Annotated in this window: 53 protein-coding genes and 4 tRNA genes (2 of these 57 only partly in view); 35 read left to right on the top strand and 22 right to left on the bottom strand. The window is 58.9% G+C overall.

Annotated elements, in window-relative coordinates:
- A protein-coding gene (gene morA / locus PspR84_RS24960; protein WP_160059487.1) for a cyclic di-GMP receptor MorA crosses the window boundary here: on the bottom strand, positions 1-3,441 show its 5' portion. 408 nt of this gene lie to the left of the window's left edge; the window shows 3,441 of its 3,849 coding nt (coding positions 1-3,441); it begins with the start codon at positions 3,439-3,441; its stop codon lies beyond the left edge, outside the window.
- A 285-nt stretch (positions 3,442-3,726) separates the two neighbouring features.
- Between morA and ettA the strand changes: the two genes are divergently transcribed.
- Positions 3,727-5,391: an energy-dependent translational throttle protein EttA gene (gene ettA / locus PspR84_RS24955; RefSeq protein WP_077574610.1), complete on the top strand. Its 1,665-nt coding sequence runs from the start codon at positions 3,727-3,729 to the stop codon at positions 5,389-5,391.
- Between the two features lie 347 nt (positions 5,392-5,738).
- Complete coding sequence (gdhA, locus tag PspR84_RS24950; RefSeq protein WP_160059486.1) at positions 5,739-7,076, top strand: NADP-specific glutamate dehydrogenase; 1,338 nt, start codon at positions 5,739-5,741, stop codon at positions 7,074-7,076.
- On the opposite strand, the gene PspR84_RS24945 is transcribed toward gdhA, so the two are convergent.
- From PspR84_RS24945 to PspR84_RS24930, 4 genes are all read right to left on the bottom strand, one after another.
- Positions 7,073-7,567, bottom strand: coding sequence for a GreA/GreB family elongation factor (locus PspR84_RS24945; protein WP_160059485.1), 495 nt, complete (start codon positions 7,565-7,567; stop codon positions 7,073-7,075). The genes gdhA and PspR84_RS24945 overlap by 4 nt on opposite strands.
- 70 nt (positions 7,568-7,637) lie before the next feature.
- Positions 7,638-7,994: a hypothetical protein gene (locus PspR84_RS24940; protein ID WP_038361731.1), complete on the bottom strand. Its 357-nt coding sequence runs from the start codon at positions 7,992-7,994 to the stop codon at positions 7,638-7,640.
- A gap of 214 nt (positions 7,995-8,208) precedes the next feature.
- Positions 8,209-10,062, bottom strand: coding sequence for a DUF4105 domain-containing protein (locus tag PspR84_RS24935; protein ID WP_160059484.1), 1,854 nt, complete (start codon positions 10,060-10,062; stop codon positions 8,209-8,211).
- A gap of 94 nt (positions 10,063-10,156) precedes the next feature.
- Complete coding sequence (locus PspR84_RS24930; RefSeq protein WP_007909797.1) at positions 10,157-10,645, bottom strand: DUF3015 domain-containing protein; 489 nt, start codon at positions 10,643-10,645, stop codon at positions 10,157-10,159.
- 277 nt (positions 10,646-10,922) lie between these two features.
- Here PspR84_RS24930 and PspR84_RS24925 point away from each other — a divergent pair, with 277 nt between their 5' ends.
- Together PspR84_RS24925 and PspR84_RS24920 are read left to right on the top strand one after the other, a co-directional pair.
- Positions 10,923-13,361 carry an ATP-binding protein gene (locus PspR84_RS24925; RefSeq protein WP_095125459.1) on the top strand — a complete coding sequence of 813 codons (2,439 nt, stop codon included), beginning with the start codon at positions 10,923-10,925 and terminating at the stop codon, positions 13,359-13,361.
- A gap of 311 nt (positions 13,362-13,672) precedes the next feature.
- The gene (locus tag PspR84_RS24920) at positions 13,673-13,987 is read left to right on the top strand and encodes a hypothetical protein (protein WP_007909799.1); all 315 of its coding nucleotides are present in this window, start codon (positions 13,673-13,675) and stop codon (positions 13,985-13,987) included.
- Positions 13,988-14,023: 36 nt separating this feature from the next.
- On the opposite strand, the gene PspR84_RS24915 is transcribed toward PspR84_RS24920, so the two are convergent.
- Positions 14,024-15,853 (bottom strand): hypothetical protein, encoded by a 1,830-nt coding sequence (locus PspR84_RS24915; RefSeq protein ID WP_160059483.1) that lies wholly within the window; start codon positions 15,851-15,853, stop codon positions 14,024-14,026.
- 162 nt (positions 15,854-16,015) lie between these two features.
- Here PspR84_RS24915 and PspR84_RS24910 point away from each other — a divergent pair, with 162 nt between their 5' ends.
- From PspR84_RS24910 to PspR84_RS24900, 3 genes are all read left to right on the top strand, one after another.
- Positions 16,016-16,504: a TIGR00645 family protein gene (locus tag PspR84_RS24910; RefSeq protein WP_007909801.1), complete on the top strand. Its 489-nt coding sequence runs from the start codon at positions 16,016-16,018 to the stop codon at positions 16,502-16,504.
- 135 nt (positions 16,505-16,639) lie between these two features.
- Entirely contained in the window at positions 16,640-16,945 is a 306-nt protein-coding gene (locus PspR84_RS24905; protein WP_160059482.1) for a DUF6482 family protein, read from the top strand.
- Between the two features lie 122 nt (positions 16,946-17,067).
- Complete coding sequence (locus PspR84_RS24900) at positions 17,068-17,685, top strand: FKBP-type peptidyl-prolyl cis-trans isomerase (RefSeq protein WP_008078561.1); 618 nt, start codon at positions 17,068-17,070, stop codon at positions 17,683-17,685.
- Between the two features lie 132 nt (positions 17,686-17,817).
- Here the strand turns inward: PspR84_RS24900 and PspR84_RS24895 are convergent, their stop codons facing one another.
- The 3 genes from PspR84_RS24895 to PspR84_RS24885 form a co-directional block, all read right to left on the bottom strand.
- Positions 17,818-18,075 (bottom strand): hypothetical protein, encoded by a 258-nt coding sequence (locus tag PspR84_RS24895; protein WP_034153845.1) that lies wholly within the window; start codon positions 18,073-18,075, stop codon positions 17,818-17,820.
- A gap of 204 nt (positions 18,076-18,279) precedes the next feature.
- On the bottom strand, positions 18,280-18,621 hold the full coding sequence (locus PspR84_RS24890; RefSeq protein ID WP_016986200.1) for a zinc ribbon domain-containing protein YjdM: 342 nt from the start codon (positions 18,619-18,621) through the stop codon (positions 18,280-18,282).
- 147 nt (positions 18,622-18,768) lie between these two features.
- The gene (locus PspR84_RS24885; RefSeq protein ID WP_034153846.1) at positions 18,769-19,737 is read right to left on the bottom strand and encodes a polyprenyl synthetase family protein; all 969 of its coding nucleotides are present in this window, start codon (positions 19,735-19,737) and stop codon (positions 18,769-18,771) included.
- 239 nt (positions 19,738-19,976) lie between these two features.
- Here PspR84_RS24885 and rplU point away from each other — a divergent pair, with 239 nt between their 5' ends.
- From rplU to PspR84_RS24860, 5 genes are all read left to right on the top strand, one after another.
- The gene (gene rplU, locus PspR84_RS24880) at positions 19,977-20,291 is read left to right on the top strand and encodes a 50S ribosomal protein L21 (RefSeq protein WP_003176051.1); all 315 of its coding nucleotides are present in this window, start codon (positions 19,977-19,979) and stop codon (positions 20,289-20,291) included.
- Positions 20,292-20,325: 34 nt separating this feature from the next.
- Positions 20,326-20,583 (top strand): 50S ribosomal protein L27, encoded by a 258-nt coding sequence (gene rpmA, locus PspR84_RS24875; protein WP_003176049.1) that lies wholly within the window; start codon positions 20,326-20,328, stop codon positions 20,581-20,583.
- 193 nt (positions 20,584-20,776) lie between these two features.
- Positions 20,777-22,000 (top strand): Obg family GTPase CgtA, encoded by a 1,224-nt coding sequence (cgtA, locus tag PspR84_RS24870; RefSeq protein WP_123375908.1) that lies wholly within the window; start codon positions 20,777-20,779, stop codon positions 21,998-22,000.
- Positions 22,001-22,220: 220 nt separating this feature from the next.
- Positions 22,221-23,339: a glutamate 5-kinase gene (gene proB, locus PspR84_RS24865; protein ID WP_160060141.1), complete on the top strand. Its 1,119-nt coding sequence runs from the start codon at positions 22,221-22,223 to the stop codon at positions 23,337-23,339.
- Between the two features lie 10 nt (positions 23,340-23,349).
- Positions 23,350-23,817 (top strand): CreA family protein, encoded by a 468-nt coding sequence (locus PspR84_RS24860; RefSeq protein ID WP_160059481.1) that lies wholly within the window; start codon positions 23,350-23,352, stop codon positions 23,815-23,817.
- Positions 23,818-23,939: 122 nt separating this feature from the next.
- Here the strand turns inward: PspR84_RS24860 and rpsT are convergent, their stop codons facing one another.
- Positions 23,940-24,212, bottom strand: coding sequence for a 30S ribosomal protein S20 (gene rpsT, locus PspR84_RS24855; protein ID WP_003228351.1), 273 nt, complete (start codon positions 24,210-24,212; stop codon positions 23,940-23,942).
- Between the two features lie 252 nt (positions 24,213-24,464).
- Between rpsT and murJ the strand changes: the two genes are divergently transcribed.
- The 6 genes from murJ to ispH all read left to right on the top strand — a co-directional run bounded on the left by murJ (position 24,465) and on the right by ispH (position 31,973).
- The gene (gene murJ / locus PspR84_RS24850) at positions 24,465-26,003 is read left to right on the top strand and encodes a murein biosynthesis integral membrane protein MurJ (protein WP_077574602.1); all 1,539 of its coding nucleotides are present in this window, start codon (positions 24,465-24,467) and stop codon (positions 26,001-26,003) included.
- Positions 26,004-26,132: 129 nt separating this feature from the next.
- The gene (gene ribF, locus PspR84_RS24845; RefSeq protein WP_174244482.1) at positions 26,133-27,071 is read left to right on the top strand and encodes a bifunctional riboflavin kinase/FAD synthetase; all 939 of its coding nucleotides are present in this window, start codon (positions 26,133-26,135) and stop codon (positions 27,069-27,071) included.
- 13 nt (positions 27,072-27,084) lie between these two features.
- Entirely contained in the window at positions 27,085-29,916 is a 2,832-nt protein-coding gene (gene ileS / locus PspR84_RS24840) for an isoleucine--tRNA ligase (protein WP_160059480.1), read from the top strand.
- Entirely contained in the window at positions 29,909-30,421 is a 513-nt protein-coding gene (gene lspA, locus PspR84_RS24835; RefSeq protein WP_007909836.1) for a signal peptidase II, read from the top strand. The genes ileS and lspA overlap by 8 nt, the downstream gene beginning before the upstream one ends.
- A gap of 7 nt (positions 30,422-30,428) precedes the next feature.
- Positions 30,429-30,866: an FKBP-type peptidyl-prolyl cis-trans isomerase gene (fkpB, locus tag PspR84_RS24830; protein WP_174244532.1), complete on the top strand. Its 438-nt coding sequence runs from the start codon at positions 30,429-30,431 to the stop codon at positions 30,864-30,866.
- Between the two features lie 162 nt (positions 30,867-31,028).
- Positions 31,029-31,973, top strand: a complete 945-nt coding sequence (gene ispH / locus PspR84_RS24825; protein ID WP_034153853.1) for a 4-hydroxy-3-methylbut-2-enyl diphosphate reductase — start codon at positions 31,029-31,031, stop codon at positions 31,971-31,973.
- On the opposite strand, the gene PspR84_RS24820 is transcribed toward ispH, so the two are convergent.
- On the bottom strand, positions 31,945-32,499 hold the full coding sequence (locus PspR84_RS24820; RefSeq protein WP_160059479.1) for a GspH/FimT family pseudopilin: 555 nt from the start codon (positions 32,497-32,499) through the stop codon (positions 31,945-31,947). The genes ispH and PspR84_RS24820 overlap by 29 nt on opposite strands.
- Before the next feature lie 130 nt (positions 32,500-32,629).
- Between PspR84_RS24820 and PspR84_RS24815 the strand changes: the two genes are divergently transcribed.
- The 7 genes from PspR84_RS24815 to thiO are packed head-to-tail and all read left to right on the top strand — an operon-like array spanning position 32,630 to position 39,395.
- Positions 32,630-33,103, top strand: coding sequence for a GspH/FimT family pseudopilin (locus tag PspR84_RS24815; protein WP_160059478.1), 474 nt, complete (start codon positions 32,630-32,632; stop codon positions 33,101-33,103).
- Positions 33,100-33,549: a type IV pilus modification protein PilV gene (pilV, locus tag PspR84_RS24810; RefSeq protein WP_160059477.1), complete on the top strand. Its 450-nt coding sequence runs from the start codon at positions 33,100-33,102 to the stop codon at positions 33,547-33,549. The genes PspR84_RS24815 and pilV overlap by 4 nt, the downstream gene beginning before the upstream one ends.
- A complete protein-coding gene (locus PspR84_RS24805; protein ID WP_160059476.1) occupies positions 33,546-34,259 on the top strand; it encodes a prepilin-type N-terminal cleavage/methylation domain-containing protein in 714 nt (237 codons plus the stop codon). Before pilV ends, PspR84_RS24805 begins: the two co-directional genes overlap by 4 nt.
- An 11-nt stretch (positions 34,260-34,270) precedes the next feature.
- Positions 34,271-34,750, top strand: a complete 480-nt coding sequence (locus PspR84_RS24800) for a PilX N-terminal domain-containing pilus assembly protein (protein ID WP_160059475.1) — start codon at positions 34,271-34,273, stop codon at positions 34,748-34,750.
- Complete coding sequence (locus tag PspR84_RS24795) at positions 34,737-37,820, top strand: PilC/PilY family type IV pilus protein (RefSeq protein WP_160059474.1); 3,084 nt, start codon at positions 34,737-34,739, stop codon at positions 37,818-37,820. The genes PspR84_RS24800 and PspR84_RS24795 overlap by 14 nt, the downstream gene beginning before the upstream one ends.
- 15 nt (positions 37,821-37,835) lie before the next feature.
- Positions 37,836-38,237, top strand: coding sequence for a type IV pilin protein (locus PspR84_RS24790; protein WP_160059473.1), 402 nt, complete (start codon positions 37,836-37,838; stop codon positions 38,235-38,237).
- A 57-nt stretch (positions 38,238-38,294) separates the two neighbouring features.
- Positions 38,295-39,395: a glycine oxidase ThiO gene (gene thiO / locus PspR84_RS24785; RefSeq protein ID WP_160059472.1), complete on the top strand. Its 1,101-nt coding sequence runs from the start codon at positions 38,295-38,297 to the stop codon at positions 39,393-39,395.
- A gap of 115 nt (positions 39,396-39,510) precedes the next feature.
- Here the strand turns inward: thiO and PspR84_RS24780 are convergent, their stop codons facing one another.
- From PspR84_RS24780 to PspR84_RS24765, 4 genes are all read right to left on the bottom strand, one after another.
- Positions 39,511-40,857, bottom strand: coding sequence for a sigma-54 dependent transcriptional regulator (locus tag PspR84_RS24780; protein ID WP_160059471.1), 1,347 nt, complete (start codon positions 40,855-40,857; stop codon positions 39,511-39,513).
- Positions 40,854-42,443 carry an ATP-binding protein gene (locus tag PspR84_RS24775; RefSeq protein ID WP_160060140.1) on the bottom strand — a complete coding sequence of 530 codons (1,590 nt, stop codon included), beginning with the start codon at positions 42,441-42,443 and terminating at the stop codon, positions 40,854-40,856. Before PspR84_RS24775 ends, PspR84_RS24780 begins: the two co-directional genes overlap by 4 nt.
- The gene (locus tag PspR84_RS24770; protein WP_160059470.1) at positions 42,433-42,675 is read right to left on the bottom strand and encodes a PP0621 family protein; all 243 of its coding nucleotides are present in this window, start codon (positions 42,673-42,675) and stop codon (positions 42,433-42,435) included. Before PspR84_RS24770 ends, PspR84_RS24775 begins: the two co-directional genes overlap by 11 nt.
- A gap of 126 nt (positions 42,676-42,801) precedes the next feature.
- Complete coding sequence (locus PspR84_RS24765) at positions 42,802-43,818, bottom strand: outer membrane protein assembly factor BamD (protein WP_160059469.1); 1,017 nt, start codon at positions 43,816-43,818, stop codon at positions 42,802-42,804.
- A 151-nt stretch (positions 43,819-43,969) separates the two neighbouring features.
- On the opposite strand from PspR84_RS24765, the gene rluD reads away from it, so the two are divergent.
- The 8 genes from rluD (at position 43,970) to PspR84_RS24725 (ending at position 50,849) form a co-directional block, all read left to right on the top strand.
- On the top strand, positions 43,970-44,932 hold the full coding sequence (rluD, locus tag PspR84_RS24760; RefSeq protein WP_122592797.1) for a 23S rRNA pseudouridine(1911/1915/1917) synthase RluD: 963 nt from the start codon (positions 43,970-43,972) through the stop codon (positions 44,930-44,932).
- On the top strand, positions 44,929-45,651 hold the full coding sequence (gene pgeF, locus PspR84_RS24755; RefSeq protein WP_160059468.1) for a peptidoglycan editing factor PgeF: 723 nt from the start codon (positions 44,929-44,931) through the stop codon (positions 45,649-45,651). Before rluD ends, pgeF begins: the two co-directional genes overlap by 4 nt.
- 129 nt (positions 45,652-45,780) lie before the next feature.
- Positions 45,781-48,345, top strand: coding sequence for an ATP-dependent chaperone ClpB (clpB, locus tag PspR84_RS24750; protein ID WP_160059467.1), 2,565 nt, complete (start codon positions 45,781-45,783; stop codon positions 48,343-48,345).
- Positions 48,346-48,642: 297 nt separating this feature from the next.
- A tRNA-Asn gene (locus PspR84_RS24745) sits at positions 48,643-48,718 on the top strand.
- Positions 48,719-48,727: 9 nt separating this feature from the next.
- Positions 48,728-48,804, top strand: a tRNA-Pro gene (locus PspR84_RS24740).
- A 5-nt stretch (positions 48,805-48,809) separates the two neighbouring features.
- Positions 48,810-48,885: transfer RNA gene (locus tag PspR84_RS24735), tRNA-Lys, on the top strand.
- 97 nt (positions 48,886-48,982) lie between these two features.
- Positions 48,983-49,059, top strand: a tRNA-Pro gene (locus PspR84_RS24730).
- A gap of 164 nt (positions 49,060-49,223) precedes the next feature.
- Entirely contained in the window at positions 49,224-50,849 is a 1,626-nt protein-coding gene (locus PspR84_RS24725; protein WP_160059466.1) for a methyl-accepting chemotaxis protein, read from the top strand.
- A 62-nt stretch (positions 50,850-50,911) separates the two neighbouring features.
- On the opposite strand, the gene PspR84_RS24720 is transcribed toward PspR84_RS24725, so the two are convergent.
- The 5 genes from PspR84_RS24720 to PspR84_RS24700 form a co-directional block, all read right to left on the bottom strand.
- Complete coding sequence (locus PspR84_RS24720) at positions 50,912-51,319, bottom strand: EF-hand domain-containing protein (protein ID WP_160059465.1); 408 nt, start codon at positions 51,317-51,319, stop codon at positions 50,912-50,914.
- Between the two features lie 284 nt (positions 51,320-51,603).
- The gene (locus tag PspR84_RS24715) at positions 51,604-52,902 is read right to left on the bottom strand and encodes an NAD(P)/FAD-dependent oxidoreductase (RefSeq protein WP_016986237.1); all 1,299 of its coding nucleotides are present in this window, start codon (positions 52,900-52,902) and stop codon (positions 51,604-51,606) included.
- Between the two features lie 63 nt (positions 52,903-52,965).
- On the bottom strand, positions 52,966-53,139 hold the full coding sequence (locus tag PspR84_RS24710) for a DUF3094 domain-containing protein (protein WP_007909875.1): 174 nt from the start codon (positions 53,137-53,139) through the stop codon (positions 52,966-52,968).
- Positions 53,140-53,190: 51 nt separating this feature from the next.
- The gene (locus tag PspR84_RS24705) at positions 53,191-53,718 is read right to left on the bottom strand and encodes an MOSC domain-containing protein (RefSeq protein WP_160059464.1); all 528 of its coding nucleotides are present in this window, start codon (positions 53,716-53,718) and stop codon (positions 53,191-53,193) included.
- The gene (locus PspR84_RS24700; protein WP_007909887.1) at positions 53,715-54,341 is read right to left on the bottom strand and encodes a DUF1780 domain-containing protein; all 627 of its coding nucleotides are present in this window, start codon (positions 54,339-54,341) and stop codon (positions 53,715-53,717) included. The genes PspR84_RS24705 and PspR84_RS24700 overlap by 4 nt, the downstream gene beginning before the upstream one ends.
- 172 nt (positions 54,342-54,513) lie before the next feature.
- On the opposite strand from PspR84_RS24700, the gene PspR84_RS24695 reads away from it, so the two are divergent.
- Together PspR84_RS24695 and PspR84_RS24690 are read left to right on the top strand one after the other, a co-directional pair.
- A complete protein-coding gene (locus tag PspR84_RS24695) occupies positions 54,514-55,203 on the top strand; it encodes an energy-coupling factor ABC transporter permease (protein ID WP_160059463.1) in 690 nt (229 codons plus the stop codon).
- A gap of 65 nt (positions 55,204-55,268) precedes the next feature.
- The gene (locus PspR84_RS24690) at positions 55,269-55,484 is read left to right on the top strand and encodes a hypothetical protein (RefSeq protein ID WP_038369048.1); all 216 of its coding nucleotides are present in this window, start codon (positions 55,269-55,271) and stop codon (positions 55,482-55,484) included.
- Between the two features lie 5 nt (positions 55,485-55,489).
- Here the strand turns inward: PspR84_RS24690 and yacG are convergent, their stop codons facing one another.
- Positions 55,490-55,690, bottom strand: a complete 201-nt coding sequence (yacG, locus tag PspR84_RS24685; RefSeq protein WP_160059462.1) for a DNA gyrase inhibitor YacG — start codon at positions 55,688-55,690, stop codon at positions 55,490-55,492.
- Positions 55,687-56,085 carry the 3' portion of a dephospho-CoA kinase gene (gene coaE / locus PspR84_RS24680; protein ID WP_160059461.1) on the bottom strand. The gene runs 225 nt beyond the window's last position, so 399 of the gene's 624 nt are visible here — the last part of the coding sequence; its start codon lies off the right edge, out of view — the gene reads right to left on this strand; the stop codon is at positions 55,687-55,689. Before coaE ends, yacG begins: the two co-directional genes overlap by 4 nt.

Raw genomic sequence — 56,085 nt, 5'->3', positions numbered from 1 at the left:
TTCCAGGCACGCCGGCGGCAGGCCGGTTTCGCGCAGGATCGTGGCGATCCGCGTGCCGAGCTGGCCATCGGAGAACTGCCGCGCGGAAATGTTCACCGAGACCTTCGGTACACGCACGCGGTTCTGGTGCCAGGTCTTCAGTTGGCGGCAAGCCTCGCTAATTACCCAGTCGCCAACGTCCACCACCAGACCGAGTTCTTCCAGCACCGGAATGAAATCCCCCGGCGGCACCAGTCCGCGACGCGGATGACGCCAGCGCAACAGCGCTTCGGCGCCGGTCAGGCGTTTGCCATCGCCGCTGAACTGCGGTTGGTAATACAGGACGAATTCGTTCTGCTCCAGGGCGTGGCGCAAGTCGCTTTCCAGTTCCAGACGCTCCAGCGCACTGGCGTTCATGTCGGCCTGATAGAACTGGAAATTGTTCTTGCCGCGCTCCTTTGCGTGGTACATCGCCGTGTCGGCGTTCTTCATCAACTGGCTGAGTTCGTTGCCGTCCTGCGGACTCAGGGCGATGCCGATACTGGCGGTGACGAAGAACTCGCGGCCTTCCAGCACGAACGGTCGCACCAGGCTGCCAAGGATCTGCTCGGCGACATGAATCGCCCGGTTCAGCGCCAGTTCGCGGCTGGAGCGATGCTGCAGCAGCAAGGTGAATTCATCGCCGCCCATGCGCGCCACGGTGTCGTCATCATCGACGCAGGCCAGCAGGCGCGTGGCCATGTCTTTCAACATGCGGTCGCCGGCGGCGTGGCCGAGGGAGTCGTTGATCGGTTTGAAGCGGTCGAGGTCGAGGAACATCAGCACCACCCACGACTTCTGCCGCTCGGCCGATTGCAGCGCAGTGTGCAGGCGATCCTGGAACAGCGTACGGTTCGGCAAATGCGTCAGGGCGTCGTAGTAGGCGAGGCGGTGAATCCGCTGTTCGCTGGCCTTGCGCTCGCTGATGTCGCTGAAGAAGCACACGTAACTGGCCAGATCACCCTCGTCGTCGAGCACCGCGGTGATGCCGACCCACGCCGGGTAGTGCTCGCCATTTCGCCGCTTCATCCAGACTTCACCTTCCCAGGTGTTGTGCTGGTGCAATTGCTTGAGCACATACCGCAGGTGCGCGTCCTGTTGCTCATCGACGGTAAGCATGTTCGGCAACTGGTCGAGCACTTCGCTCACGGCGTAACCGCTGACGCGGCTGAAGGCTTCGTTGGCTTGCACGATGTAGCCGGCCGGGTCGGTGATCAGGATCGCCGAGGTCGAGTGCTCGAACACCGTGGCGGCCATGCGCAGGTCTTTCTCGGCGCGGCGCTGCTGGCTGATGTCGCGACCGACACCGAGCACGCCTTCGAACGCACCATGTTCGTCCCACACCAGCACCAGACGCAGCTCGATCGGGATCTTGCGGCCATCGGCGCGCAGGCAGTCGAACAGGAACATTTGCGTCTGCACCTGATTGCGCAACACCGCCAGTTGCTCGGGTTTGTCCAGCGCCTTGCTGACCCGATCCATCAGCGTGTAGATGCCGCTCAGTTGCTGCGGGTTGGCGATGGTCGATTGCCAGCCGTTCTGGAAAATCCACTCGGCGTCATAACCCAGCACAGCCTGCACCGACGGGCTGACGTAGTTGAGCGAGAGCTTGCTGTCGGTGGAGAAAATCACGTCGCTGATGCTTTCGGCGAGCATGCGATAACGCTGTTCGCTGTCACGCAGGGATTCGCTGGCTTCGATCTGTTCGGTGATGTCCTTGGCCACGCCGATAATGCGCGTGACCTGGTCGTGTTTGTCGCGCGCCAGCGCCTGTTCGCGAATATCGAAACGCCGCCACTTGCCGTCGCGATGGCGGAAGCGCAACTGACATTGCAGCAACTGGCTGTAACCAGCGTGTCGCTGCAGTTGGCGCGAGCGATGGTAATAGTCGGCATCTTCCGGGTGCAGCAGGATTTCCCAGAAATACTCGCCCATCTGATGCAGTTCGGTGCGGTTGTAGCCGAGGGTCTGGCCGAGGTGGTGGTTGCTGAAAATCATCCGCTGGCTGATCACGTCCTGCACATACAGATGATCCGGCACGGTGCGCACCACATCCGACCAGAATCCCTCGCGTTCGAGCAGCGACAGTTCGATCAGCTTGCGGCTGGTGATGTCGTTGATGCTGAGAATCACCGCTTTGTAGTCGTGCTGCTCGGTCGGCAGGCGCAACACCATCCACAGGTGCTGGTCGCGGCCATTGATGTCCGGCAGTTTGATTTCCAGTTCCAGCTGCTTTTGTTGCTGCAGGACGGCGTCGAGCACTTGATTGCCGATGGCGCACTGGCGGTGCGGATGGCCGTCGATCAACAGTTGCCAGGCGTGCTCGCAGGAATTGACGTTGAGCAATTGCAACGCGACCTGGTTGACCTCGGTGACGCGCAGTTCCTGCAGCAGTTGCTGGCGTTGCTGCGGTTGGTCGAGCCATGCCTTGAGCTGGTCGCTGGTCTGGATCTGCGCCTTGTCGAAGACTTGTTTCAGACCCGACAGATCGAGCACACAGAGGGCCACGCCGGTGCCTTCGAAAATGTCCTGATAGCGTCGACGACCTTCGTGCAACTGGCGCTGGCGGCGGCGCATGTTCAACAGCGCAATCACCGGCAGCAGCGAGAACGCCAGGCCCAACAGGCATTTGCCGATAAACGCCGGGAGCAATTCTTCGAGCACGCGTTGACGGTCGAACAGGCCACGCAACTGCCAGTCGCTGCTGCTCAGCGGCACGGTCAGTACGGTGTTGGCCATGTCGTCCGGACTCAAGACGCCGGGCCTGGCCGAAGGCTGCGCTTCGTCGCGGCTGATGATCTGATGGTTGACGCGGTTTTCCACCAGCCACAACGGGCGGATGCCGGTTTCGCCCTGTTTGGTCAGCGAGTCGAAGAACGTCGGGGTCAGGCGCAATGCCCAATAACCGCGCGTGCTGCCGCTGGCCTGATGCAATAACAGATGCACCACAGAACCGTCATCGGCGTTGCTGAAGTAATGCGCCTGTGCACGGCTGCGGCGCACCAGTTCACTCAGGTAATCGGCGTCGTGGCTGTTGTCGGCACTGTCGCTGATGATCTTGCCGGAAGGGGTGAGCAGGGCCAGGCTGCGCAGGTCAGGCAAGGATTGCTGGAGCTTGCGCAGCAGCGCCTGCTGTTCGTCGGCTGATTGCGGTTGTTCGACGATCGGTAGCAGATTGAGAGCGATTTGCGCGTTCAGCGCCATGTTCAGGCTGACCTGCGAGGCGAGGTCGGCAGTGTAGTCGATGGTGTACTGACGCTGGTTTTTCTGGGTTTCGCGCAGTTGATCGAGCAGTTGCCAGAACAGCAAGGCGAGCAACAAAAGCACGAGCGTCGCCAGCGCCCCCTTTAATGTACCGCGCAGGGACGAGCCGGGCGCCGGTGGGGTGCTGCTCACAGAGGCTGGCGGAGTGACATTGGACAAGCTGTGATCCTGCGGTTTGGCTGGACTGGCGCGACGTGCACTATAAGCCGGACGCCCAAAGGGCGGCTAGCATGCCTTGAGTCGTGGCGAAGTGCCAGCCCCGCTCGGCTGGACTGCCTTCCGTCATTCAGGTAGCTTTGCCGGTTACGCGGGAGCGTTCCAGCTCCTAGACTCAGACTTTTTCAGCGCGCACGCATTGATAACCATCAAGTGAACGACGCGCATGGTCTGGCCGGGCTTCGCCTGCGCTGCAATCATTCATCTGTCACTGACCCAAGGTTCTCCATGGCTCAATACGTCTTCACCATGCATCGGCTGGGCAAAGTTGTTCCGCCGAAGCGGGAAATTCTCAAAAACATTTCGCTGTCCTTCTTCCCCGGCGCCAAGATCGGCGTACTCGGCCTCAACGGTTCGGGTAAGTCCACGCTGCTGAAAATCATGGCCGGCGTCGACACCGAGTTCGAGGGCGAAGCCCGTCCGATGCCGGAGCTGAACATCGGTTATCTGCCGCAAGAGCCGCAACTTGATCCGACCAAGACCGTGCGTGAAGTGGTCGAGGAAGCGGTCAGCGTGATCAAGAACGCCCAGGCTCGCCTGGACGAGGTCTACGCGGCTTACGCTGAAGAAGACGCCGACTTCGACAAGCTGGCTGCCGAGCAAGCCAAGCTCGAAGCGATCCTGCAAGCCAGCGACGGTCACAACCTCGATCGTCAACTGGAAGTCGCCGCCGACGCACTGCGTCTGCCGGCCTGGGACGCCAAGGTCGAATTCCTCTCTGGTGGTGAAAAACGTCGTGTGGCCCTGTGCCGCCTGCTGCTGTCCGCGCCGGACATGCTGCTGCTCGACGAACCAACCAACCACTTGGACGCCGATTCCGTTGCGTGGCTGGAGCACTTCCTGCACGACTTCCCGGGCACCGTGGTAGCGATCACGCACGACCGTTACTTCCTCGACAACGTCGCTGGCTGGATTCTCGAACTCGACCGCGGCGCGGGCATCCCGTACGAAGGCAACTACTCGGGTTGGCTTGAAGCCAAGTCCGATCGTCTGGCCGCCGAATCCAAGCAGCAGTCGGCCCACGAAAAAGCCATGAAGGAAGAACTGGAGTGGGTGCGCAAAGGCGCGAAAGCCCGCCAGTCGAAATCCAAGGCTCGTCTGCAACGCTTCGAAGAAATGCAATCGCAGGAATTCCAGAAGCGCAGCGAAACCAACGAGATCTACATCCCGGCTGGTCCACGCTTGGGCGACAAGGTCATCGAATTCAAGAACGTCACCAAGGGCTACGGCGATCGCGTGTTGATCGACAATCTGTCGTTCGCGATGCCGAAGGGCGCCATCGTTGGCGTGATCGGCGGTAACGGTGCCGGTAAGTCGACTCTGTTCCGCATGTTGATGGGCAAGGAAACACCGGATTCGGGCAGCATCGAAGTCGGCGAAACCGTGCAACTGGCGTGCGTCGATCAGAGCCGCGATGACCTCGATGGCAGCAAGACTGTGTTCCAGCAAATCTCCGACGGTTCCGACCAGATCCGCATCGGCAACTACGAGATTCCGTCGCGCACCTACGTCGGTCGTTTCAACTTCAAGGGCGGCGATCAGCAGAAGTTCGTCAAGGATCTGTCCGGTGGTGAGCGCGGTCGTCTGCACCTGGCGCTGACCCTGAAGGAGGGCGGCAACGTCCTGCTGCTCGACGAACCATCCAACGACCTCGACGTGGAAACCCTGCGTTCGCTGGAAGAAGCCCTGCTGGACTTCCCGGGCGCCGCCATTGTGATCTCTCACGATCGGTGGTTCCTTGACCGTGTGGCGACGCACATTCTGGCGTACGAAGACGACTCGCAAGCGATCTTCTTCGAAGGTAACTACACCGAGTACGAAGCGGATCGCAAGAAACGCCTCGGCGAAGCAGCTGCCCAGCCACACCGGGTACGTCACAAGAAACTGGCCTGATTCGGGTTGGTTGCATAAAAGAGCGGAGCCTTCGGGCTCCGTTTTTTTTGCCTGGTTTTTTGGGAGTACCGAGGTGACCCCTTCGCGAGCAGGCTCGCTCCCACATTTGAAATGCATTCCCCTGTGGGAGCGAGCCTGCTCGCGAAAGGGGTATAACTGCTGGTGCATTGCTTGAATCCCGGCTCCCCATTCAGGTGCGAAATCACCTGGAAATTCTTTCGAATTTATATCCTGTGCACCATTTAATTTCATAACTGCGACATTTTGCTCTGTTCCAGTGCGCAATTCGTTTGTTACAGTCCGGCCCAATCTCCTCCAACGACAATAAATTTGCCGAGACTTTTGCCATGATCGAATCCGTCGAATCCTTCCTCGCCCGCTTGAAAAAACGCGACCCGGATCAACCCGAATTCCACCAGGCCGTCGAAGAAGTCCTGCGCAGTCTGTGGCCGTTTCTAGAAGCCAATCCGCATTACCTCACCTCGGGGATTCTGGAGCGCATCTGCGAGCCGGAGCGCGCCGTGGTGTTCCGCGTGTCATGGGTCGACGATCAGGGCAAGGTCCAGGTCAATCGCGGTTTCCGCATCCAGATGAACAGCGCGATCGGCCCGTACAAGGGCGGCTTGCGCTTCCATCCGTCGGTGAACCTGGGTGTGCTGAAATTCCTCGCCTTCGAACAGACCTTCAAAAACTCCCTGACCTCGCTGCCCATGGGCGGCGGCAAGGGCGGTTCCGACTTCGATCCGAAGGGCAAGAGCGACGCCGAAGTCATGCGTTTCTGCCAGGCCTTCATGAGTGAGTTGTACCGCCACATCGGCGCCGACGTTGACGTGCCGGCCGGTGATATCGGTGTCGGTGCGCGCGAGATCGGCTTCCTCTTCGGCCAGTACAAACGCCTGAGCAACCAGTTCACCAGCGTTTTGACCGGCAAAGGCATGACCTACGGCGGCAGTCTGATTCGTCCGGAAGCCACCGGTTTCGGTTGCGTGTACTTCGCTGAAGAAATGCTCAAGCGCCGCGAGCAGACCGTCGAAGGCAAACGCGTGGCGATCTCCGGTTCCGGCAACGTGGCGCAATACGCCGCGCGCAAAGTCATGGATCTGGGCGGCAAGGTGATTTCCTTGTCCGACTCCGAAGGCACGCTGTATTGCGAAGCCGGGCTGAGCGAAGAGCAGTGGCTGGCGCTGCTGGAACTGAAAAACGTCAAACGTGGGCGTATCAGCGAATTGGCGGCGGCATTCGGTCTGGAATTCCGCGCCGGTCAACTGCCGTGGTCGCTGCCGTGCGACATCGCGCTGCCGTGCGCCACGCAGAACGAACTCGACGCTGAAGCCGCACGCACGCTGCTGCGCAATGGCTGCGTATGCGTGGCCGAAGGCGCGAACATGCCGACCACGCTGGAGGCTGTGGATATCTTTATCGAGGCCGGGATTCTGTTTGCCCCGGGCAAGGCGTCCAACGCCGGCGGCGTGGCGGTGAGTGGTCTGGAGATGTCGCAGAACGCCATGCGCCTGCTGTGGACGGCAGGTGAGGTCGACAGCAAGCTGCACGCGATCATGCAGTCGATCCACCACGCTTGCGTGCATTACGGCGAAGAGAACGGGCAGATCAACTACGTCAAAGGCGCGAACATCGCCGGTTTTGTCAAAGTCGCCGACGCGATGTTGGCGCAAGGCGTGGTTTAAGCCGGTTCGATGCGGATCACTTCGATGATTTGATCGCCGGCGGGGCGCTGCCACAGCACCTCGTCGTTGAGTCGGGCACCGAGCAGCGCCCGGCCCAAGGGTGAGCCCCAATTGATCAGGCCTTTGCTGGCATCGGCTTGATCCTCGCCGACCAGTTGCACGCGGTGTTCGGTGTCGTGCTCATCGGCGTAGGTCACCCAACTGCCGATCTGCACTTTGTCTCTGGACGTTGCTGCTACGGCGACTTGTGCGCTGCTCAGGCGCTGATTGAAATAACGCAAATCCCGTTGCAGATCCGCCAGCCGTTGTTTGTCGGCCTGTTCACCTCTGGCCGATTGTTCGGCATGTAGGGTTTGCAGTTCGGCGACTTTTTCTTGCAACTGCGCCAGCCCTTGCGCCGTGACGTAATTGGGCTGCGCGCTGACCTGCCGTTCGACCGGCTGATCGGCTTGCGCGGCGGCGTTGTCTTCGTTGACGAATGCGCGACTCATGGTGTCCTCCTCGTATGAGGTTTGGGCCATGCTCGCAGGCATTTGGTTTCACTGGATGTCTGGAAACGACCTATTGCGAGCGATAGGCCCGCCCGGCGTCCTGATCTTTCTGTTGCTGCCAGGCGCGCTCGCGTTCGTCCCAGTGTTCGTTGCGGTACTGCTCGCGATCCTTGTTTTCCAGCATTGCCTGACACTGGCGAAAGCCGTCGGTCCAGCCTTCGGCGTATTGCTTGTCCTTGAGATAGCGCGGCACGTTCTTGCGGAATTCGCCGCTGATCGAACCGGCGGCCTGACGACCGCTGATGCAGCCATCATCGAAGCCGTCGGCGAAGGCCGGTGGATATCCCTTGGCGATCAAGTCTTCATGGGTGGTCTGGCAACCGCCCAGCAACAGCACAACACCCAACAAACCCGCACACCGCCACATCGCACTCTCCCGCGCCGGTTGTCCGGCTTATGGGGAAAGTCTAGAAGGGGATTCGTCGGGCGTTGGTGAAAGGCGTGTGAGTAATTCGTTGAGCGCCACAAATCCCCTGTAGGAGTGAGCCTGCTCGCGATAGCGGTGTATCAGTCACCGCAACAGTGACTTATGAATTGCTATCGCGAGCAGGCTCACTCCTACAAGGGGGATGTGTTCAGGATCAATAGTGATACCACTTTACTTCAAGCATCACTTCGGTTTCAGGCGTGGCGAGATGGCTGAACTCACGCTGCGCACTCAGGCGCAAACCCAGATTGCGCGATAACTCCCACTGCTGATTCAGACTCAGGCTACGACGCACTTCGCCATTGAAGAAATAATCACCCTTGGCTTCCAGGCTCAGATTGCCCAACGGGTTTTTCCACAACACGCCGGTATTGAAACCGCCGGCCGGGGACACGAACTCGGCGAAATCGTTGTTGTGTTCAACCCGCACGGTGCCGAGGGCAAAGCCCAGTACATCATCCCCAAGCGCCCAGGTGCCGCCGCCACCACCATTCACATGGCTGACCAGCGTTTCGTCATCATGCTTGCCCGGTACACGCTCGAGACCACCGGTAACTTGCCACGACAATGGCTGCAACAACTCATTGCGCGGCGTCAGCGAACGAATCGTCGCCAGATCCAGTTGCTGAAACTGCCAGTGATTGCCTTCGTACTGACGCAATTTCATCTGCAGGATTTCAATCTGCGCGCCGAGCGGGAAGCTCTCGGCATTGTCGTTGAGGTCGTGATAGGCCATGCGCAAACCGTACTCACCGAATGCACGATCACCACGGGTACCGAGGCCGGCCTGCCATGTGCGTGATTCGTGGCCGTCTTCCGGCAAGCCTGGCTGCGGAATGTCCAACTCCGGCGCCGGGTTCTTGTTGATCGCTCGCAGCAGTTCAAAGCTGCGCTGTGCCCGTTGTGGATCGCGCTCCTGACCGTTGGCGCGGTAGCGCTCCAGACGATATGCCGCGTCGATGATCAACGCTTGACGGTCGCGGGGCAGGGCTTTGAACGCCGGATCCTGCAACTGCTGTTGATCGGTGCTGACGTTCAGCACCCATTGCTGTTCGTCACTATTCAAAGGCTCGGCACGGCTGAGCAATTCGCGCTCGCGGGACGGGCGGTATTCGATACTTTCCACCAGCCCGGCTTCTTTCACCGCTTTGACGGTGTCGGTGGGAATCGCGGTCAACGGGAATTGTTCGGTCAGGCGCAGACTCGGCCGTGCCACCTGCAGCAACTCAAGCAGACGATACGAGCAGTTTTCATCGAAGAAGAAATAGTCGAACTGAATCTGCTTCAACTCCCACACATGCTCGACCATGCGCGCGGTTTCTTCTTGGGTCAGATTCAGTCGGTATTCCCACAGGTCGCGGTTTTCCAGGCTGCGGTACTCGGAGAGCTTTTCCTGATAGGGCACTAGCGCGAACAGCCCCGGGTACCCGCCCATCAGGCCTTTCCAGGCGTACAGAATGCTGTTGTCCGAGCCTTCGATGTAGGCGCCGAAGTTGATCGCGTAACTCAGCAGCGAGGTCTTGTCGGCCTGCACGTCAGCCTGGTCGATGCGCAGCAGGGTGTGGCCGAACATCGATGACGGACTGTTCAAATAAGCCGCCGGGAAGATCATCACCGCGCTGTGCGGCGAAACATCCTTGAACCACTTCTTGTACTCGGCGCATGCAGGTGTCGGCAGATCGCTGAGGTTGAGCTGTGCTTTCAGCCAGCGCGTGCGCGCCGGATAAACGCATTGCGCATGTTGCTCGCCGAGATTGGCCGGGGCGTACAGCGCTTGCACGGTCGCGGCGAGTTCATGATCGGGATGTTCATTGCCATCGGGCGCGAGAAAGAACTTCTTGTCACTGACATAGCTGCGCCAGCCGCCAAGCTTGGCGGTTTCGTAGTGACCGAGGGAAATCCAGAAGCGGTCGTTGGCCAGTTGCTGCAAACGTTGAGGGTCGATGTTTGGCGCGGCGGACAGCGGGGCGCAGACACAGAGCGCCAGCCAGGCAAGGCGTTTGAGCATAGTCGGCAACTTGAACAGGAAAGAAATAAAGACCCAAGGAGGGCGGGCCGAAAAAACAAAACCCGCTTCCCGAAGGAAGCGGGTGGGGTCGAGCTTAAGCCTGAGTTGCGTACTTGGCCAGACGAGGATCCGATTTCAGTACGGCCAGGGTGTTGGTATGCACGTCTTCAGCGGTCACGTCAGCCTTGCTGAAGATCTGCTGGAAGTGCTCGTGAGTCACAGCAGCGAAGTGCGCGCGATCTTCCGGCGCCACGCCCAGTACCACGGCATAAGTCGTCAGCGCTTCGCCGTTGCCTTTGGCCATGTCTTCGGACAGCTCGTTCATCATGCCATTCATGGCAAACCAGGATTTGCCGCCGTAGGTCAGCGATGCGTTGGTCGAGCAACCGTTGGTGCCGGACGTCATCCCGAAGGTGGCGTTACCGGAAGTGCCGTTGGTGGTGGAAGCGAGGAAGTGAGCAGGGGTGCCACGCTGACCTTCGAACAGCATGTTGCCCCAACCGCAATCCGGGCCGCCTGGAGCTTGCGCCATTGCGTTGATGGATACAGCGGTGAAGAGAGTACCGAGAAGAATCCGTTTCATAGCTTTTTTCTCTTTGTGTGCATACCAATGGACAGGGTTCTGACACCTGACGGTGCCAGTGGGCCAGTATTAGTTCCAGCCGCGCAGTTTGGAGTTTAGGCACGTTCCTGGGGTTCCGTGAGTTTTTACAAAAGATTTGGCGATAACCCCGATTTCACGAGTGCCGGGGCAGGGGCGGGCGGTTGTCTATGCTTTGTAGTGTGGCGCGCCTTGCCAGTGGGGCACGGGCAGCGCCAGAATGCCGCTATCTGCCCCGCCTGATTGTTAAGGAAGCCCGATGCCTGATCCTGTTGCTGCCAGCTTGCGTCTCGCGCCCGAAGCGCTGACCCGTCCGTTTTCCGCTGAACAGTTCAGCTTCACTACCACCAATGATCTGGAGCCCTTTCGCGGTGTGCTCGGCCAGGAACGCGCGGTCGAAGCCTTGCAGTTCGGTGTGGCCATGCCACGCCCCGGTTACAACGTTTTCGTCATGGGCGAGCCCGGCACCGGCCGTTTCTCGTTCGTCAAACGCTACCTGAAGGCCGAAGGCAAACGCCTGCAGACCCCGGCGGACTGGGTCTACGTCAATAACTTCGATGAGCCGCGCGAACCGCGCGCACTGGAACTGCCGTCGGGCACTGCCGGTGCATTCATCGGTGACATCAACGGTTTGATCGACAACCTGCTGGCGACGTTTCCGGCAGTGTTCGAGCACCCGTCCTACCAGCAGAAGAAAAGCGCCATCGACCGCGCTTTCAACCAGCGCTACGACAAGGCTCTCGACATCATCGAGCGTCTGGCCCTGGAAAAAGACGTCGCCCTGTACCGCGACAGCAGCAACATCGCCTTCACGCCGATGCTCGATGGCAAGGCGCTGGACGAAGCCGAATTCGCTCAGTTGCCGGAAGCCGATCGTGAGCGTTTCCACGATGACATCTCCGGTCTCGAAGAGCGTCTGAACGAAGAACTCGCCAGCCTGCCGCAGTGGAAACGCGAGTCGAACAATCAGCTGCGTTCGCTCAACGAAGAAACCATCACCTTGGCGCTGCAGCCGTTGCTGTCGCCGTTGTCGGAGAAGTATGCCGAGAACGCTGCGGTGTGCGGCTACCTGCAAGCGATGCAGGTGTATCTGCTGAAAACCGTGGTCGAGCAACTGGTCGACGACAGCAAGACTGACGCCGTCGCACGCAAACTGCTGGAAGAGCAATACGCGCCAAGCCTGGTGGTCGGCCATCCGGTGAGTGGCGGTGCGCCGGTGGTGTTCGAACCGCACCCGACTTACGAAAACCTCTTCGGCCGTATCGAATACACCACCGATCAGGGTGCGCTTTACACCACCTATCGCCAGCTGCGTCCGGGTGCCTTGCACCGCGCCAACGGTGGCTTCCTGATCCTTGAAGCGGAAAAAATGCTCAGTGAGCCGTTCGTGTGGGATGCGCTGAAACGCGCCCTGCAATCGCGCAAGCTGAAAATGGAATCGCCGCTGGGCGAGATGGGCCGTTTCGCCACCGTGACCCTCAACCCGCAGCACATTCCGTTGCAGGTCAAAGTCATTATCATCGGTGCGCGGTCGCTTTATTACACGCTGCAAGACCTCGATCCAGACTTCCAGGAGATGTTCCGCGTTCTGGTCGACTTCGATGAAGACATCCCGATGGTCGACGAAAGCCTGGAGCAATTTGCCCAACTGCTGAAAACCCGCACATCGGAAGAAGGCATGGCGCCGCTGACCGCCGACGCAGTAGCGCGTCTGGCGACTTACAGCGCACGTCTGGCCGAGCATCAGGGGCGTTTGTCGGCGCGCATTGGCGACCTGTTTCAACTGGTCAGCGAGGCGGATTTCATTCGTCACCTGGCCGGCGATGAAATGACCGACGCCGGGCACATCGAACGCGCGTTGAAAGCCAAAGCTACACGCACCGGACGTGTGTCGGCGCGGATTCTCGACGACATGCTCGCCGGGATCATCCTGATCGACACCGATGGCGCCGCAGTCGGCAAGTGCAATGGTCTGACCGTGCTTGAAGTCGGCGACTCGGCGTTTGGTGTGCCGGCGCGGATTTCCGCCACGGTCTATCCGGGCGGCAGCGGCATTGTCGACATCGAGCGTGAGGTCAACCTCGGTCAGCCGATCCACTCCAAAGGCGTGATGATCCTCACCGGGTATCTGGGCAGCCGTTATGCGCAGGAATTCCCGCTGGCGATTTCCGCGAGCATCGCGCTGGAGCAGTCGTACGGTTACGTCGATGGCGACAGTGCGTCCCTGGGTGAGGCGTGCACGCTGATTTCGGCGCTGTCGAAAACCCCGCTCAAGCAGTGTTTTGCGATCACCGGCTCGATCAACCAGTTCGGTGAAGTGCAAGCGGTGGGCGGGGTCAACGAGAAAATCGAAGGCTTCTTCCGTCTCTGTGAGGCGCGCGGGCTGACCGGCGAGCAGGGCGCAATCATTCCGCAGGCCAACGTCGCCACGCTGATGCTCGATGAGAAAGTGCTGGCGGCGGTGCGCGCCGGGCAGTTCCACGTTTACGCGGTGCGTCAGGCGGATGAAGCGTTGAGTCTGTTGGTGGGCGAACCGGCGGGTGAACCGAATGCCGATGGCGAATTCCCGGAAGGCAGCATCAATGCACGGGTGGTCGAGCGCTTGCGCGACATCGCCGAGATGATTAGCGAAGAAGACCTCAAGGAAGCCGAGAAAGAGTTGGCCCAAGAGGCATTAGCCGAAGCAAAACCGGCCTGAGCCTTCATGCGATAAAAACTGTGGGAGCGAGCCTGCTCGCGAAAGCGGTGTATCAGACGACGAATAAGTTGCCTGACACTCCGCATTCGCGAGCAGGCTCGCTCCCACATTTGTTTGGTGTGAATCCATCGAAAATTCGCCACAACTCTGACGCCAATATTCACACAATGACCATTCGGCGCCTTCTGGTCTCATTCGGCTTGCGCAGCGGACTTTTCTTCTATTCTCAGCTCAAGGATATCGACAGTATCACTGGATCGAGCCAGTCCTCCCGTGGGGGCTGAATACCGGCTTCACCGAGGGTCGCCGCCATGTCGCGCAACCTCTGCCTCACCCGTCAGTGCCTGGGTCTTGTGACCCGTATCGAATGCGCCATCAAGCCGTTGGCCGGCGATAACGGCATGTGGACGCTACTCTTCGCCGCCGGCATGGCCGGTGAACAACCTTCCGCCATCAAAGCGCAGGGCCCGTTTCATGGGCCGGTCGCCGCCGAATCGATACTCGACACCATCGTCGAAAGTCTGACCCTGCATGGCTACGAATTAGCCGATGATCCGCAGATCTGGAGCCTGCACCTGCAAGCTCAATTGCGGCAGATCAACGGTGGTCGCGGCCGCGCTCTTTAGGCGCTGCCGCAGGCTGAGATCTTTTGATCTTGCCCTTCAAGGCGCAGTCTCAGGCATCGGCGCCTTGTCGAGCTTGACCTCAAAACCGTATTGCACGGTGGCGAGGTCGGTTCGCTGATAGGTCTCCACGTGTGTGGGGCGGCCATAAAAGTAATGCACACCAAACAACGCCGGGCCTTCTGCGCTTGCATCGTGGCTGACCGAGAGAATCTGCTTGAGGTAGTTGCCACTGTCGTCTTTGACGAAGAAACGCCACTCGTTGGGCGGGAACAGTTTCAGATCCACCACCAGTTGGTTGTTCTTGATCTCCAGCCCCTTGGGCAATGACTTGGCGTCGTAGGTCTGTTTGGTCACCGCGGCGAGAAACAACGGCATCGAGCCGACCGCAATCGCCGGGGTTTCCGGGAACAGATTCAAGTCGTAGGTGATCGTCGCGCGCAGTGGATCGACTTGATACGCCTCGGGCGGCAGTTCGATCGGCTCATCGAGCTTGCCACTGCGCTTTTCGGTGAAGAACGTCACAGGACTGACGCCCGGACTGAAGTCATCGCCCAGCAGTTCATCGTTGAACGTGCGGCGATGGGAGAACTCGATGCGGGCAGCGCTCGGTTCTTCCACGGATTGATGAATGCGAATGCCGGCCTTCAGCTGTTCTTCGGTGAGGCTCGCACCCTTGAGCCAGTTAACCGCCAGATCGTCGTAAACCGTCACCGACGGATCCAGCGGCTGGATGGCTTTCTCCGTGGTGTGCTGATTGAACGTGCGAATCGGCAGGTCCAGCGGTTTGCGGGTCACGGTTGCCGAGGAAAAATCCAGCACGCTGACTTCCAGGGTTTCGATCGGGCCATTGAAATAGACCTTGTTGTAGCGACGCGGGTGTTTTTGCTCGAAATCCTGCTGTTCTTGGGTGAGCTGTTTTTCCAGCGTATCGCTCCAGCCTTTCTGCTGTTGCAGGTACGCCAGTTGTTTCTGGTAGAAGGACACTTGCTCCGGACTTTCGTTGATCGAGCCGGCGCGCACCAGATACTGCCCGGTTTTATCGCGGGCCTGGACGATCAGCGGATTGAGTTGGGCATCGACGACTTCCGCGGCCAGTGGCAGGTTGTTGCTGAATTCGACTTCGGCATAGTTCTGTTCAAGCTTCAGCAGTTTGACGCTGAGGTTGTCGTTGGTGCGGGTCTGGCCGACGTCCTTTTGCGTCAGGTCGAAGCTGTACAGGCGGCGCGGCGCTATGACTTCGATCTGGCCTTGCAGGCTGACCGGTTGCGGCAGGGTCTTCTTGTCCACGTCCAGCCCGTCAATGAACGGGTAGGTTACGGTCAGGTCATCGGGGTTGGTGACGTTGGAGCTGGAGGGGCTGAGTTGAATGCCCGGATCGGTTTCCGACCATTCCGGCTGATAAGCGATCACGCGCTTGTTGCTCAACGTCACCGACTGCCACTCCACGCCATGGGGGAACAGGAAGCCGCCGGGAATGTTCAGGTTGAACGGGAACACCGGTTGCAGATCGGTGAGGTAATCGGAGCTGGCGTCCTTGTGCAGCACGAACAGGCCATTGATGAAGGTATCGACCAGCGTCTGCGGGGCAGGGTAGTGCTTGAGCACGGCTAGCGCGTCTTCGCCATATTCGGTGCGCGGTGGATTGTCATTGAGTTTGATCTGCGCCCGTTCGAGCAGCAGCAGTGAGCCACCGAGTTCGGTGATGGCGTCCTTGAGCTTTGGATCGGTGATGGCGTCCAGTGACTGTTCGAACTTTGCGGTCTTTTCTTCAAGGCTGGCGGCGTGTTTCTCGTCGCCGGGCGAGCAACCGCTGAGCAACACAGCAAGGCATATTCCGGCGGTCGTTATCGGCAATCGCACATCCATTTCCACACGTCCTGTCTACAGTCACTGGGCTGTCAATGGTTTGGACACTAGCAGAAAAAAAATCAACCACACACGCAGGTGGCGGATTTTTCGGCGGTTTCTGGCTGTCATAGCGGGCTGTTATACTCGCCGCCATTTCCAGCCCCCCATGTGTGAGATTCAATGGAACGCTTTATCGAAAATGCAATGTACGCCTCGCGCTGGCTGCTGGCGCCGATCTATATCGGGCTGTCCCTTGGGCTGCTGGCGCTGGCACTGAAATTTTTCCAGGAAGTTTTTCACATCCTGCCCAACGTCTTCTCAATGGCCGAGTCGGAACTGATTCTGGTGCTGCTGTCGCTGATCGATATGGCGCTGGTCGGCGGCCTGCTGGTCATGGTGATGATTTCCGGCTACGAGAACTTCGTCTCTGAACTGAACATCGATGAAGGCAAGGAAAAACTCAGCTGGCTCGGCACCATGGACTCTTCGTCGCTGAAGATGAAAGTCGCCGCTTCGATCGTGGCGATCTCCTCGATCCACTTGCTGCGCATCTTCATGGACGCCAAGAACGTCGATCCCGAGCACTTGATGTGGTACGTGATCATCCACATGACCTTCGTCGTTTCGGCGTTCGCCATGGGTTACCTGGACAAGGTCACCAAGCACTGATCAACCGTTGATCGCTGCAAAAACACCGCCCGTCTGTTGCGAAACAGACGGGCGGTGTCGTTTGTGGCTTGTGCTTTGGTGCGCGCGGGCATATCCCTGTAGAGGTCCTGATTCGCTACTGTGTGAGGTGCGTTCATGAACCTGCAAGAGCTGAATGCGTTTGCCATCGCCAGGAAGGTTGATGAGTTGAACCTGATCTCCATGGAAGGGGGGATTTACCTGCTCGAAGCACGGATGCATGGCGCGGCGTATCCGTTGAGTGATCTCAAGGGTGGGATGCTGACATTGCGCTCGGTGGAACACGCTCGGGATTTGCTGCATAACTTTCCAGAATTGCCATTCAACCTCGTACACACCTCGGTACACGATGAAATGTGTGGTCTGGGCGCCAGTGGCGAGGAAAGTCTGAAGGTGCCGCTCGCCTGGCGTTCAGCCCTGTAGGCGCTCCGCCCCATCGCCGGAGCATCTGTGCTAGTCTGCTCGCCCTTTTGGTTCCGGGCGCGCCGGGACGCGCTGTGCACGCACGGCAAGTCTTGTGGCCGTCCGCACAGCGGAGCAGTGTCATGTCCGAAGTAAATCTGTCCACCGACGAAACCCGCGTCAGCTACGGTATCGGCCGTCAGTTGGGTGACCAGCTGCGCGACAACCCGCCACCGGGCGTTAGCCTGGACGCGATCCTGGCTGGCCTGACCGACGCGTTCGCCGGTAAGGAAAGCCGTGTTGGCCAGGAAGAAATGTCCGCCAGTTTCAAGGTGATCCGCGAGATCATGCAAGCCGAAGCGGCTGCCAAAGCTGAAGCCGCTGCCGGTGAAGGCCTGGCCTTCCTGGCTGAAAACGCCAAGCGTGACGGCATCACCACCCTGGCTTCCGGCCTGCAATTCGAAGTGCTGACTCAGGGCGAAGGCGCCAAGCCGACCCGTGAAGACCAGGTTCGTACTCACTACCACGGCACCCTGATCGACGGCACTGTGTTCGACAGCTCCTACGAGCGTGGCCAGCCTGCTGAATTCCCGGTTGGCGGCGTAATCGCTGGCTGGACCGAAGCTCTGCAACTGATGAATGCCGGCAGCAAATGGCGCCTGTACGTGCCGAGCGAACTGGCTTACGGCGCTCAAGGCGTTGGCAGCATCCCGCCGCACAGCGTTCTGGTATTCGACGTCGAGCTGCTGGACGTTCTGTAAGACCGGGCCTGCCTTGATGGCGGGCTAATGTAGGAGTGAGCCTGCTCGCGATGGCGGTGTGACAGCCAACAAATGTTTTGGATGTTAATCAGTCTTCGCGAGCAGGCTCACTCCTACAGTTTTTTCCGCGTTTCATAATTCTATCTTGTGATGCAGTTCACTGGTCGGGCGCAACGCCCGGGCATAGCAGAACAGAAACAGATTGCGCACCAGCTCCTTGAGCACCAATGGCTCGCTGGAATTCAGACTGCTGACGTCCAGATCCCCTTGATCCTGCAGTTCATGCAAGGCTTCTTCTTCAAGCACCGCACAGACTTCACCGGTTTCCCGATGCAGGATTCTGAGGTAAGGGTGTGGGCGATCCAGCCAAGCGTCGATCAAATAAGTCATGGTTCTCATCTCCTTGAAAGGTTTCAATGAGAATAATTCTTATTCGTCAAATAGCAAGCGTCTATTGGCGGATTGTGAAATATTCCGGATAAAGATTGCGTAAGGTCAAAACGGCTGGCGTTTGGCTATTGCTTGGTTTTGCTGGGTAGAGCGGGGAGGGCAAAGCTCCATCCCACGGCTGGCGCGGGATGGATCACAACAGAATCAGACTTTTCTGACGAACTCGGATTTGAGTTTCATCGGGCCGATGCCGTCGATCTTGCAGTCGATGTCGTGGTCGCCATCGCACAGGCGGATGTTCTTGACCTTGGTGCCGACCTTGACCACCAGCGAAGTGCCCTTGACCTTGAGGTCCTTGATCACGGTGATGGTGTCGCCGTCCTGCAGGACGTTGCCGACCGAATCTTTCTTCACGGCATCATCGGACGCCACTTCGGCTTCGCCGCTGGCGGACCACTCGTGGGCGCACTCCGGGCACACCAGTTGGGTACCGTCTTCGTAGGTGTATTCGGAATTGCATTTCGGGCAGGGTGGCAACGTGCTCACTAAGGCTCCTTGGGGTGTGGATCGCTAAAAGTCGCACATTGTATAGGGTTTTAGCTTTTCAGGCAGTCAAAAGCAAAAGATCGCAGCGTCGACAACCCCTGTAGGAGCTGCCGAAGGCTGCGATCTTTTGATCTTGCTTCAGCGATATCAGTGCGTACGGGCGACCGCAAACTCGCTCAGTTCAACCAGGGCATCCCGATATTCACTTGCCGGCAGCGCCTCAAGGCACTTGATCGCACGGGCCACGTAATCACGGGCCAGTTGCGCGGTGTATTCCAGCGAACCGGAAGCTTCCACGGCAATGCGGATGCTTTCCAGGTCTTCGATTCCGCCTTTCTGGATCGCCTGACGCACCAGTGCAGCCTGTTCAGCCGTACCTTCGCGCATGGTGTAGATCAGCGGCAGAGTCGGCTTGCCTTCGGCCAGATCGTCGCCGACGTTCTTGCCCAAGGTCTCAGCGTCGCCCTTGTAGTCGAGCAAATCGTCGACCAGTTGGAAGGCCACACCCAGGTGATCACCGAAGGTGCGCAGGGCTTCGCTCTGTTCGGCGGTAGCGCCGGCCAGTGCGGCAGCACTGTGGGTCGAGGCTTCAAAGAGCATCGCGGTCTTGCCGCGGATGACTTCCATGTAGGTTTCTTCGGTGGTGCTGGCATCGCGAACTTTGGACAGCTGCAGCACTTCGCCTTCAGCGATGATGCGCGTGGCCTGGGACAGGATCTTCATCACCGGCATCGAGCCCAGTTCGACCATCATTTCGAACGAGCGCGAGTACAGGAAGTCGCCGACCAGCACGCTCGGAGCGTTGCCCCACATGGCATTGGCGGTCGAACGGCCACGGCGCATGCCGGACATGTCGACCACGTCGTCATGCAGCAGGGTCGCGGTGTGCAGGAATTCGATGGTGGCGGCCAGCAGACGCATGTCATCGCCTTCGCGACCCAGGGCCTTGCCACACAGCAACACTAATAAAGGGCGCAGACGTTTGCCGCCGGCCGAGGTGATGTAATCGCCGATTTTCGATACCAGCGGTACTCGGGAAGTCAGCTGCTTCTTGATGATGCCGTCGACGGCGCTAAAATCGTCCGCCACCGCGCGGTAGAAAGCTTGGGGTTGCATCAGCGAGAGTCGCTCCAGAAGGGTTGCGCGGCATGCTAGGACCCCCATCCGGACCTGTCAAGGCGCGATGGACGGCTACTTGCAAGCCTGCGGCGGCTTGCGTACAATCGCGCACCCTGAACTTCCTGGGCAGCACCTGCCTTACGCAATTGCAACGGGCCTTCCAGCCTAATGCAGCCATGCCAGCCAATACCTCTTCTTATAAAGAGCTGGGTGAGCAGGATTATCGGAGAAATACCATGTCTTATGCAGTAATCGTTACTGGCGGCAAGCAGTACAAAGTCGCCCCGGGTGAATACCTGAAGATCGAAAAACTGGAAATCGCTACCGGCGAATCCGTTACCTTTGATCGCGTTCTGTTGGTTGCCAATGGCGACGACGTGAATATCGGCGCTCCAGTTGTTGCTGGCGCTACCGTTGTGGCTGAAGTGATCTCCCAAGGTCGTCACGATAAAGTCCGCATCATCAAGTTCCGTCGCCGTAAGCACCACATGAAGCGTATGGGCCACCGCCAGTGGTACACCGAGATCAAAATCACCGGTATTCAGGCTTAATTTCAGCCTAATTCCTCACTAGGAGAATTGACTCATGGCACACAAAAAAGCTGGTGGTAGTACCCGTAACGGTCGCGACTCAGAAGCCAAACGCCTTGGCGTTAAGATGTATGGCGGCCAGAAAATCATTCCGGGCAACATCATCGTGCGTCAGCGCGGCACCCAATTCCACGCTGGCTACGGCGTTGGCATGGGTAAGGATCACACCCTCTTCGCGAAAATCGAAGGCGTGATCAAGTTTGAAGTAAAAGGCGCGTTCAACCGCCGTTACGTGAGCGTTGTCGCAGCTTAATTGCGCGATCGCTGGAAAAGCCCTGTCTCGCGACGGGGCTTTTTCGTTTGTGGGGTGAGTCTCTTGCAAAACTGTTTGTATGGGCTGTCGGCGTGCGATGCAGGTCGTGTTTTGGGGTCGCTGCGCTCATTTTTGCAAGAGTCTTATGTCTTGATTGTTTTTCGGCTCGTCCGTATGGCGAGAGGCGTTGGTTATGAAGTTTGTTGATGAAGTATCGATTCGCGTAAAGGCTGGTGACGGCGGCAATGGCGCCATGAGTTTCCGTCGGGAAAAATTCATCGAAAACGGTGGCCCGAACGGTGGTGATGGCGGTGACGGCGGTTCCATCTACATGATGGCCGATGAAAACCTCAACACCCTGGTCGACTACCGTTACACCCGGCACTTCGATGCCGAGCGTGGCTCCAACGGCGGCAGCACCGACTGCACCGGTAAAAAGGGTGAAGACCTGATTCTGCGCGTGCCGGTCGGCACCACGGTGATCGACTCCGCTACCCAGGAAGTTATCGGCGACCTGACCAAGGCTGGCCAGAAGCTGATGGTAGTGCAGGGCGGCTGGCACGGTCTGGGCAACACCCGTTTCAAATCCAGTACCAACCGTGCGCCGCGTCAGACCACGCCGGGCAAGCCGGGTGAGCAGCGTGACCTGAAACTGGAAATGAAAGTACTGGCTGACGTCGGCCTGCTGGGCTTGCCGAACGCCGGTAAAAGTACCTTTATCCGTTCGGTATCGGCCGCCAAGCCGAAAGTTGCCGATTACCCGTTCACCACGCTGGTGCCGAACCTCGGTGTGGTCAGCGTCGATCGCTGGAAGAGCTTCGTCATTGCTGACATTCCGGGTCTGATCGAAGGCGCTTCCGACGGTGCTGGCCTGGGCATTCGCTTCCTTAAGCACTTGGCGCGTACGCGTCTGTTGCTGCACCTCGTCGACATGGCGCCGCTGGATGACAGTAGTGCGCCGGATGCGGCTGAAGTGATCGTCAATGAGCTGATCAAGTTCAGTCCGTCCCTGGCTGAGCGTGATCGTTGGTTGGTGCTGAACAAGTGCGACCAGATCCTCGAAGAAGATCACGATGAGCGCGTCAAGGAAATCGTTGATCGCCTGGAATGGACCGGTCCGGTTTACGTGATCTCGGCCATCGCCAAGATCGGTACCGAGCGTCTGTGCCACGACATCATGCGTTACATGGAAGATCGTGCCGATCGCCTGGCTGCCGACCCGGCGTACAAGGAAGAACTGGCCGATCTTGATCAGCGCATTGAAGACGAAGCGCGCGCGCAGCTGCAGGCGCTGGACGACAAGCGTGCCCTGCGTCGCAGCGGCGTGAAGTCGGTCCATGACATCGGCGACGATGATTGGGACGAAGAAGATGTAGATGACGAAGACGGTCCGGAAATCATTTACGTGCGTGACTGATTCGTTGGGTAGGAGCTGCCGCAGGCTGCGATCTTTTGACCTTCAGAAGATCGCTGGTGTCTGCTGAGTCTTCATCTCGGGGCGGTGTTATCATCGCTGCAAGCCGTTTTTCTAAGGCGCCGCTCAATCGAGCGGCGTTTTAGTATCTGGAAATCGCAAGTCACAAATAACGTCATGGGTGGCGCTGGGTCGCGCTGCCCTCAAGCTAAGGTTGAAGATGATGCGGAGCAAGGTGACAGGTGCGCAGCGTTGGGTCGTGAAGATCGGCAGCGCTTTGCTGACAGCGGATGGCAAAGGGCTGGATCGCGCGGCAATGAGTGTCTGGGTCGAGCAAATGGTGGCCTTGCATGAGGCTGGCGTCGAGTTGGTGTTGGTGTCCTCCGGGGCGGTGGCGGCCGGCATGAGTCGTTTGGGCTGGACCGCACGACCCAGTGCGATGCATGAGCTCCAGGCGGCTGCGGCAATTGGTCAGATGGGCTTGGTGCAGGCGTGGGAATCGAGCTTCGCCGAGCATGGTCGGCACACTGCGCAGATTCTCCTGACTCACGACGACTTGTCCGACCGCAAACGCTACCTCAACGCCCGCAGCACTTTGCGCGCATTGGTCGAGCTGAAAGTCATCCCGGTGATCAACGAAAACGACACCGTGGTCACCGACGAAATCCGTTTCGGCGACAACGATACGCTGGCGGCGCTGGTGGCGAACCTGGTCGAGGCGGATCTGCTGGTGATCCTCACTGATCGCGACGGCATGTTCGACGCCGATCCGCGTAATAACCCTGATGCGCAGATGATTTACGAGGCGCGCGCTGATGATCCGAGCCTCGATGCGGTAGCGGGCGGCACGGGTGGTGCGCTGGGGCGTGGCGGCATGCAAACCAAGTTGCGCGCGGCGCGACTGGCGGCGCGTTCCGGTGCGCACACCATTATTGTCGGTGGGCGTCTTGAGCGAGTGCTTGATCGCCTGAAGGCGGGGGAGCGTATCGGCACGCTGCTGTCGCCCGAGCGCGGCATGCTCGCGGCGCGCAAGCAATGGCTGGCCGGGCATTTGCAGACTCGCGGCACGTTGGTGCTGGATGATGGTGCGGTGTCGGCGTTGTCCAAGGGCAACAAAAGCCTGCTGCCTGTCGGAGTGAAGTTGGTGCAGGGCAGTTTCCGACGCGGCGAAATGGTGGTCTGTGTGGCGCCTGATGGTCGTGAGATTGCCCGAGGCCTGGCTAACTACAGCGCGCTGGAAGCACAAAAAATTATCGGTCAGTCGTCGGATGCGATTGTCGGTTTGCTCGGTTACATGGCGGAGCCAGAACTGGTTCACCGTGACAACCTGATTCTGGTTTAAGGAAAACTCCATGCGTTTAGCGAAAGGATTGTTGGGCTTGCTGATGGCAATGCCATTGCTGGCCTCGGCCGAAGAAATCGGTCAGGTGTCTACGGTGTTCAAGTTTGTCGGCCCGAACGACCGCATTGTGGTCGAGGCTTTCGATGATCCGAAAGTTGAAGGGGTGACCTGCTACCTGTCGCGCGCCAAGACTGGCGGTGTGAAGGGTGGTCTCGGTCTGGCTGAGGATCGCGCCGAAGCTTCGATCGCCTGTCGCCAGGTTGGCCCGATCAAGTTCAAGGGTGATCTGAAGGAAGGCGATGAGGTGTTCAAGGAGCGCACTTCGTTGGTATTCAAGACCATGCAGGTGGTGCGATTCCTCGACAAGAAACGCAACACGCTGGTGTACCTGGTCTACAGCGACCGCTTGATCGAAGGCAGTCCGCAGAATGCCGTGACCGCCATCCCGATCCTGCCATGGGTGCCGGTCCAGCAATAACGCCGCAAAACCAACTGTAGGGGTGAGCAGGCTCACTCCTATATTTTTTTTTGCGCTGGATTTACTAAATCACAGGCAATAAAAAACCGACCCTAAGGTCGGTTTTTTAATGACTACGTCGATTAAGCGGCTTCTTTCAGCGCTTTGACGTGGCCATTCAGACGGCTCTTATGACGAGCAGCCTTGTTCTTGTGGATGATGCCTTTATCGGCCATGCGGTCGATAACTGGCACAGCCAGAACGTATGCAGCTTGAGCTTTTTCAGCGTCTTTTGCGTCGATGGCTTTAACTACATTCTTGATGTAGGTGCGAACCATGGAACGCAGGCTGGCGTTGTGGCTGCGACGCTTCTCAGCCTGTTTTGCACGTTTTTTGGCGGAAGGTGAGTTGGCCACCGTCGAGCTCCTCGAAAGACTTTTTAGGAAATAGCAAACAAAATAGGCCGCGAATCATGCCGATGAGTTGAAGTCTTGTCAAGGGCACTTGAAACGTTCCGCTAAGTGGTAGGTATAAAGAGGCGGGATATTTATTTCCGGCGCTTGACCTGTAAACTCGCGAGCTTTGGCTCTGTGCTGCTGCGGCGCGGAGTATCGCACAAGTAGGCGCTTTGTTCGCCTGCTGTTTATCGACAGGCACAAATTCCCTCAATGAATCTGCTCAAATCGTTGGCCGCCGTCAGCTCTATCACGATGCTTTCCCGGATTCTGGGGTTTGTCCGTGACACGCTGATTGCTCGTACATTCGGCGCCGGGATGGCGACGGACGCCTTCTTTATTGCCTTCAAATTGCCCAATCTGTTGCGGCGGATCTTTGCTGAGGGCGCTTTCTCTCAGGCTTTTGTACCGATTCTTGCTGAATACAAAAGCCAGCAGGGCGAAGAGGCGACTCGTACTTTCATTGCTTACGTTTCGGGCTTGCTGACGCTGGTGTTAGCGGTAGTCACTGCGTTGGGCATGATCGCCGCGCCCTGGGTGATCTGGGCCACGGCCCCGGGTTTTACCGATACGCCGGAAAAATTCCAGCTCACTTCCGATCTGCTGCGGGTGACCTTCCCCTATATATTGCTGATCTCCCTGTCCTCGTTGGCGGGCGCGATTCTCAATACCTGGAACCGTTTCTCGGTGCCGGCCTTCGTGCCTACTCTGCTGAACGTCAGCATGATCGTGTTTTCGCTGTTTCTCACGCCGTACTTTGACCCGCCGGTGATGGCGCTGGGCTGGGCGGTGCTGGTCGGTGGTCTGGCGCAGTTGCTCTATCAACTGCCGCACCTGAAAAAGATCGGCATGCTGGTGCTGCCGCGCCTCAATCTGCGTGATACCGGCGTCTGGCGCGTGATGAAACAGATGCTGCCGGCGATTCTCGGCGTGTCGGTCAGCCAGATCTCGCTGATCATCAACACCATCTTCGCCTCGTTTCTGGTCGCAGGCTCAGTGTCGTGGATGTATTACGCCGACCGCTTGATGGAGTTGCCTTCCGGCGTACTCGGCGTGGCATTAGGGACGATTCTGCTGCCAACATTGGCTAAAACCTATGCAAGCAAGGACCGCCACGAGTATTCGCGGATTCTCGATTGGGGTCTGCGTTTGTGCTTTGTATTGGTGCTGCCATGCTCGCTGGCGCTGGGGATTCTCGCTGAGCCGCTGACTGTTTCGCTGTTTCAGTACGGGCAGTTCAGTGGTTTCGACGCTGAAATGACTCAGCGTGCGCTGATTGCTTATTCTGTTGGCTTACTCGGGATAATCGTGATCAAAGTGCTCGCCCCGGGCTTTTATGCGCAACAGAACATCCGTACGCCGGTGAAAATAGCAATCTTCACGCTGGTGGTTACCCAGTTGTTCAACCTGGTGCTGATTGGCCCTCTGGCTCACGCCGGTCTGGCCCTGGCGATCAGTGCCGGTGCCTGTCTCAACGCTGGGTTGTTGTTCTATCAACTGCGCAAACAACAGATGTATCAGCCGCAGCCGGGCTGGGCCAGGTTCGGATTCAAACTGGTTATCGCCGTGGCGGTGATGTCGGCAGTGTTGCTGCTCGGCATGCATTTCATGCCAGCGTGGGATCAAGGGCACATGCTTGAGCGCTTCCTGCGTCTGGGCGCATTGGTCGCGGCGGGCGTGGTGTCCTATTTCGGTATGTTGCTGCTGCTCGGTTTCCGCTTGCGTGACTTCAATCGCAAGGCCTTGAGCTGAGGTTTTACCCTATATAAACAGGCGCGGGCCGGCAGTTTTGTCGGCTCGTTCACTTTGCGTTACGGTGTTGCCTGTCGTCGGCCGTCGGGTGTGGTTATAATCGACCACTTTATGAGCAAGAAGCGCGTTATGCAGCTGGTTCGAGGCCTCCACAACTTGCGCCCCCAGCATCGGGGCTGCGTCGCCACTATTGGCAACTTTGACGGTGTTCACCGTGGTCACCAGGCTATCCTGGCCCGACTGCGTGAGCGTGCGCTTGAGTTGGGCGTACCCAGCTGCGTGGTGATTTTCGAGCCGCAGCCACGGGAATTCTTTGCCCCCGAGACCGCGCCGGCGCGTCTGGCCCGGTTGCGCGACAAGCTGCAACTGCTGGCCGCCGAAGGCGTCGACCGGGTGTTGTGCCTGGCCTTCAACCAGCGTCTGAGCAAACTCAGCGCCAGTGAATTCGTCGACACCATCCTCGTTGATGGCCTCGGCGTGCAGCATCTGGAAGTCGGTGACGATTTCCGTTTTGGTTGCGACCGTCTCGGCGATTTTGACTTCCTGTTGCAGGCCGGGCAGATGCACGGTTTTACCGTCGAAGCCGCGCAAACCGTCGAGCTGGACGGGATTCGCGTCAGCAGCACGCAAGTGCGCAACGCGCTGGCCGCCGCCGATTTTGCCTTGGCCGAACGTTTGCTCGGCCGCCCGTACCGCATTGCCGGTCGAGTGCTGCACGGCCAGAAACTGGCCCGGCAACTGGGTACGCCCACTGCCAACATTCAACTCAAGCGTCGTCGCGTGCCGTTCACCGGGGTGTATCTGGTGAATGTCGATATCGACGGCAAGACCTGGCCTGGTGTCGCCAATATCGGCGTGCGGCCCACAGTGCAAGGTGATGGCAAGGCCCACCTTGAAGTCCATCTTTTAGATTTTGCCGGCGATCTGTATGACCGGCGTTTGACGGTGGTTTTCCACCAAAAGCTGCGTGAAGAGCAGCGCTTCGCCTCCTTGGAGGCATTGAAAACGGCGATCAATGCGGATGTCGCCACCGCCCGTGCACTAGCCGCACCTAGCGCCCATCGCTAATGAAGAGCCTTAAATGACCGACTATAAAGCCACGCTTAACCTTCCGGACACCGCCTTCCCAATGAAGGCCGGCCTGCCACAGCGCGAACCGCAGATCCTGCAGCGCTGGGACAGTATTGGCCTGTACGGAAAGTTGCGCGAGATTGGCAAGGATCGTCCGAAGTTCGTTCTGCATGACGGCCCTCCGTATGCCAACGGCACGATCCACATCGGTCACGCACTGAACAAGATTCTCAAGGACATGATCATCCGCTCGAAGACCCTGTCGGGCTTCGACGCGCCGTACGTTCCGGGTTGGGACTGCCACGGCCTGCCGATCGAGCACAAGGTTGAAGTGACCCACGGCAAAAATCTGGGCGCGGACAAGACCCGCGAACTGTGCCGTGCCTACGCCACCGAGCAGATCGAAGGGCAGAAGTCCGAATTCATCCGTCTCGGCGTGCTGGGCGACTGGGCCAACCCGTACAAGACCATGGATTTCAAGAACGAGGCCGGTGAAATCCGCGCTTTGGCTGAAATCGTCAAGGGCGGTTTCGTGTTCAAGGGCCTCAAGCCTGTGAACTGGTGCTTCGACTGCGGTTCGGCCCTGGCTGAAGCGGAAGTCGAGTACGAGAACAAGAAATCCTCGACCATCGACGTCGCCTTCCCGATCGCTGACGAAGCCAAACTGGCTGCCGCGTTCGGTCTGCCGTCGCTGGGCAAGCCTGCGTCGATCGTGATCTGGACCACCACCCCGTGGACCATCCCGGCCAACCAGGCGCTGAACGTGCACCCGGAATTCAACTACGCGCTGGTTGATGTCGGCGACAAGCTACTGGTGCTGGCTGAAGAGCTGGTTGAAGCTTGCCTTGCTCGTTACAGCCTGGAAGGTTCGGTCATCGCCACCACCACCGGCAAAGAGCTGGAGCTGATCAACTTCCGTCACCCGTTCTATGATCGTCTGTCGCCTGTGTACCTGGCTGACTACGTCGAACTGGGCGCTGGTACCGGCGTGGTTCACTCCGCTCCGGCCTACGGCGTGGACGACTTCGTGACCTGCAAAAAGTACGGCATGGTCAACGACGACATCCTCAATCCAGTACAAAGCAACGGCGTTTATGTGCCGTCGCTGGAGTTCTTCGGCGGCCAGTTCATCTGGAAGGCCAACCCGGCCATCGTCGACAAGCTGACCGAAGTCGGTGCGTTGATGCACACCACCGTCATCGAACACAGCTACATGCACTGCTGGCGCCACAAGACTCCGCTGATCTACCGCGCCACCGCGCAGTGGTTCATTGGTATGGACAAAGAGCCAACCAGCGGCGACACCCTGCGTGTGCGCTCGCTCAAAGCCATCGAAGATACCAAGTTCGTCCCGGCCTGGGGCCAGGCGCGTCTGCACTCGATGATTGCCAACCGCCCGGACTGGTGCATCTCGCGTCAACGCAACTGGGGCGTGCCGATCCCGTTCTTCCTCAACAAGGAAAGCGGCGAACTGCACCCACGTACCGTCGAGCTGATGGAAGAAGTCGCCAAGCGCGTTGAAGTCGAAGGCATCGAAGCCTGGTTCAAGATGGACGCTGCCGAGCTGCTCGGTGACGAAGCGCCGCTGTACGACAAGATCAGCGACACCCTCGACGTCTGGTTCGATTCGGGGACCACGCACTGGCACGTCCTGCGCGGTTCGCACCCGATGGGCCACGAGAGCGGCCCGCGTGCCGATCTCTACCTGGAAGGTTCCGACCAGCACCGTGGCTGGTTCCACTCGTCGCTGCTGACCGGTTGCGCTATCGACAACCACGCGCCATACCGCGAACTGCTGACCCACGGTTTCACCGTCGACGAGGCCGGTCGCAAGATGTCCAAGTCACTGGGCAACGTGATCGCGCCGCAGAAAGTCAACGACACCCTCGGCGCCGACATCATGCGTCTGTGGGTTGCATCGACCGACTACTCCGGCGAGATGGCGGTTTCCGACCAGATTCTGCAACGCAGTGCGGACGCCTATCGTCGTATCCGTAACACCGCGCGCTTCCTGCTTTCGAACCTGAGCGGTTTCAACCCGGCCACCGACATCCTGCCGGCTGAAGAAATGCTCGCGCTGGATCGTTGGGCGGTCGACCGCACCTTGCTGCTGCAACGCGAGCTGCAAGAGCACTACGGCGAATACCGTTTCTGGAACGTCTACTCGAAGATCCACAACTTCTGCGTGCAGGAGCTGGGTGGTTTCTACCTCGACATCATCAAGGACCGTCAGTACACCACTGGCGCCAACAGCAAGGCCCGCCGTTCGGCGCAAACCGCGCTGTTCCACATCTCCGAAGCGCTGGTGCGCTGGATCGCGCCGATCCTCGCTTTCACCGCCGACGAACTGTGGGAATACCTGCCGGGCGAGCGTAACGAGTCGGTGATGCTCAACACCTGGTACGAAGGCCTGACCGAACTGCCGGCTGACGTTGAACTTGGCCGCGACTACTGGGAACGCGTCATGGCGGTCAAGGTAGCGGTCAACAAAGAAATGGAAATCCAGCGCGCAGCGAAAGCGGTCGGTGGCAACCTGCAAGCCGAAGTGACCCTGTACGCCGAAGACGCCCTGAGCGCCGACCTGGCCAAACTGAGCAACGAACTGCGCTTTGTTCTGATCACTTCGACTGCCAGCGTTGCGCCGTTCGTTCAGGCTCCGGCCGATGCGGTAGTGACTGAAGTCAGCGGCCTGAAGCTGAAGATCGTCAAATCGGCCTTCCCGAAGTGCGCCCGTTGCTGGCACTGCCGCGAAGACGTCGGTGTGAACCCGGAGCATCCGGAAATCTGCGGTCGTTGCGTCGACAACATCAGCGGCGCTGGCGAGGTTCGTCACTATGCCTAATGCCGTTGGCCGTTTTGGACGGTTGAGCTGGCTGTGGTTGAGTTTGCTGGTTCTGGTCATCGACCAGGCCAGCAAGTTCTACTTCGAAGGCAAGCTCGAAATGTTCCAGCAGATCGTGATCATTCCTGATTACTTCAGCTGGACCCTGGCTTACAACACCGGTGCGGCGTTCAGCTTCCTGGCTGACAGTTCCGGCTGGCAGCGCTGGTTGTTCGCCCTGATCGCGATTGTGGTCAGTGCGGTGCTGGTGGTCTGGCTCAAGCGCCTGGGCCGCAACGAAACCTGGCTGGCCGTCGCTTTGGCGCTGGTGCTGGGTGGTGCGCTAGGCAATCTGTATGACCGCATTGCCTTGGGCCATGTGATCGATTTCATTCTGGTGCACTGGCAGAACCGCTGGTACTTCCCGGCGTTCAACTTCGCTGACAGCGCCATCACTGTTGGTGCGGTGATGCTGGCACTGGATATGTTCAAAAGTAAAAAGACCGGAGAAGCCGTTCATGACTGAACAGGTATTGGCTGAGCAACGCATCGGCCAGAACACGGAAGTCACCTTGCACTTTGCATTGCGCCTGGAGAACGGCGACACCGTCGATAGTACGTTCGACAAAGCCCCGGCGACCTTCAAGGTCGGCGACGGCAACCTGCTGCCGGGTTTTGAAGCGGCGCTGTTCGGCTTCAAGGCCGGCGACAAGCGCACGCTGACCGTCGAGCCGGAAAACGCTTTCGGTCAGCCAAACCCGCAGAACGTGCAGATCATCCCGCGTTCGCAGTTCGTCGATATGGAGTTGTCACCGGGTTTGCTGGTGATCTTCAATGATGCGGCCAATACTGAGCTGCCGGGTGTGGTGAAAGAGTTTGACGACACGCAAGTGACCATCGACTTCAATCACCCGTTGTCGGGCAAGACGCTGACCTTTGACGTGGAAATCATTTCCGTCAAAGCGCTGTAACTGACCGCACACGGGTCAAAATGTGGGAGCGAGCCTGCTCGCGAATGCTGACTGACATTCAACATAGCTGTTGTCTGACACACTGCCTTCGCGAGCAGGCTCGCTCCCACAATGTTTTCCACCGTTTTCGCTATTTCTTGCGCGCAAGACACGAGGCACAGCATGCAAATCAAACTCGCCAACCCCCGTGGCTTCTGCGCCGGCGTGGACCGGGCGATCGAAATCGTCAACCGCGCCCTGGAAGTCTTCGGGCCACCGATCTATGTGCGCCATGAAGTGGTGCACAACAAGTTCGTCGTTGAAGACCTGCGCAGCCGCGGGGCGATCTTCGTCGAAGAGCTGGATCAGGTGCCGGACGACGTCATCGTGATCTTCAGCGCCCACGGCGTCTCTCAAGCCGTGCGTACCGAAGCCGCCGGCCGTGGCCTGAAAGTATTCGACGCCACTTGCCCGCTGGTGACCAAGGTGCACATTGAGGTGGCTAAATACAGCCGCGACGGTCGTGAGTGCATTCTGATCGGCCACGCCGGTCACCCGGAAGTCGAAGGCACCATGGGCCAGTACGACGGCAGCAATGGCGGCGCGATTTACCTCGTCGAAGACGAGAAAGACGTGGCCGAGTTGCAGGTGCACAACCCGGAAAAACTGGCTTTCGTGACTCAGACGACGCTGTCGATGGACGATACCAGTCGTGTCATCGATGCCTTGCGCACGCGCTTCCCGGCCATCGGCGGTCCGCGCAAGGACGACATTTGCTACGCCACGCAAAACCGTCAGGACGCGGTCAAGCAACTGGCTGACGAGTGCGACGTGGTGCTGGTGGTGGGCAGCCCGAACAGCTCCAACTCCAACCGTCTGCGTGAGTTGGCTGAACGCATGGCCACACCGGCCTACCTGATCGACGGTGCCGAAGATCTGCAAAAGAGCTGGTTCGATGGCGTTGAGCGTATCGGCATCACCGCCGGTGCCTCCGCGCCGGAAGTGCTGGTGCGCGGCGTGATTCAGCAATTGCAGGCCTGGGGTGCCACTGGTGCCGATGAGCTGGCCGGTCGCGAAGAGAACATCACGTTCTCGATGCCTAAAGAGCTGCGCGTACGTTCGATCTGACGTTTTCGGTTTTTTGACACAGCGCCTGCTCAGTCTCTTGGCTGTTCAGGCGCACGCGACCGGTCGCCGCCAGCACAATCTGGCGCTGACTGACCGGCTCGCGAGCCGAACAGACGTGTAATGTCCCTGCCTGAAACGCCCGCCCGGGCATCAGCGGTTGTCCCAGACTGCTGAAGCGTACGTAACGACTCACCGACCAATTGCCGACAATCGGCACCTGCGTGTCACTTGCACGCTCTTGCAGCAGCGGATTGCTGCTGTCCTTCGGCCCTTTGCCGCTGATATCCAGAATGATCCGCCAGCCCTGACTCCATTCGCCGTTGATGCCATGAATCACCACGCTCTGATTGCGCGTGATGGCCAGGGTGCGAGCGTTACGCAGGCCGTCGAGCAAGGATTGCGCAGCCTGGTCCCGATGGTTCGATTCTCTGAATGTGGCAAACGCCGGACTGACCAGCAGCAGAACAATTACGCCAATCGCCAGTCCCATAAGCAGTTCGATCAGGCTGAAACCCTGTTGCGGCATGAAAACTCCCTCCGTGGAGTGTGATGAACGGCGCGCTCGGGGTGCCGGGCAGGGCCAATCAACCGACGCGGGTCGGTTGAATGTTCTAGCGTGTAGAAGCAGGTATAGCCGACGGCAACGGAGGGCATCGATGGATCTTCGTACAAAAGGTTTCACGCTGATCGAGTTGTTGGTTGCGGTCGCGATCTTCGTGATCCTGATCACTCTGGCGGTGCCGGCGTTCACCCGTTCGGTACAGGGCAGCAAGGCCGATACCGAAATGGGCGACCTGCAACGGGCAATCAATTTCGCCAGGCTCGAAGCCATCAACCGTGGCACCACCCTGCGCCTGCGCCCGACCGCTGGCGGCAGCGTCTGGAACGGTGAACTGGCGGTCTATGACAGTACTGGCACTCCGGCCAATGTGTTGCGGGTTGTTCCCGCAATGAGCAGCGGCGCAACTCTGACGCTAACCTCAGGAGTGACCGCACTGGATTTCAACAACCTCGGCGGTCTGGCAGCACCGTCGACGGCGGTGGTCATCAGTTACACGTTGGGAACGCAAAGCAGGACGCTGAACGTGTGTTTGAACGGACGAATTCAATTGGGTGGAACTTGCGGATGAGGGCAGGGAGTCAACACGCACAGCAGGGTATGACGCTGATCGAAGTGCTGGTCGCGTTGCTGATTCTGACGGTCGGGCTGCTGGGGGCGGCGGCCGTACAACTGAATGCGCTGAAGTACACCGACAGTTCACGGATGACCAGTCAGGCCAGTTTCATCGCCTACGACATGATGGACCGCATCCGCGCCAACTCTGGCGCCGACTACACCGTCACACCTCCGGCCTCGGGCAATCTCAGCGTTGCGCGGGATCAGGATCTCTACGATTTTTCGACCAATATCATCAATTTCGGCGGGCCGACGGCGACCGGCAGCATCACCCTCAATCAGCGGGTCTACACCATAACGATCACCTGGAGCGATGCACGGGCAGCCAACACCGCCAGCGCTCAACGCAGTTTCGTCCTGAGCAGTCGCGCCGCAGTCGACCCGGTGGCCACACCATGAAGCGCCATCAGCGTGGATTCGGTCTGATCGAATTACTTATCGCTTTGGCATTGGGGCTGATCGTGGTGCTGGGCGTGGTGCAGATTTTCATCGCGGCGAAAAATACCTATGTCAGCCAGAACAGTGCCGCCGCGATACAGGAAGACGCGCGTTTTGTCTTGAGCAAAATGATTCAGGAAATTCGCATGGTCGGGATGTTCGGCTGTCTTGGCAGCATCACCGATTCGAGCTCGGCAGGCGATTTCAACGCTGCGCAAGTCACCCCGATCAACTGGGACAATGCCAACCTCAAACTGACGCTGGTCACCGCCGATATCGGCAGCGGCGGCGGGACGCCAATCTGGACGGTGCTCTCCGATTGCCGCAACAGTGCGACGGCCTATACCGGCTTGCGATCCCCGGCGAGCGGGCAGATCGCGTTCCCGATCCGGCGTCTGATCTACAGCTTCAGCAACAATCAGATTCTCATGGGCACCGGCAGCGGCAATCCTGCGCAGCAGGTGCTGGTGAACAACGTCAGTGCGTTCAACGTGACGTTTGGTCTAGCCAGTTCCGCGACTGATGTGGCCGCTTCGACTTACAGCGCCAACCCCAGTGATCCGGCGCGCATCCGCAGTGTGCGCCTGAGCCTGACCCTCAACGATCCGAACAATCGGGTGCGCAGTCAAACCTTCAACGTGGTTGCCGCTTTGCGCAACCGCTTGCAGTGAGGGGCGCGGCGATGAGGATGACTCTCCACACCCGTCAGGCGCAGCACGGCATGGTCTTGCTGGTCAGTCTGGTATTCCTGTTGTTGCTGACCCTGATTGGTCTGTCGTCGATGCAGAGCGCCAACCTGCAGGAAAAAATGGCCGGCAGCGTGAGCCTGCGCAATCAATCGTTCCAGACTGCTGAAGCGGCGTTGCGCATTGGCGAAAGTGCGGTGCAACTGGACAGTTATTCGTTGGCTGTGTGCAGCGGTATCACGCAATGCGCGCCGCCAGCGGAGTCCTCGGTGGTCAGCGCTGCGGGGCTCAATTCGACCTCCGGGGTGACGTGGATCGCCGCCGGCAATGGTTTCTATGGTGTGCAGAATATCGGCACCACGTTGACGGCGGTGAATGTGCCGAGCAATACCTCGGCGACGTTGTATCGGATTACAGCGGTCGGCATCGCCGGCACTTCGCGTAGCGTGGTGGAGAGTGTTTATGCGAAGTATTGAGCGATGCATGTCTCTGCTGATCGGCATGCTGCTGAGCTTTTATCTGGCGGCACCGGCGTATGCGTTCACGCCCTCCGATTCACCGCTGTTGAGTGCGGCGGCGGTGCCACCCAACGTCATGCTGCTGATCGACGATTCGGGGAGTATGAACAGCATTATTTATGCGGCCGGATTCGATCCGACGGCTGATCGCACGCCGGCTCGGCAATGCAACGCCTTGCTGGGCTTGTGCCTGAGTTCGACGACGATCACCGGCGACACGATCTTTCTGTCGAGCCTGCCGACATCAGGCTGTTCCGGCGGCGCCTATGCGTTCTACAACAACAGTCTTGCGCCGTTGTGTCTGAAGCTGCCCGATCCGGTGGGCAGCGGCAACACGCGTTATTCCGGGGATTACATTTCCTATGTGGTCGGCCTGGCCATCAACAACGGCACGCGCGATTTCACCACCGGGGTGATTCCCAACGACTATCGCATCAACGTCGCACGCAATGTCTCCACTGCGCTGGTAAGCAGTAACCGAACGTTGCGTATCGGCCTGTCGACGTTCAATCCGGCCACCAGCAACAACTCGGGGAATGGTGGTTTCATTGCCCGTGCGATCAGCGATCTGTCACCGGTGTCCGGCAGCGTGACTCAGGCCCAGGCTGACGCCAACTACAACGCGCTGATCTCCTCGATCAACGGCTTGAGCGCCGTGGCCAACACACCGTTGGCAGAAACCTATTACGAGATCACTCGCTACATGCGCGGCATGGCGCCGTACTACAACAGCACGCCGAGCACCTATACCAGCCCGATTCAGTACCGCTGTCAGAAGAACTATGGTGTGGTGATAACCGATGGCTTGCCGACTTTCGACCGAACCTTCCCGACTAACGACCCGTTGGGCGGCAGCCGTTTGCCGAACTGGGATGGCGTCAACAATGACGGCAACAACCTCAATGGCGACAACGAAGGAGATACGCTGTATCTGGATGACATCGCCAAGTTTGCCTTTGACATCGACATGCGTTCGACCGGTACGGACGCGGCGGGCAAGAGCTGGAACGCGGTGGATTTTCCCAAGCAGAACATGAACACCTACACAGTAGGGTTCGCTGCGGATAACGACATGTTGTCTGACGCCGCCAGTTATGGGCAGGGCAAGTATTACCAGGCGACCGACAGCACGGGTCTTAACGCAGTCTTGTCGTCGGCGTTGAGTGACATCACCTCCAAGGCTGGCTCCGGCGGCGCAGCTGTTGCCAGCGTTGGCACACTCACCAGTGGCAGCAGTTTTTACCAAACCACTTATGATCCCAAGGATTGGCGAGGCACCATCAAGTCTTTCGGTTTTACGTCGGCCGGGGTTGTGAATACTTCGACCGCACTCTGGACGACTGACACAACCATAGTGCCGGGGGCGACTGCGCCGACGTACCAATCATGGAACACCACGAGCAGCGCCGCCGTGACGCTGACTTACGGTAACTTTTCCCCTGCGCAGCAGACGACAATCAGCCAGAGTCTGCCCACGGGTATTACCGGCAATGACCTGGTGGAGTGGAGCAAAGGCACCAACAAAACCGGGCTTAAGGTACGCAATGTTTTGCTCGGCGATATCATCAACTCTCCACTGGTGTTGGCGTCGCCTTCAGATAAAACCGCTTCCGATTTGTCCGGCGATAGCACTTACACCTCTTACCTGACCACTAAAGCGGCGAACATGAACCCCAGTCTGGTGGTGAATGCCAACGACGGATTCGTCAGCGTTATCAATTCGTCCAACGGCACACGCCGCTACGCCTATATGCCCTCCAGCGTATTGCCGTCTTTGCGGTTGATTGCCGATCCCTTGTACATCAACGGTGTCAGCCACAAGTTTTTGGTGGACGGTCAAGTTGGGGTGTTCGACGCGCAATCCGGCACGGCCTGGAAAACTCTCGCCATTGGCGGCACCGGTGCCGGTGGTAAAACCTTTTATGGGCTGCAACTGTTTGATGCCTCTGCGGGCAACGTGATCAAGGCTTTGTGGGAGGTCAGCGCGCCGGCCACCGCCAGTACTGCAAACGTATTCAATGATCTGGGTTACGCCTACGCCCGCCCGGAAGTGGCACGCTTGGCCAATGGGCGTTGGGCTACCTTCATTGCCAATGGCTACGGCAGCAATTCAGGCGTAGCGGCCCTTTACGTGCTGGACGCGCTTGACGGTTCGTTGATCAAGAAAGTCGTTATCGACAGCACCGAAACCACCAACGGTTTGTCTTCGGTAAAACTCAAGGTCAACTCGCAGAATGTCGTGCAGGCCGCTTACGGCGGCGACTTGAAAGGGCGGTTGTGGAAATTCGATCTGAGCGCGACATCGACGGACAGCTGGGGCGTGGCGTTTTCCGGTAAACCGCTGTTCACCACGGCGGGCGGGGCGACACAGCCGATTACCGCGCAGCCGCTGCTGGCGGATAACGCATTGGGCGGCAAACAGATCTTTGTCGGCACCGGCAAATTCAATGAAACGGCCGACAAGACCAACAAGGATTTGCAGGCGTTCTATTCGGTATGGGATGCCGATGGCGGTTCAGGGAACATCACCGTCAGCAGTTTGCAGGCGCAGGCGATTACCGGATCATTTTCTGGCAGCTCCGGGCAGTTTCTGACCACGACGCAAAATGACACGACATATCCTGGGGAGAAGGGCTGGTACCTGCCATTGGTCTACAACAACGTGTTGACCGGCGAACGGGTGATCAATCAAGCGAATATCGTGCTTGGCCGTATCGTCTTCACCACGGCCATTGTCGATACCACCGATCCTTGTGCGAGTTTTGGTACGGGCAAGTTGGTCGAACTCGAGGCGTTCAGCGGTAAGATGCTCAACTATGCGGTGATTGATACCGGTGGCGATAGTTTGGTCGACAGCAATGACTCAATCTCCAGCGGCGTGAGTTTCGCTGACGGCATTCCGAACGTGGCGTTTATAAACCCGAATGCTACGAAAAAGGGAGTGAATGACACCAGTGGAAAGCTCACGATAATCAATGAAAAGAGCGGCGGTGGCAGCCGTCGTATCATGTGGCGACAAATACAGTAAGTGAGAGTTTGAGGCATGCGCAGATCCAACCGTGGTTTCACCCTGATCGAAATCATGATCGTGATTGCGATCATCGGGATCGTCATCACCATCGCCGCACCGAGTTATACCGAGTACCTGAAAAAGGGCCGCCGCGCCGAAGTGGTATCGCTGCTCTCGGAGCAGGCACAGAGCCTCGAGCGTTTCTACACCAAGAACAATGTCTACACCGGCATCACCGGTCTGAGCACGGGTAATGATTTCTACACCCTTACCCCGACCGTCGCTGACCAGACTTTCCTGCTGACCGCTACCCGTAAAGCGGGTACCTCCATGGCCACCGACAAGTGCGGGGATTTCACCCTGACCAACACCGGTGTCCGCAGCATGAACAACGCGACCACCGGGCTGACCACCAAGGATTGCTGGGGCCGCTGAGGCGCTTACTTTCGGGTGCCTTTTGCGCCTACTGTCTTTTTTACGGTTGGAACAAACATGACCAGGCAACAGCAAGTGGTGATTGTCGGTGGCGGGGTGATTGGCCTGCTGACCGCCTACAACCTCGCCTCCGAAGTACGCAGCGTGGTGCTGCTCGATCGCTCGAACCTCGGCCAGGAATCGTCCTGGGCGGGCGGCGGTATCGTTTCGCCGTTGTATCCGTGGCGCTACAGCCCGGCGGTTACCGCACTGGCGCACTGGTCGCAGGACTTTTATCCACAGCTCGGCGAGCGTTTGTTTGCCGATACCGGGGTTGATCCTGAAGTTCATACCACCGGCCTGTACTGGCTGGACCTGGACGATGAAGCCGAGGCACTGGCGTGGGCCGATCGGGAAAATCGCCCGTTGCGGGCTGTGGATATCTCGGCGGCGCATGATGCGGTGCCGGTGCTCGGTGGCGGGTTCGCGCGGGCGATCTACATGGCCGATGTCGCCAACGTACGCAATCCGCGTCTGGTGAAGTCGCTGAAAGCGGCGTTGCAGGCACTGCCGAACGTGACGATTCACGAACAGTGCGAGGTCAGCGGGTTCGTCCGTGAGGGCGCACAGGTCGTCGGTGTCGAAACCTCCAACGGCGTGATCAAAGGTGATCAGGTCGTGCTGACGGCCGGTGCGTGGAGCGGCGATCTACTCAAGACGCTGGATCTGACGCTGCCGGTCGAACCAGTCAAAGGCCAGATGATTCTCTACAAGTGCGCAGCGGACTTTTTGCCGAGCATGGTCTTGGCCAAGGGTCGTTATGCGATTCCACGTCGTGACGGGCATATCCTGATCGGCAGCACGCTGGAGCACGAAGGTTACGACAAGACGCCGACCGATGTGGCGCTGGAAAGTCTCAAGGCTTCGGCAGTGGAGTTATTGCCAGCGTTGGCCGATGCCGAAGTGGTCGGGCACTGGGCGGGGTTGCGTCCGGGGTCGCCGGAGGGCATTCCGTATATTGGCCGGGTGCCGGGGTTTGACGGGTTGTGGCTGAACTGCGGGCATTACCGCAATGGGCTGGTGCTGGCGCCGGCGTCGTGCCAGTTGTTTGCCGATGTGATGCTGGGAAGGGCGCCGATTATTGATCCGGCGCCGTATGCGCCCGAGGGCCGGATTTAGTCAGGTATATCTCTGGAGCCTGGCAAATCGCTTTCGCGAGCAGGCTCGCTTCCACAGTTGATTTTGGTCGTTCAAAAAATCCAGTGTGGGAGCGAGCCTGCTCGCGAAGGGGTCCTCAATCCAGGCCTAATTTTTTCAGCCTGTAGCGCATCGACCTGAACGATAGACTCAACCGCTGCGCCGCCGCCGTGCGATTCCAGCGCGTTTCCTCCAGCGCCTGCAAGATCAGCTTCCTCTCGACGTTCTCCAGATAATCCTCAAGATTGTCGATCTGGGTCAGATCGGCAATGCCGCCATCTGCCGCGCAGTTGCCTTCGCTCAGACGTAAATCTTCAGCTTCGATCGTGCGGTTTTCGCACAAGGTGTGCGCCCGTTCGAGAACGTTCTCCAACTCCCGAACATTTCCCGGAAACCGGTAGTTCTTCAATGCTTCCAGCGCCTGCGGATGCAGTCGTGCTGGCGGTTGGCCGGTGTCCTTGGCCAAGCGCTTGAGCATATTGGCCGCCAGCACTTCAATGTCATCACGCCGCTCGCGCAGGGACGGCACGCGCAGTTCAATCACGTTCAAGCGGTAATAAAGGTCCTGACGAAAGCGTTCGGCGGCGACCTCGGCATCGAGATCCTTGTGCGTGGCGCAGAGAATCCGCACATCGACCACGCTTTCCTGCTGGCCGCCAACACTGCGCACGGCTTTCTCCTGAATCGCCCGCAGCAGTTTGACTTGCATCGACAACGGCAAGTCCGCCACTTCATCGAGAAACAACGTGCCGCCGTGGGCCGCCTGGAACAACCCCGGCTTGTCTTCGACCGCGCCAGTGAAACTGCCTTTGCGGTGACCGAAAAATTCGCTTTCCATCAGCTCCGAAGGGATTGCTCCGCAGTTGACCGGCACGAACGGCTGGTTGGCGCGCGGCCCTTGCTCATGGATCAGGCGAGCGACCAGTTCCTTGCCACTGCCTGACTCGCCACTGATATACACCGGCGCCTGACTGCGGGCGAGTTTGTCGATTTGCTTGCGCAGACTGCGCATCGGTGGCGAGTCGCCCAGCAAGCGTCGATCAATCGCTGTAAAGCTGCCTCCTGCCGCCGGCATGCGCAGGGCGGCGCCGACCAGTTCTCGCAAGCGGGTGAGGTCGACCGGTTTGGTCAGGAAGTCGAAAGCCCCGGCTTTCAAGGCGTTGATGGCCGTTTCCAGGCTGCCATAGGCGGTGATCATCGCTACGGGCAGTTGTGGATAACGTTGCTGAATATGCTGCACCAGCTCCAGCCCGGTACCGTCGGGCAGGCGCATGTCGGTCAGGCACAGATCGAAGCTCTCGCGGTTGAGCAGCGCTTGGGCTTCAGCCAGATTGCGTGCGCAGCAGGTGTCGAGTTTCATCCGTCCCAGGGTGATTTCCAGGAGTTCGCGGATGTCTGGTTCGTCGTCGACGATGAGGATTTTTTGCCGTGGGCTCGTATTCAACTTTGTTTCCGTCCGTGAGCAAAGGTGATGCGAAAGCAGCCGCCGCCTTGGCGTGATTGAAAGTCTAGGCGCGCTTGGTTGCTTTCGCACAGCTCACGGGACAGATAAAGCCCAAGGCCGGTGCCCTGGCTGCTGGTGGTGAAGAACGGTTCGAACAGATGCGTCTGCTCATCAGCCGGCACGCCGGGGCCGTTGTCCTGCACTTCGAGGACCGCCAACTGGCTGTCGGGATCGGTGAACAGGGCCAGCCAGACTTCGGCTTGATCATGCAGCAGGGCGCTGTGGCGCCAGCCATTGCGTAACAGATTGTCGAGAATCTGCGTGAGCTGATTGGGGTCCATCAGCGTGGTGAAGTCCCCTGAATTGATCCGCAGATGAATCTGCTGGCGCTCGCTGGCCTGTTCGCGGCTTTCGGCGACGAAATTTTCCAGCCACGGCTTGAGATCCAGCCGTTGTGGCGCGCTCTGCTGGCGGCGGGACAGTTGCAGGACGTTTTCGATGACTCGGTTCATGCGCTGGGAGTGATCTTGAATAATCTGCGTCAGACGCCGATCGGCGCTGTCGAGTTCCTCGGACTCAGCCAATAGCTGCGCGGCATGACTGATGGCACCAAGTGGATTGCGGATTTCATGGGAGATGCCGGCGGTCAGGCGCCCGAGTGCGGCGAGCTTCAGTTGCTGAGCCTGCTGGGCGATTTGCGCGAGGTCTTCGAGAAATACCAGGGTTTGCTGGTTGGGGCTTTGTTCCAGCGCGATGAAGCTCGGTTGCAACTCCAGACCATTGCCGGGAATTTTCAGGCTTTGTGGGCGCAGGGTCGGATTGTTCATCCACAGTTGCAGGCGGTCGACCATAGCCGGCGAGTAATCGTCGATCAGATGGCCCTGCAAATGTGTTTGCGCGAGTAAGGTCTGGGCGCTGTGGTTGGCCAATTGCACTCGACGTTCTTCATCGAGCACCAGAATTCCGGTACGCATGCGTTGCAAGATCAATGCGTTCAATGCTTCGAGGCCGACGACTTCGCTGGCGCGTTGTTCGGCCAGTGTTTCACTGACCTCCAGGCGCCGGATCAGACCCTGCACCAGTAATGATGCGGCAAAGCACAGGGCGCCGAGCGTGCCGGCTTGCAGGTATTCATTGGCGCTCAGGGGATGATCGAAGCTCAGCAGGACACTCGAACCGATGATGCCCAGCGCGCTGATGGCGGCGATCAACAGGCCGATGCGCCGGCGTAGCAAGGTGTTGCTGATCGCCACCGAGACGATCAGCAGATTGCCCAGCGCACTGCCAACGCCACCGGCAGCAAAGAACAAAGCGCATAAAAGCAGGACATCGACGAGGGCCAGGCTGAACAGTTGCGCCGGCCGTCGCGTGTTCTCGAGGAATACCACCAACAGAATGTTGAGAATCAGGTACAGCCAACTGCCGCCGCGCAGCAATTCGTCGTTGGCCGACGTCAGCAGGCGGTTGTCCATGTTGCTGGAGATCAGCAGCACCAGAGTGATGCCGACGCTTAAACGGTAGAGATGATAAAGGCGCAGCAGGCGCTGCGCCTGTTTGCTGTCGGCGTGGGTGGCCTCAGCGATCACTGGCACCCGGGCCTTGCTCGAGGTGAGCCTGGCTGCAATACCACTGTTGTTGCACGCTCAGCGCGCGGTCGCGCGGCAGATGCACGCCGCAATGGGCGCAACGCACCATCGGCGCGGCGTCCTGCTCGCGTGATGGGCGATTGGATTGAGAGGACGCGGCAGGCGCCTTGAATTTACGCCACAGCCAGATGGCGGCGAAAATCACGACGATCCAGAACAATAAACGAAGCATGATGAGCGGCTTTTCGACTGATGATCCCGCAGTTTAGCCAAGGACCCGACAAGCGCACAGCGGATTAAAGCGCGGAAACGAAAAAGGGAGATCCGCAGATCTCCCTTTTCTGTACTGCCGGTGTGATCAGTCGAACACGCCGAAAGTCATGTAGCTGAACCACGAGCGGTCGGTGTTGCTCGACTCAGGCTCCGGCTCTTCGATCACGTCGCCGTTCTCGTCTTTAGGCTTGAGTTCGTTCGGGATCGCGTCTTTCGCGTCCTGGAACTGCTTCTGCACGTCCTGGTTGGCGCGGGTTTCGCCCGGCGGCAGCGGTGGACGCGATTCGATCAGACCCAGAGTCGCCTTGCTCAGGAACGAGCGGTTGTCGGCTTCGGCAACCCGTGGCACGAACTGACCGTCCTGCAGGCTTGGGTGGTTCGGGTAGTTGAGCTTCAGGGTTTCGAGGCTGGTGGCCGCCAGTTCGTCCAGGTGCAGACGCTGATAGGCTTCAGTCATTACCGCCAGGCCATCGGCGACCGATGGGGTTTCCTGGAAGTTTTCTACGACGTAACGACCACGGTTGGCTGCGGCTACATAGGCCTGACGGGTCAGGTAGTAGTCGGCCACGTGAATTTCGTAGGCCGCCAGCAGGTTGCGCAGGTAGATCATGCGCTGCTTGGCGTCCGGCGCGTAGCGGCTGTTCGGGTAGCGGCTGGTCAGCTGGGCGAACTCGTTGTACGAGTCGCGCGCGGCGCCCGGGTCACGCTTGGTCATGTCCAGCGGCAGGAAGCGCGCCAGCAGGCCGACGTCCTGGTCGAAAGACGTCAGACCTTTGAGGTAATACGCGTAATCCACGTTCGGGTGCTGCGGATGCAAACGAATGAAACGCTCGGCAGCGGACTTTGCAGCTTCCGGCTCGGCGTTTTTATAGTTGGCGTAGATCAGCTCCAGCTGTGCCTGATCGGCGTAGCGACCGAACGGATAACGCGACTCCAGAGCCTTCAGCTTGGCTGTGGCGCTGGTGTAGCTATTGTTGTCCAGGTCAGTCTGAGCCTGCTGATACAGCTCGGCTTCGCTGAGGTTTTCGTCTACGACTTCCTTCGATGAGCAAGCAGCGGTCAATGCGAGGATGGCGATCAGCAGCAGGTGTTTCACTTGCATGGCGGCTTGCGTCCCTATGACGGCCGCTGTCTTGGGCGGGGCCGTCCTGTTATGATGAGCGCCCCGTTGAAAAGCCTCGGGGCAAAAGACGCCGTATTTAACCACAAGCGCGCAGCCGAAACCAAAAGCTGTGCCGACGCACAGTCAGAGCATGTCCGATAAAATTGAACTTCGCGCAGAGGTGCCGTCCGAATTGGGCGGCCAACGCCTCGATCAAGTCGCTGCCCAACTCTTCGCTGAGCACTCTCGCTCGCGCCTTTCCGCCTGGATCAAAGAAGGTCGCCTGACTGTGGACGGGGCGGTCATCCGCCCGCGCGACATCGTGCACGGCGGTGCCATCCTTGAGCTGACTGCCGAGCAGGAAGCCCAGGGCGAGTGGATCGCCCAGGACATCGAGCTCGACATCGTCTATGAAGACGACGACATTCTGGTGATCAACAAGCCTGCGGGCCTGGTGGTGCACCCGGCTGCCGGTCACGCCGATGGCACTTTGCTCAACGCCTTGCTGCACCACGTGCCGGACATCATCAATGTCCCACGCGCCGGCATCGTGCATCGTCTGGACAAGGACACCACCGGTCTGATGGTGGTGGCCAAGACCATTCAGGCGCAGACCAAGCTGGTTACGCAACTGCAGAGTCGCAGCGTCAGCCGCATCTATGAGTGCATCGTGATCGGTGTGGTCACCGCCGGGGGCAAGATCAACGCCCCGATCGGTCGCCACGGCCAGCAGCGTCAGCGCATGGCGGTGATGGAAGGCGGCAAGCCTGCCGTCAGCCACTACCGCGTGCTGGAGCGTTTCCGTTCGCACACCCACGTACGGGTGAAGCTGGAAACCGGTCGTACTCACCAGATCCGCGTACACATGTCGCACATCAACTTCCCGTTGGTCGGCGACCCGGCGTATGGCGGCCGTTTCCGCATTCCGCCAGCCGCGAACCCGACGATGGTTGAATCGCTCAAGCATTTCCCGCGTCAGGCCCTGCACGCGCGTTTCCTTGAGCTGGATCATCCGACGACCGGTGTGCGCATGAGCTGGGAATCGCCGCTGCCAGAAGATTTCGTCTGGCTGTTGACCCTGCTCAAGCAGGATCGCGAGGCGTTCATCGGATGAACTGGCTGACGCCGGACTGGCCTGCGCCGGCCAGCGTCAAAGCCTGCGTTACCACCCGCGAGGGTGGCGTCAGCGAGGCGCCGTTCGACAGCCTCAATCTGGGCGATCATGTCGATGATCGTCCTGAGGCTGTGGCCGAGAACCGTCGGCGCCTCACCGATCACTTCTCTATACAGCCTGCCTGGTTGCAGCAAGTGCACGGGATTGCCGTGGCGCATGCTGATCCGGGCATTGTCGCGACCGCCGATGCCAGCTGGACGGCAACGCCAGGCATTGCCTGCGCGGCGATGACGGCGGACTGCCTGCCTGCATTGTTCTGCGATCGTGCCGGCACCCGTGTAGCGGCGGCTCATGCCGGTTGGCGTGGTCTGGCGGCGGGCGTGCTTGAGGCAACTCTCGACAGCCTCGATGTTCCGGCTGGAGACGTTTTGGTCTGGCTGGGTCCGGCGATTGGCCCGAAAGCCTTTGAAGTCGGCCCGGAAGTGCGGGAAGTCTTCATCAATCAATTGCCCGCGGCGGCAGAAGCCTTCGTGCCGAGCGACAATGCCGGCAAGTTCATGGCTGACATCTATTTGCTGGCGCGCCTGCGTCTGGCTGAACGTGGTGTCACCGCTGTTTATGGTGGCGGTTTCTGCACCGTGACCGATTCACGCTTCTTCTCTTATCGCCGTGCTTCGCGCACCGGTCGCTTCGCCTCCCTTATCTGGCTCACCCGCTAAACTCTCTGATCTGCATCAACCCTCTGACGCTTGAATCTTGCAGAATCGACCGCATCTATAGCGGTATCTGGCAGGTTTCTTTATTCAGGATGGTTTTTAGGTCCGGCCTGCTCAAAAGGAAGGTGACTTATGCGAATAGACCGTTTAACCAGCAAATTACAGTTGGCCTTGTCCGACGCCCAGTCGTTGGCAGTCGGCCACGATCATCCGGCCATCGAGCCGGCGCACTTGATGCAAGCCATGCTTGAACAGCAGGGTGGTTCGATCAAACCTCTGCTGATGCAGGTGGGCTTCGACGTCAACAGCTTGCGCAAAGAGCTGACCAAAGAGCTCGACCAATTACCGAAAATCCAGAACCCGACCGGCGACGTCAACATGTCGCAGGATCTGGCGCGCCTGCTCAATCAGGCTGACCGTCTGGCCCAGCAGAAGGGCGACCAGTTCATCTCCAGCGAACTGGTGTTGCTCGCCGCGATGGACGAAAACAGCAAGCTCGGCAAGTTGCTGCTCGGCCAGGGCGTGAGCAAGAAAGCCCTGGAAAACGCGATCAACAACCTGCGTGGCGGCGAAGCGGTAAACGACGCCAACCACGAGGAGTCGCGGCAGGCGCTGGATAAATACACCGTTGACCTGACCAAGCGCGCCGAAGACGGCAAGCTCGATCCGGTGATCGGTCGTGATGACGAAATTCGTCGCACCATTCAGGTTCTGCAACGTCGCACCAAGAACAACCCGGTGCTGATCGGCGAACCTGGCGTGGGTAAAACCGCCATCGCCGAAGGTCTGGCCCAGCGCATCATCAACGGCGAAGTGCCGGACGGCCTCAAAGGCAAGCGTCTGCTCTCGCTCGATATGGGCGCGCTGATTGCCGGTGCCAAGTATCGCGGTGAGTTCGAAGAGCGCCTGAAATCGCTGCTCAACGAGCTGTCTAAACAGGAAGGGCAGATCATTCTGTTCATCGACGAACTGCACACCATGGTCGGCGCCGGTAAAGGCGAAGGCTCGATGGATGCCGGCAACATGCTCAAGCCTGCACTGGCTCGCGGCGAGTTGCACTGCGTCGGCGCGACCACGCTCAACGAGTACCGCCAATATATAGAGAAGGACGCGGCGCTCGAACGACGCTTCCAGAAAGTATTGGTGGATGAGCCGAGTGAAGAAGACACCATCGCCATCCTGCGTGGCCTTAAAGAGCGTTACGAGGTTCACCACAAGGTGGCAATCACCGACGGCGCGATCATCGCCGCGGCCAAGCTCAGCCATCGCTACATCACTGACCGGCAGTTGCCGGACAAGGCCATCGACCTGATCGACGAGGCCGCCAGCCGCATCCGTATGGAAATCGATTCCAAGCCGGAAGTGCTCGATCGTCTGGAGCGTCGCCTGATTCAGTTGAAGGTGGAATCCCAGGCGCTGAAGAAAGAAAGCGACGAAGCGGCGATGAAACGTCTGGAGAAACTTCAGGAAGAAATCGTCCGTCACGAGCGCGAGTATTCGGATCTGGAAGAAATCTGGAACTCGGAAAAAGCCGAGGTGCAGGGTTCTGCACAGATTCAGCAGAAGATCGAACAGTCGCGTCAGGAACTGGAGGCCGCACGCCGTAAAGGCGACCTTAACCGCATGGCCGAGTTGCAGTACGGGGTGATCCCGGATCTGGAGCGCAGCCTGCAAATGGTCGATCAGCACGGCAAGAGCGAAAACCAGCTGCTGCGTAGCAAGGTGACTGAAGAAGAGATCGCCGAAGTCGTATCGAAGTGGACCGGCATTCCCGTGTCGAAAATGCTCGAAGGCGAGCGCGACAAACTGATGAAGATGGAAAGCCTGTTGCACAAACGGGTGATTGGTCAGGAGGAAGCCGTGGTCGCTGTGGCCAACGCGGTACGGCGTTCGCGTGCCGGGTTGTCCGACCCGAATCGTCCAAGCGGCTCGTTCATGTTCCTCGGCCCGACCGGTGTTGGTAAAACCGAGCTGTGCAAGGCACTGGCCGAATTCCTCTTTGATACTGAAGAGGCGATGGTACGGATCGACATGTCCGAGTTCATGGAGAAACATTCCGTGGCGCGTCTGATCGGTGCGCCACCGGGATACGTCGGTTACGAAGAAGGCGGTTACCTGACCGAGGCTGTGCGTCGCAAGCCGTACTCGGTGATCCTGCTGGACGAAGTCGAGAAGGCACACCCGGATGTGTTCAACATCTTGCTGCAAGTGCTTGAGGATGGCCGCTTGACCGACAGTCATGGCCGCACGGTGGACTTCCGCAATACTGTGATCGTCATGACTTCGAACCTGGGGTCGGTACAGATCCAGGAACTGGTCGGTGATCGTGAGGCGCAGCGCGCAGCGGTGATGGATGCGCTTACGTCGCACTTCCGTCCGGAGTTCATCAACCGGGTCGACGAAGTGGTGATCTTCGAGCCTTTGGCGCGGGATCAGATCGCGGGCATTACCGAGATCCAGTTGGGCCGTCTGCGCACTCGCCTGGCCGAGCGTGAGCTGAAGCTGGAACTCAGCCCGGAGGCGATGGACAAGTTGATTGCTGTCGGTTACGACCCGGTGTATGGCGCTCGTCCTTTGAAGCGGGCGATTCAGCGCTGGATCGAAAACCCGCTGGCGCAGTTGATTCTTTCGGGTCACTTCATGCCAGGCGACACGGCGAGCGGGGCTGTCGAGAACGACGAAATCGTTTTCAACTGAGTCCAAGCGCCAATGAAAATTGGCAGGCCCTACATCGTAGGGCCTTTTTTTTCGTTAGGCTGTTGAACTCAAAGGAAAAGGCTTGTAAAGTGCGCCCCGCAGTCAGTCGCCAAGACGGTCTCAGCTCACTGAGTTGAAATCTGAAATAAGTTGCAAATCATTAACTTGAAAGCAATTTAGGGGGTTGACAGAGGTGTTCTAGGTTGTAGAATAGCGCGCCTCAGACACACGAACGCAGCGATGCGAACGAGTGACTAGATGCAACAAGTTTCACCGTTGTAAATTGAAATATGTAGTTCCGTGATAGCTCAGTCGGTAGAGCAAATGACTGTTAATCATTGGGTCCCAGGTTCGAGTCCTGGTCACGGAGCCAATTTCAAGCCGGGGTATAGCGCAGTCCGGTAGCGCGCCTGCTTTGGGAGCAGGATGTCAGGAGTTCGAATCCCCTTACCCCGACCATTTTTGGGTCGTTAGCTCAGTTGGTAGAGCAGTTGGCTTTTAACCAATTGGTCGTAGGTTCGAATCCCACACGACCCACCATTTTTGAAACCAGTTAACGCTGGGATCGAATCTTAAGATCAGAGGCCAAAAGCGCTGATCGAAGAAGGCGATCTTTGAAAGGTCGCCTTTTTTTTACCGGGGTATAGCGCAGTCCGGTAGCGCGCCTGCTTTGGGAGCAGGATGTCAGGAGTTCGAATCCCCTTACCCCGACCATATTAAAAATCCTCGTATCGAAAGATACGGGGATTTTTTTTGTCCGACAAAAACGCATTTCCCCTTCAAGTCATCATACAACCTGCCGATAGCCCGCTAACACGAGGGGACTGCCATGGCTTCGCCCCTTGAATCTGGCCAATACAAGAATAAGGGCGTTCGTCATGTTGCTTCGTCAGTTGAATATTGCTCCCCGGGCGGCCCTGGGGTTCGCCCTGATCGCGGTGTTGGTGGCCTTGCTCGGCGTTTTTGCCCTCGGGCAGATGTCGAGTATTCGCGACAGTGAAGTCGCTGTGGAAAATCAGTGGCTGCCAAGTATTCGTGGCGGCGACGAGATTCGCGAGATCATGCTGCGTATCCGCACCATCTCGCTGCGCATGGCGCTGGATCAGGACACCAACAATATCGCCACCTACCGCAGCCAGATGGACACCCGCGACAAGGAGCTGAGCGAGAAAATCGCCGCTTACGACAAACTGGTCAACACCCCGGAAGGCCAGCAGCTATACGACCAGTTCAAGAAAACCTTCGCTGCCTATCGCAGTGGCATCGCTCAATCCTTCGCCCTTGCTGAGCAAGGCAAGCGTGATGAGCTGACCAAATTGTTGCTGGTCGACATGAAGACAGTGGTCGATGGCTCCGGCAAGCAACTCAACGATCTGGCAGACCTGTTCGCCAAACAGGTCGCCGCCGAAAGCCAGAAGTCCGCTGCGCACTACGAAAACTCGCGCACGATTGTCAGTTTGTTCATTGCCTTGGCCGCACTGGCCACCGTAGCACTGGCGATGATGCTCACGCGCAGCATCGTTCGTCCGCTGAGCAGTGCAGTGAGTGCAGCAGAAAGTGTCGCGCAGGGTGATCTGACCCGACCGATCGAAACCCATGGCAACGATGAAGTCAGTCGCTTGCTCAAAGCCTTGGCAACCATGCAACAGAACCTGCGTGAGACGCTGCAAGGCATCAGCGGTTCGGCGATGCAACTGGCGACGGCTGCCGATGAACTCAATGCGGTGACGCTCGACAGCACACAGGGGCTGCAACAACAGAACAACGAAATCGAACAGGCCGCGACTGCCGTCAACCAGATGACCGCCGCGGTGGAAGAGGTCGCACGCAATGCGGTGTCGACATCTGACGCGACTCGCCAGTCCAGCGAGTCGGCGCATCTGGGCCAAGTGCGCGTCAGTGAGACCGCCACCGCCATCAACGCACTGGCCAACGATGTGCAGCAAACCGGCGAGTTGGTGCAATCACTGGCCAACCAGTCGCAGGACATCGGCAAAGTGCTGGACGTGATTCGGGCGATTGCCGAGCAGACCAATCTGCTGGCGCTCAACGCAGCGATTGAAGCGGCGCGCGCCGGCGAGAGCGGACGAGGCTTTGCCGTAGTGGCTGATGAAGTGCGGGCGCTGGCTTATCGCACGCAGCAGTCGACGCAGGAGATCGAGCAGATGGTCCAGGGCATGCGCAGCGGTTCGAGCCTGGCGCTGGATTCGATGCAGGCCAGTACCGCACGGGCGACGACCACGCTGGCGTTGGCTGAGCGCGCTGGTGAGGCGCTGCAAACCATTACCGCCTCGGTGCATGAGATCCATGAGCGTAATCTGGTCATTGCCAGTGCTGCGGAAGAACAAGCGCAAGTCGCGCGGGAAGTGGATCGCAACCTGGTGAACATTCGTGATCTGTCGGTACGTTCGGCCGCCGGTGCCGATCAGACCAGTGCCTCCAGCCACGAGTTGTCGCAACTGGCCAACGCCTTGCAGGGCATGGTCCGGCGTTTCCAGTTATAAACGGCAGACGTGAAAAAGCCGCGTTTCTGCCAAGAGAAGCGCGGCTTGGTTTTTTCTGCTGATCAGGCGCCGTCTTGATCTTTCAGGTGCTCGAACAGGCCTTTTGGCATCTTCTTGCCATTGGCTTCAAAGTTGGCCTTCACGTTGTTGTAGGCCTCTTGCTCGTCGATGAAACCGTCATAGTTGGTGTCGATCTTGTCGAAGTCGGACTTCGGCGCGACTTTCAGGAATTCGGCGCGCGAGACCTTGCCGTCACCGTCGCTGTCCGTCTTGGCCATCGAAGCATCACCACATTTGCCTTCACCGCATTTGCCCTCCGGCGCTTTCACCGAAGTTTCTGCCGAAGCGACCATGTAGCCCTGCGTCAGTGGTTGAGCGGCAAACACCGAACCGGACAACATCAAGCCGCCCGCCAGCGCGGCGCCGATCAGGCCAATGGATTTTTTACCGAGGGTCGAAGTACCGGACATTTACATTCTCCTGGGCTGCGCTGTGCAACCACATGTTAAGGACGATTGCCTGAGCAGGTGCTGCTCGGGTGTGGCCATTAAGCGGTGGCGGTGTATCGCGACGGTGCCGCCAGGCGGGGAGTTTGTAAGCGAAGGTTAGATATTACGGACGCAGATACATTACGAGACAGAATCACAAATCAAATGTAGGAGTGAGCCTGCTCGCGATAGCGGTGTGTCATTCAACAATGATGTCGACTGACGCACCGCTATCGCGAGCAGGCTCACTCCTACAGGTTTTTACATCAATGCAGTTTCAAACGCGGCTCGGTGCCTCGACCAATCTTGCTGCCCAGCATCAACATCGCCGTGCGGAACGGCCCGTACAATGCCATCTGGTGCATGCGATACAGCGACACGTAAAACATCCGCGCCAGCCAGCCTTCGAGCATCACGCTGCCGGTCAGGTTGCCCATCAAGTTACCCACAGCGGAAAAACGCGACAGCGAGATCAGCGAGCCGTAGTCGGTGTACTTGTATTCCGGCAGAGTCTTGCCTTCGATGCGCAGTTTCAGCGATTTGGCCAGCAGCGATGCCTGTTGGTGTGCGGCTTGCGCCCGTGGTGGCACGTTGCGATCAGTGCCCGGTTGCGGGCACGCGGCGCAATCGCCGAAGGCGAAGATGTTTTCATCGCGCGTGGTTTGCAGGGTCGGCAACACTTGCAGCTGATTGATGCGGTTGGTTTCCAGGCCATCGATGTCCTTGAGGAAACCCGGTGCGCGAATACCGGCAGCCCAGACTTTCAGGCTGGCCTTGATCTCATTGCCATCGGCAGTGATCAGGCTGTCGGCGGTCACTTCGCTGACCGAAGCGTTGGTCATCACATTGACCCCGAGTTTTTCCAGGGTCTTGTGTACCGGCCCGCTGATGCGTTCCGGCAGGGCAGGCAACACCCGTGGGCCGGCTTCGATCAGGGTGATGTGCATGTTTTCCGGTTTGATCCGGTCCAGACCATAAGCCGCCAGTTCGTGGGCGGCGTTGTGCAGTTCTGCCGCCAGTTCAACACCCGTGGCGCCAGCGCCGACGATGGCCACACTGATTTGCTCGACCACATCGGTTTGCCCGGCGTGTGCACGCAGATAGTGATTAAGCAGTTGCTGATGGAAGCGCTCGGCCTGTTTGCGGGTGTCGAGGAACAGGCAGTGCTGCGCCGCGCCCTGCGTGCCGAAATCATTGGTGGTGCTGCCGACGCTGATCACCAGCGAGTCGTACTGCACTTCCCTCGCCGGCACCAGTTCTACGCCGTTTTCATCGTAGGTGGCGGCCAACTGGATTTTCTTCTGCGCGCGATCGAGCCCGCTCATGCGCCCCAGCTGGAACTCGAAGTGGTTCCATTTTGCCTGGGCAACATAGTTGAGTTCGTCTTCGGAAGAGTTCAGCGATCCGGCGGCCACTTCGTGCAACAGCGGCTTCCAGATGTGCGTCAGATTGGCGTCGACCAGCATCACACTGGCCGTGCCGCGCTTGCCCAGAGTCTTACCCAGACGGGTAGCCAACTCCAGACCGCCGGCGCCGCCGCCGACAATAACAATACGATGGGACATAGGAATAACTCGCAAGGTTTTTAAAGGAAATCGGTGTCGTTACCCAAGCGAGCGCGAGGCAGCTCATAGCGTCAGGTAACTGATAAATCGGCTCAACAGGCCCAGACCAATGGTCACTGCCAGCACCAGCACCAGGAGCATCCACGGCCGGAAAGGCCGGCGCTCGACTCGGTGTTGGGACAGTTGCAGGTACTCTTCGACATGTTTCTGGTCTTCGGGGTTCAGGCGGCTGGTCATATTTGCCTCGTCAGGTAGACGTTGCTGAATGGGCAGAAGCTACAGCGGTTTCTATCCGGGGTTGAACGCAGCATAGCCGCTGTCCGGAACCGGTTCGACGCTGACCCGGTCTTCGAGGCGAATGATCCCGCTTTGTAACACCCGCGCGGTAATTCCGCCATGGCCGCGCACCGCTTGAAAGGTGCCCGGGCCAAGGTTGTTCTGCAGCCGTGCGCAGGGCTGACACCAGCCCGTGGTTTCGAATATTGCCTGACCGATACGAAAGCGCCGACCCTTGAGGCTAAACAAATTGATACCGCTGATAACGAGATTACGGCGCAGATCTTCAGGCCTGACAGGTTGATCATCGGGGCGCCCCATCAATGCGCTGATCACCGGCAGATGTTCCCACTGGATCAGCGTCACCTGCCGCGCGTTACGCACACCGGGGCGGGCGTGATCGCCGGTCAGTCCTGCTTCCAGCCGCGCTTCCACCGCATCAAGTTCAATCATCGGCCCGCGCGACTCGGGGCGCACGCCGATCCAGCGCACACGCCCAGTCTGCGGCACATCGGCGATCAATTGCTGAAGTGGTGTCACAGGCTGATTCCCACATCAAAAACAATGCTGCGACCGAGGTTGCTACGCAGAAAGTCCGGTGCGTCCGGATGGGCGAACAGCACACGGGCGAAGGTCGGGCCAACCAGGGAAAGCGAGCGCCAACCCTGACGCAGATATTCGGTAGGCGGTGGAAAATGGCTGTTCAAGTCCAGTACTTCACGTTTGAGGCTGGCGAAGGCGATGATATCCAGTTCGCCCAGATCCATGCCACGTTCCTTGTAGTTGTGCGCCTTCTTGCGCAAGGTCGGTGCCAGTCGCAGCAGGAATTCATTGGCCGGAATGCGCTTGGGCTTGGCCTCACGGCGCACCAGTTGGCTGAGAGAAAAGGCGCTGCGTCGTCGCTGTAATTCATCGCGCCATTCATCGTTGAGCCGGCGCCCCTCGTCGAGCACGAAGAACACCTCGAAATTGGCATCGCGAAACAGCACGTCCGGCGGCTCGCCGGCCGGCGCGAATTCATCGGCGCGGTAGGGAATGTTCAGGCCTTGCAGCAGGCGCTGGCAGACCCAACGCTCACGCTCCCATTTGCGGGCATTGGACAGAAAGGCGTTGGCCTGCTCGGCCGCGATGGTCAGCAGGCGTAAATAATCTGAGTCATCCATAAGCCCAAGCTTAGCGTTCAAATGCGACAAGCAGAAAGCTTTGCTTGAACCGCCCGTTCACCTTGCCCTTGTAGGAGCTGCCGAAGGCTGCGATCTTTTGATCTTGCTGTTAAATCAAAAGATCGCAGCCTTCGGCAGCTCCTACAGCTGAATGTCGATGGAGGGTGAGGGAATGATTGGAGCTGAACTGCTTTCGACGGCGAGCCTGACGCTCGGCTGGCTGATTTATGTGCCGGTGCTGCTCTGGGCGATTTTGCGTGCGCCGTGGGTCGAGTTGTTCAGTGACAGCCGGCGTCAGCATCTGCTGTTCGGGACGGTGTTCGCGTTGTTCCTGTTGTGGCTGGTGCGCAGGGATTTCGACACGGGCGTGTCTTATCATTTCATCGGCATGACGGCGGTAACGTTGCTGCTGGACTGGCCGCTGGCGATTGTCGGCGGGCTGGTCGCGCAAATGGGTCTGGTGCTGCTCGGGCGTCAGGATCTACTGGCCGTCGGGGGCAATGGCACTTTGTTCATTTTGCTGCCGGTGCTGGTTACCGAATGCGTGGCGATCGTCGTCGAGCGCGCACAGCCACGCAATCCGTTCGTGTACATCTTCTGTTCCGGCTTCTTTGCCGCCGCGCTGTCAGCCCTGTTGTGCCTGATCCTCAGCCTGACGCTGCTGTGGTACGACGGTCTCTTTGCCATGCCGGAGTGGCTGGAAGATTTCATCGGTTATCTGTGGCTGCTGCTGTTTCCCGAGGCGTTCATCAACGGCATGATCGTCAGTGCCCTGGTGGTATTCAGCCCGGAATGGCTGGAGACCTTCAACCGCACACGCTACCTTTCGGCGCCGTGGAAGGACGACGATCCGAAGTCTTGATCCACATCAAACCGGCTGCGCGCGGGAAATTTCATGCTCGCACAAATCCCTTCAGGAGCAGCGGCATGAGCGTTTACGAGTGGGCAAGGCAGGAAACCCGGCAGAGTCTGGACATGGCGCAGGAGGTGGGCTTTGACCCGGGGTTGAGTTTGCGCGCCTTGCTCAGTGCGGTGGTGCAGCAGAGCAAGGCCGTGCGCAACGCCGAAGACCTGGCCGACGAGTTGCGTTTTCTCGCGGAAAACCTCGACGACAATCAGGACTACGGCTTTATGCGGCCCTGATCGGATCAGTGGCGCGGATCGAAATCGCCGGAAAACAGTTCATCTTCGGCGTCCGGTGCGACCGGAATCTTGTGTTCTTCCGACGCCCAGGCGCCGAGGTCGATCAGTTTGCAGCGATCGGAGCAGAACGGCCGAAACTTGTTTTCGGCAGTGAATTCCACGGGGGCGCCGCAGGTTGGGCATTCAACGGTTGGGGTCTGGCTCATGCATGGCCTCCGGATAATGTCAGGTATAAGTGATGCAGACGCTCGACCTCGCTGTGCAGCCAGGCGAGGTCGCGGTCGTTGACCACCACGTCGTCGGCACGATTCACGCGATCTTCGCGGCTCGACTGGGCCTTGAGGATCGCCTGAACCTGCTCTTCGCTGGTCTGGTCACGCTGCAAGGTGCGTTCGATCTGCAGTTGTTGCGGGGCGTCGATCACCAGAATGCGCTGAGTCATCGCGTATTGCCCGGATTCGATCAACAACGGCGAAACCAGAATCGCGTAAGGCGATTTTGCCAGCGCCAGGTGATGGGCGATTTCCTCGGCGATCAACGGATGCAGCAGGGCTTCGAGCCAGCGGCGTTCTTCCGGCACTTCAAAGATCAGTTTGCGCAG

The organism is Pseudomonas sp. R84, from assembly GCF_009834515.1.
Taxonomy (GTDB): Bacteria; Pseudomonadota; Gammaproteobacteria; order Pseudomonadales; family Pseudomonadaceae; genus Aquipseudomonas.
The sequence above is the reverse complement of the archived record's forward strand: the minus strand, read 5'-3'. Positions and strand labels throughout refer to the sequence as shown.

What these genes read in the sequence shown, in the direction of transcription:
- proB (WP_160060141.1), top strand. Translation starts at nt 22,221, where the DNA reads ATGCGGAGCAAGGTGACAGGTGCGCAGCGTTGGGTCGTGAAGATCGGC.
- PspR84_RS24925 (WP_095125459.1), top strand. Translation starts at nt 10,923, where the DNA reads ATGCCTGATCCTGTTGCTGCCAGCTTGCGTCTCGCGCCCGAAGCGCTG.
- rplU (WP_003176051.1), top strand. Translation starts at nt 19,977, where the DNA reads ATGTCTTATGCAGTAATCGTTACTGGCGGCAAGCAGTACAAAGTCGCC.
- PspR84_RS24815 (WP_160059478.1), top strand. Translation starts at nt 32,630, where the DNA reads ATGGATCTTCGTACAAAAGGTTTCACGCTGATCGAGTTGTTGGTTGCG.
- PspR84_RS24945 (WP_160059485.1), bottom strand. Translation starts at nt 7,567, where the DNA reads ATGAGTCGCGCATTCGTCAACGAAGACAACGCCGCCGCGCAAGCCGAT.
- PspR84_RS24710 (WP_007909875.1), bottom strand. Translation starts at nt 53,139, where the DNA reads ATGACCAGCCGCCTGAACCCCGAAGACCAGAAACATGTCGAAGAGTAC.
- PspR84_RS24885 (WP_034153846.1), bottom strand. Translation starts at nt 19,737, where the DNA reads ATGCAACCCCAAGCTTTCTACCGCGCGGTGGCGGACGATTTTAGCGCC.
- PspR84_RS24910 (WP_007909801.1), top strand. Translation starts at nt 16,016, where the DNA reads ATGGAACGCTTTATCGAAAATGCAATGTACGCCTCGCGCTGGCTGCTG.
- lspA (WP_007909836.1), top strand. Translation starts at nt 29,909, where the DNA reads ATGCCTAATGCCGTTGGCCGTTTTGGACGGTTGAGCTGGCTGTGGTTG.
- PspR84_RS24790 (WP_160059473.1), top strand. Translation starts at nt 37,836, where the DNA reads ATGCGCAGATCCAACCGTGGTTTCACCCTGATCGAAATCATGATCGTG.
- PspR84_RS24935 (WP_160059484.1), bottom strand. Translation starts at nt 10,062, where the DNA reads ATGCTCAAACGCCTTGCCTGGCTGGCGCTCTGTGTCTGCGCCCCGCTG.
- PspR84_RS24820 (WP_160059479.1), bottom strand. Translation starts at nt 32,499, where the DNA reads ATGCCGCAACAGGGTTTCAGCCTGATCGAACTGCTTATGGGACTGGCG.
- ribF (WP_174244482.1), top strand. Translation starts at nt 26,133, where the DNA reads ATGCAGCTGGTTCGAGGCCTCCACAACTTGCGCCCCCAGCATCGGGGC.
- PspR84_RS24800 (WP_160059475.1), top strand. Translation starts at nt 34,271, where the DNA reads ATGAGGATGACTCTCCACACCCGTCAGGCGCAGCACGGCATGGTCTTG.
- rluD (WP_122592797.1), top strand. Translation starts at nt 43,970, where the DNA reads ATGTCCGATAAAATTGAACTTCGCGCAGAGGTGCCGTCCGAATTGGGC.
- pilV (WP_160059477.1), top strand. Translation starts at nt 33,100, where the DNA reads ATGAGGGCAGGGAGTCAACACGCACAGCAGGGTATGACGCTGATCGAA.
- pgeF (WP_160059468.1), top strand. Translation starts at nt 44,929, where the DNA reads ATGAACTGGCTGACGCCGGACTGGCCTGCGCCGGCCAGCGTCAAAGCC.
- PspR84_RS24700 (WP_007909887.1), bottom strand. Translation starts at nt 54,341, where the DNA reads ATGGATGACTCAGATTATTTACGCCTGCTGACCATCGCGGCCGAGCAG.
- ettA (WP_077574610.1), top strand. Translation starts at nt 3,727, where the DNA reads ATGGCTCAATACGTCTTCACCATGCATCGGCTGGGCAAAGTTGTTCCG.
- PspR84_RS24715 (WP_016986237.1), bottom strand. Translation starts at nt 52,902, where the DNA reads ATGTCCCATCGTATTGTTATTGTCGGCGGCGGCGCCGGCGGTCTGGAG.
- PspR84_RS24695 (WP_160059463.1), top strand. Translation starts at nt 54,514, where the DNA reads ATGATTGGAGCTGAACTGCTTTCGACGGCGAGCCTGACGCTCGGCTGG.
- PspR84_RS24915 (WP_160059483.1), bottom strand. Translation starts at nt 15,853, where the DNA reads ATGGATGTGCGATTGCCGATAACGACCGCCGGAATATGCCTTGCTGTG.
- PspR84_RS24690 (WP_038369048.1), top strand. Translation starts at nt 55,269, where the DNA reads ATGAGCGTTTACGAGTGGGCAAGGCAGGAAACCCGGCAGAGTCTGGAC.
- PspR84_RS24720 (WP_160059465.1), bottom strand. Translation starts at nt 51,319, where the DNA reads ATGTCCGGTACTTCGACCCTCGGTAAAAAATCCATTGGCCTGATCGGC.
- ispH (WP_034153853.1), top strand. Translation starts at nt 31,029, where the DNA reads ATGCAAATCAAACTCGCCAACCCCCGTGGCTTCTGCGCCGGCGTGGAC.
- clpB (WP_160059467.1), top strand. Translation starts at nt 45,781, where the DNA reads ATGCGAATAGACCGTTTAACCAGCAAATTACAGTTGGCCTTGTCCGAC.
- PspR84_RS24905 (WP_160059482.1), top strand. Translation starts at nt 16,640, where the DNA reads ATGAACCTGCAAGAGCTGAATGCGTTTGCCATCGCCAGGAAGGTTGAT.
- PspR84_RS24920 (WP_007909799.1), top strand. Translation starts at nt 13,673, where the DNA reads ATGTCGCGCAACCTCTGCCTCACCCGTCAGTGCCTGGGTCTTGTGACC.
- ileS (WP_160059480.1), top strand. Translation starts at nt 27,085, where the DNA reads ATGACCGACTATAAAGCCACGCTTAACCTTCCGGACACCGCCTTCCCA.
- PspR84_RS24860 (WP_160059481.1), top strand. Translation starts at nt 23,350, where the DNA reads ATGCGTTTAGCGAAAGGATTGTTGGGCTTGCTGATGGCAATGCCATTG.
- PspR84_RS24805 (WP_160059476.1), top strand. Translation starts at nt 33,546, where the DNA reads ATGAAGCGCCATCAGCGTGGATTCGGTCTGATCGAATTACTTATCGCT.
- PspR84_RS24930 (WP_007909797.1), bottom strand. Translation starts at nt 10,645, where the DNA reads ATGAAACGGATTCTTCTCGGTACTCTCTTCACCGCTGTATCCATCAAC.
- PspR84_RS24770 (WP_160059470.1), bottom strand. Translation starts at nt 42,675, where the DNA reads ATGCTTCGTTTATTGTTCTGGATCGTCGTGATTTTCGCCGCCATCTGG.
- yacG (WP_160059462.1), bottom strand. Translation starts at nt 55,690, where the DNA reads ATGAGCCAGACCCCAACCGTTGAATGCCCAACCTGCGGCGCCCCCGTG.
- PspR84_RS24725 (WP_160059466.1), top strand. Translation starts at nt 49,224, where the DNA reads ATGTTGCTTCGTCAGTTGAATATTGCTCCCCGGGCGGCCCTGGGGTTC.
- rpmA (WP_003176049.1), top strand. Translation starts at nt 20,326, where the DNA reads ATGGCACACAAAAAAGCTGGTGGTAGTACCCGTAACGGTCGCGACTCA.
- PspR84_RS24795 (WP_160059474.1), top strand. Translation starts at nt 34,737, where the DNA reads ATGCGAAGTATTGAGCGATGCATGTCTCTGCTGATCGGCATGCTGCTG.
- murJ (WP_077574602.1), top strand. Translation starts at nt 24,465, where the DNA reads ATGAATCTGCTCAAATCGTTGGCCGCCGTCAGCTCTATCACGATGCTT.
- cgtA (WP_123375908.1), top strand. Translation starts at nt 20,777, where the DNA reads ATGAAGTTTGTTGATGAAGTATCGATTCGCGTAAAGGCTGGTGACGGC.
- PspR84_RS24940 (WP_038361731.1), bottom strand. Translation starts at nt 7,994, where the DNA reads ATGTGGCGGTGTGCGGGTTTGTTGGGTGTTGTGCTGTTGCTGGGCGGT.
- thiO (WP_160059472.1), top strand. Translation starts at nt 38,295, where the DNA reads ATGACCAGGCAACAGCAAGTGGTGATTGTCGGTGGCGGGGTGATTGGC.
- PspR84_RS24895 (WP_034153845.1), bottom strand. Translation starts at nt 18,075, where the DNA reads ATGACTTATTTGATCGACGCTTGGCTGGATCGCCCACACCCTTACCTC.
- PspR84_RS24900 (WP_008078561.1), top strand. Translation starts at nt 17,068, where the DNA reads ATGTCCGAAGTAAATCTGTCCACCGACGAAACCCGCGTCAGCTACGGT.
- PspR84_RS24765 (WP_160059469.1), bottom strand. Translation starts at nt 43,818, where the DNA reads ATGCAAGTGAAACACCTGCTGCTGATCGCCATCCTCGCATTGACCGCT.
- gdhA (WP_160059486.1), top strand. Translation starts at nt 5,739, where the DNA reads ATGATCGAATCCGTCGAATCCTTCCTCGCCCGCTTGAAAAAACGCGAC.